General features: G+C 57.2%; 52 protein-coding genes (1 of these 52 running past the window's edge). 43 read left to right on the top strand and 9 right to left on the bottom strand.

Features of this window, described 5'->3' with window-relative positions:
• From B0G52_RS29600 to B0G52_RS29575, 7 genes are all read left to right on the top strand, one after another.
• Positions 1 to 765 carry the 3' portion of an electron transfer flavoprotein subunit alpha/FixB family protein gene (locus tag B0G52_RS29600; RefSeq protein ID WP_094050034.1) on the top strand. It extends 270 nt beyond the left edge of the window, so only the last 765 of its 1,035 coding nucleotides appear in the window; its start codon lies off the left edge, out of view; its stop codon occupies positions 763 to 765.
• The gene (locus tag B0G52_RS29595) at positions 749 to 2,044 is read left to right on the top strand and encodes an FAD-dependent oxidoreductase (protein WP_094050033.1); all 1,296 of its coding nucleotides are present in this window, start codon (positions 749 to 751) and stop codon (positions 2,042 to 2,044) included. The genes B0G52_RS29600 and B0G52_RS29595 overlap by 17 nt, the downstream gene beginning before the upstream one ends.
• On the top strand, positions 2,044 to 2,355 hold the full coding sequence (locus B0G52_RS29590; RefSeq protein ID WP_094050032.1) for a ferredoxin family protein: 312 nt from the start codon (positions 2,044 to 2,046) through the stop codon (positions 2,353 to 2,355). The genes B0G52_RS29595 and B0G52_RS29590 overlap by 1 nt, the downstream gene beginning before the upstream one ends.
• 17 nt (positions 2,356 to 2,372) lie before the next feature.
• Positions 2,373 to 2,525 carry a hypothetical protein gene (locus B0G52_RS36000; protein WP_198960753.1) on the top strand — a complete coding sequence of 51 codons (153 nt, stop codon included), beginning with the start codon at positions 2,373 to 2,375 and terminating at the stop codon, positions 2,523 to 2,525.
• 178 nt (positions 2,526 to 2,703) lie between these two features.
• Positions 2,704 to 4,020 carry an outer membrane protein assembly factor BamB family protein gene (locus tag B0G52_RS29585; RefSeq protein WP_158223938.1) on the top strand — a complete coding sequence of 439 codons (1,317 nt, stop codon included), beginning with the start codon at positions 2,704 to 2,706 and terminating at the stop codon, positions 4,018 to 4,020.
• An 80-nt stretch (positions 4,021 to 4,100) separates the two neighbouring features.
• Positions 4,101 to 5,282, top strand: a complete 1,182-nt coding sequence (locus tag B0G52_RS29580; RefSeq protein WP_094050030.1) for a PQQ-dependent sugar dehydrogenase — start codon at positions 4,101 to 4,103, stop codon at positions 5,280 to 5,282.
• A 4-nt stretch (positions 5,283 to 5,286) separates the two neighbouring features.
• Entirely contained in the window at positions 5,287 to 6,579 is a 1,293-nt protein-coding gene (locus tag B0G52_RS29575; protein WP_094050029.1) for a TcaA 3rd/4th domain-containing protein, read from the top strand.
• 18 nt (positions 6,580 to 6,597) lie between these two features.
• Here the strand turns inward: B0G52_RS29575 and B0G52_RS29570 are convergent, their stop codons facing one another.
• Positions 6,598 to 7,212, bottom strand: a complete 615-nt coding sequence (locus tag B0G52_RS29570) for a Uma2 family endonuclease (RefSeq protein WP_094050028.1) — start codon at positions 7,210 to 7,212, stop codon at positions 6,598 to 6,600.
• Positions 7,213 to 7,371: 159 nt separating this feature from the next.
• On the opposite strand from B0G52_RS29570, the gene B0G52_RS29565 reads away from it, so the two are divergent.
• Both B0G52_RS29565 and B0G52_RS29560 read left to right on the top strand, forming a co-directional pair.
• Positions 7,372 to 8,070, top strand: a complete 699-nt coding sequence (locus B0G52_RS29565; protein WP_094050027.1) for a cyclic nucleotide-binding domain-containing protein — start codon at positions 7,372 to 7,374, stop codon at positions 8,068 to 8,070.
• A gap of 21 nt (positions 8,071 to 8,091) precedes the next feature.
• A complete protein-coding gene (locus B0G52_RS29560; protein ID WP_094050026.1) occupies positions 8,092 to 8,520 on the top strand; it encodes a DMT family transporter in 429 nt (142 codons plus the stop codon).
• A gap of 12 nt (positions 8,521 to 8,532) precedes the next feature.
• On the opposite strand, the gene B0G52_RS29555 is transcribed toward B0G52_RS29560, so the two are convergent.
• Together B0G52_RS29555 and B0G52_RS29550 are read right to left on the bottom strand one after the other, a co-directional pair.
• Entirely contained in the window at positions 8,533 to 9,288 is a 756-nt protein-coding gene (locus tag B0G52_RS29555; RefSeq protein WP_094050025.1) for a response regulator transcription factor, read from the bottom strand.
• A 16-nt stretch (positions 9,289 to 9,304) separates the two neighbouring features.
• Positions 9,305 to 11,146: a cache domain-containing sensor histidine kinase gene (locus B0G52_RS29550; protein WP_158223937.1), complete on the bottom strand. Its 1,842-nt coding sequence runs from the start codon at positions 11,144 to 11,146 to the stop codon at positions 9,305 to 9,307.
• 188 nt (positions 11,147 to 11,334) lie between these two features.
• On the opposite strand from B0G52_RS29550, the gene B0G52_RS29545 reads away from it, so the two are divergent.
• From B0G52_RS29545 to B0G52_RS29530, 4 genes are all read left to right on the top strand, one after another.
• Positions 11,335 to 12,261, top strand: a complete 927-nt coding sequence (locus B0G52_RS29545; protein ID WP_094050023.1) for an ABC transporter permease — start codon at positions 11,335 to 11,337, stop codon at positions 12,259 to 12,261.
• A gap of 18 nt (positions 12,262 to 12,279) precedes the next feature.
• Positions 12,280 to 13,164 (top strand): carbohydrate ABC transporter permease, encoded by an 885-nt coding sequence (locus B0G52_RS29540; protein ID WP_094050022.1) that lies wholly within the window; start codon positions 12,280 to 12,282, stop codon positions 13,162 to 13,164.
• A gap of 84 nt (positions 13,165 to 13,248) precedes the next feature.
• Entirely contained in the window at positions 13,249 to 14,925 is a 1,677-nt protein-coding gene (locus B0G52_RS29535; protein WP_094050021.1) for a type 2 periplasmic-binding domain-containing protein, read from the top strand.
• A 19-nt stretch (positions 14,926 to 14,944) separates the two neighbouring features.
• Complete coding sequence (locus tag B0G52_RS29530) at positions 14,945 to 16,591, top strand: right-handed parallel beta-helix repeat-containing protein (protein ID WP_094050020.1); 1,647 nt, start codon at positions 14,945 to 14,947, stop codon at positions 16,589 to 16,591.
• Between the two features lie 160 nt (positions 16,592 to 16,751).
• Here B0G52_RS29530 and B0G52_RS29525 read toward each other — a convergent pair whose 3' ends face one another.
• Positions 16,752 to 17,693, bottom strand: a complete 942-nt coding sequence (locus tag B0G52_RS29525) for an RluA family pseudouridine synthase (RefSeq protein ID WP_198960752.1) — start codon at positions 17,691 to 17,693, stop codon at positions 16,752 to 16,754.
• A gap of 55 nt (positions 17,694 to 17,748) precedes the next feature.
• The gene (locus B0G52_RS29520; protein WP_094050018.1) at positions 17,749 to 18,807 is read right to left on the bottom strand and encodes a CAP domain-containing protein; all 1,059 of its coding nucleotides are present in this window, start codon (positions 18,805 to 18,807) and stop codon (positions 17,749 to 17,751) included.
• Between the two features lie 174 nt (positions 18,808 to 18,981).
• On the opposite strand from B0G52_RS29520, the gene B0G52_RS29515 reads away from it, so the two are divergent.
• The 7 genes from B0G52_RS29515 (at position 18,982) to B0G52_RS29485 (ending at position 27,145) form a co-directional block, all read left to right on the top strand.
• A complete protein-coding gene (locus B0G52_RS29515; RefSeq protein ID WP_143762669.1) occupies positions 18,982 to 19,740 on the top strand; it encodes a hypothetical protein in 759 nt (252 codons plus the stop codon).
• 29 nt (positions 19,741 to 19,769) lie between these two features.
• Positions 19,770 to 20,177 carry a GntR family transcriptional regulator gene (locus tag B0G52_RS29510; protein ID WP_094050016.1) on the top strand — a complete coding sequence of 136 codons (408 nt, stop codon included), beginning with the start codon at positions 19,770 to 19,772 and terminating at the stop codon, positions 20,175 to 20,177.
• On the top strand, positions 20,174 to 21,097 hold the full coding sequence (locus B0G52_RS29505) for an ABC transporter ATP-binding protein (protein WP_094050015.1): 924 nt from the start codon (positions 20,174 to 20,176) through the stop codon (positions 21,095 to 21,097). Before B0G52_RS29510 ends, B0G52_RS29505 begins: the two co-directional genes overlap by 4 nt.
• Positions 21,094 to 21,999, top strand: coding sequence for an ABC transporter ATP-binding protein (locus B0G52_RS29500; RefSeq protein WP_094050014.1), 906 nt, complete (start codon positions 21,094 to 21,096; stop codon positions 21,997 to 21,999). Before B0G52_RS29505 ends, B0G52_RS29500 begins: the two co-directional genes overlap by 4 nt.
• A complete protein-coding gene (locus B0G52_RS29495) occupies positions 21,992 to 23,260 on the top strand; it encodes an ABC transporter permease (RefSeq protein WP_094050013.1) in 1,269 nt (422 codons plus the stop codon). The genes B0G52_RS29500 and B0G52_RS29495 overlap by 8 nt, the downstream gene beginning before the upstream one ends.
• A 349-nt stretch (positions 23,261 to 23,609) precedes the next feature.
• Complete coding sequence (locus tag B0G52_RS29490) at positions 23,610 to 24,998, top strand: HD-GYP domain-containing protein (protein ID WP_094050012.1); 1,389 nt, start codon at positions 23,610 to 23,612, stop codon at positions 24,996 to 24,998.
• 128 nt (positions 24,999 to 25,126) lie between these two features.
• Entirely contained in the window at positions 25,127 to 27,145 is a 2,019-nt protein-coding gene (locus B0G52_RS29485) for a copper amine oxidase (RefSeq protein WP_094050011.1), read from the top strand.
• A 127-nt stretch (positions 27,146 to 27,272) separates the two neighbouring features.
• On the opposite strand, the gene B0G52_RS29480 is transcribed toward B0G52_RS29485, so the two are convergent.
• Together B0G52_RS29480 and B0G52_RS29475 are read right to left on the bottom strand one after the other, a co-directional pair.
• On the bottom strand, positions 27,273 to 29,426 hold the full coding sequence (locus B0G52_RS29480; RefSeq protein WP_094050010.1) for a sensor histidine kinase: 2,154 nt from the start codon (positions 29,424 to 29,426) through the stop codon (positions 27,273 to 27,275).
• Entirely contained in the window at positions 29,410 to 30,114 is a 705-nt protein-coding gene (locus B0G52_RS29475) for a response regulator transcription factor (RefSeq protein ID WP_094050009.1), read from the bottom strand. The genes B0G52_RS29480 and B0G52_RS29475 overlap by 17 nt, the downstream gene beginning before the upstream one ends.
• Positions 30,115 to 30,312: 198 nt before the next feature.
• Here B0G52_RS29475 and B0G52_RS29470 point away from each other — a divergent pair, with 198 nt between their 5' ends.
• The 7 genes from B0G52_RS29470 (at position 30,313) to B0G52_RS29445 (ending at position 36,342) form a co-directional block, all read left to right on the top strand.
• Positions 30,313 to 31,266: a hypothetical protein gene (locus B0G52_RS29470; RefSeq protein WP_094050008.1), complete on the top strand. Its 954-nt coding sequence runs from the start codon at positions 30,313 to 30,315 to the stop codon at positions 31,264 to 31,266.
• 135 nt (positions 31,267 to 31,401) lie between these two features.
• Positions 31,402 to 31,965, top strand: coding sequence for a Uma2 family endonuclease (locus B0G52_RS29465; RefSeq protein ID WP_158223936.1), 564 nt, complete (start codon positions 31,402 to 31,404; stop codon positions 31,963 to 31,965).
• A gap of 178 nt (positions 31,966 to 32,143) precedes the next feature.
• Positions 32,144 to 32,812, top strand: coding sequence for a hypothetical protein (locus B0G52_RS35755; protein ID WP_158223935.1), 669 nt, complete (start codon positions 32,144 to 32,146; stop codon positions 32,810 to 32,812).
• Complete coding sequence (locus B0G52_RS29460; protein WP_158223934.1) at positions 32,809 to 33,651, top strand: amidohydrolase family protein; 843 nt, start codon at positions 32,809 to 32,811, stop codon at positions 33,649 to 33,651. Before B0G52_RS35755 ends, B0G52_RS29460 begins: the two co-directional genes overlap by 4 nt.
• A 224-nt stretch (positions 33,652 to 33,875) precedes the next feature.
• The gene (locus tag B0G52_RS29455) at positions 33,876 to 34,607 is read left to right on the top strand and encodes an IclR family transcriptional regulator (protein ID WP_233163189.1); all 732 of its coding nucleotides are present in this window, start codon (positions 33,876 to 33,878) and stop codon (positions 34,605 to 34,607) included.
• A gap of 21 nt (positions 34,608 to 34,628) precedes the next feature.
• Positions 34,629 to 35,405 carry an SDR family NAD(P)-dependent oxidoreductase gene (locus B0G52_RS29450; RefSeq protein WP_094050004.1) on the top strand — a complete coding sequence of 259 codons (777 nt, stop codon included), beginning with the start codon at positions 34,629 to 34,631 and terminating at the stop codon, positions 35,403 to 35,405.
• A gap of 46 nt (positions 35,406 to 35,451) precedes the next feature.
• Positions 35,452 to 36,342, top strand: a complete 891-nt coding sequence (locus B0G52_RS29445; protein WP_094050003.1) for a fumarylacetoacetate hydrolase family protein — start codon at positions 35,452 to 35,454, stop codon at positions 36,340 to 36,342.
• Between the two features lie 76 nt (positions 36,343 to 36,418).
• Here the strand turns inward: B0G52_RS29445 and B0G52_RS29440 are convergent, their stop codons facing one another.
• The gene (locus B0G52_RS29440; RefSeq protein ID WP_094050002.1) at positions 36,419 to 37,165 is read right to left on the bottom strand and encodes a response regulator transcription factor; all 747 of its coding nucleotides are present in this window, start codon (positions 37,163 to 37,165) and stop codon (positions 36,419 to 36,421) included.
• A complete protein-coding gene (locus B0G52_RS29435) occupies positions 37,162 to 38,892 on the bottom strand; it encodes a cache domain-containing sensor histidine kinase (RefSeq protein WP_094050001.1) in 1,731 nt (576 codons plus the stop codon). The genes B0G52_RS29440 and B0G52_RS29435 overlap by 4 nt, the downstream gene beginning before the upstream one ends.
• Before the next feature lie 192 nt (positions 38,893 to 39,084).
• Between B0G52_RS29435 and B0G52_RS29430 the strand changes: the two genes are divergently transcribed.
• The 16 genes from B0G52_RS29430 to B0G52_RS36765 all read left to right on the top strand — a co-directional run bounded on the left by B0G52_RS29430 (position 39,085) and on the right by B0G52_RS36765 (position 57,475).
• Positions 39,085 to 40,158 (top strand): BMP family lipoprotein, encoded by a 1,074-nt coding sequence (locus B0G52_RS29430; protein ID WP_158223933.1) that lies wholly within the window; start codon positions 39,085 to 39,087, stop codon positions 40,156 to 40,158.
• 34 nt (positions 40,159 to 40,192) lie between these two features.
• Positions 40,193 to 40,375 carry a XapX domain-containing protein gene (locus B0G52_RS29425; RefSeq protein ID WP_094049999.1) on the top strand — a complete coding sequence of 61 codons (183 nt, stop codon included), beginning with the start codon at positions 40,193 to 40,195 and terminating at the stop codon, positions 40,373 to 40,375.
• Positions 40,372 to 41,565 (top strand): phosphopentomutase, encoded by a 1,194-nt coding sequence (deoB, locus tag B0G52_RS29420; protein WP_094049998.1) that lies wholly within the window; start codon positions 40,372 to 40,374, stop codon positions 41,563 to 41,565. Before B0G52_RS29425 ends, deoB begins: the two co-directional genes overlap by 4 nt.
• 15 nt (positions 41,566 to 41,580) lie before the next feature.
• Positions 41,581 to 42,414: a purine-nucleoside phosphorylase gene (locus tag B0G52_RS29415; RefSeq protein WP_094049997.1), complete on the top strand. Its 834-nt coding sequence runs from the start codon at positions 41,581 to 41,583 to the stop codon at positions 42,412 to 42,414.
• 138 nt (positions 42,415 to 42,552) lie between these two features.
• Complete coding sequence (locus B0G52_RS29410; RefSeq protein WP_233163187.1) at positions 42,553 to 43,647, top strand: BMP family lipoprotein; 1,095 nt, start codon at positions 42,553 to 42,555, stop codon at positions 43,645 to 43,647.
• Between the two features lie 37 nt (positions 43,648 to 43,684).
• Entirely contained in the window at positions 43,685 to 45,229 is a 1,545-nt protein-coding gene (locus B0G52_RS29405) for an ABC transporter ATP-binding protein (protein WP_094049996.1), read from the top strand.
• Complete coding sequence (locus B0G52_RS29400; protein WP_094049995.1) at positions 45,226 to 46,302, top strand: ABC transporter permease; 1,077 nt, start codon at positions 45,226 to 45,228, stop codon at positions 46,300 to 46,302. Before B0G52_RS29405 ends, B0G52_RS29400 begins: the two co-directional genes overlap by 4 nt.
• A gap of 1 nt (position 46,303) precedes the next feature.
• On the top strand, positions 46,304 to 47,263 hold the full coding sequence (locus B0G52_RS29395) for an ABC transporter permease (protein WP_094049994.1): 960 nt from the start codon (positions 46,304 to 46,306) through the stop codon (positions 47,261 to 47,263).
• A 74-nt stretch (positions 47,264 to 47,337) separates the two neighbouring features.
• A complete protein-coding gene (locus B0G52_RS29390) occupies positions 47,338 to 49,206 on the top strand; it encodes a bifunctional metallophosphatase/5'-nucleotidase (RefSeq protein ID WP_094050102.1) in 1,869 nt (622 codons plus the stop codon).
• A gap of 160 nt (positions 49,207 to 49,366) precedes the next feature.
• Positions 49,367 to 51,520, top strand: coding sequence for a bifunctional 2',3'-cyclic-nucleotide 2'-phosphodiesterase/3'-nucleotidase (locus tag B0G52_RS29385; protein WP_094049993.1), 2,154 nt, complete (start codon positions 49,367 to 49,369; stop codon positions 51,518 to 51,520).
• Between the two features lie 43 nt (positions 51,521 to 51,563).
• Positions 51,564 to 53,690 carry a bifunctional 2',3'-cyclic-nucleotide 2'-phosphodiesterase/3'-nucleotidase gene (locus tag B0G52_RS29380; RefSeq protein WP_094049992.1) on the top strand — a complete coding sequence of 709 codons (2,127 nt, stop codon included), beginning with the start codon at positions 51,564 to 51,566 and terminating at the stop codon, positions 53,688 to 53,690.
• 104 nt (positions 53,691 to 53,794) lie between these two features.
• Complete coding sequence (locus B0G52_RS29375; RefSeq protein WP_094049991.1) at positions 53,795 to 54,451, top strand: cell division ATP-binding protein FtsE; 657 nt, start codon at positions 53,795 to 53,797, stop codon at positions 54,449 to 54,451.
• Positions 54,438 to 55,307: a cell division protein FtsX gene (locus B0G52_RS29370; protein ID WP_094049990.1), complete on the top strand. Its 870-nt coding sequence runs from the start codon at positions 54,438 to 54,440 to the stop codon at positions 55,305 to 55,307. Before B0G52_RS29375 ends, B0G52_RS29370 begins: the two co-directional genes overlap by 14 nt.
• Positions 55,300 to 56,253 (top strand): hypothetical protein, encoded by a 954-nt coding sequence (locus B0G52_RS29365; RefSeq protein WP_094049989.1) that lies wholly within the window; start codon positions 55,300 to 55,302, stop codon positions 56,251 to 56,253. The genes B0G52_RS29370 and B0G52_RS29365 overlap by 8 nt, the downstream gene beginning before the upstream one ends.
• A gap of 20 nt (positions 56,254 to 56,273) precedes the next feature.
• Positions 56,274 to 57,170, top strand: coding sequence for a hypothetical protein (locus B0G52_RS29360; RefSeq protein WP_094049988.1), 897 nt, complete (start codon positions 56,274 to 56,276; stop codon positions 57,168 to 57,170).
• Between the two features lie 113 nt (positions 57,171 to 57,283).
• Positions 57,284 to 57,475, top strand: a complete 192-nt coding sequence (locus B0G52_RS36765) for a hypothetical protein (RefSeq protein ID WP_094049987.1) — start codon at positions 57,284 to 57,286, stop codon at positions 57,473 to 57,475.
• Positions 57,476 to 57,671 lie beyond the last annotated feature (196 nt).

Below are 57,671 nucleotides of genomic sequence, written 5' to 3'. Positions count from 1 at the left end.
GAGAAGCATAAGCCGGAAATTCTGTTGTACGGGGCGACGTCGACGGGCAAGGACCTGGCCAGCGCCGTAGCGACCGATCTGCCGACGGGTTTGACCGCGGATACGACGCAGCTTGACGTCGAAGAGGATACGGGGCTGCTGCTCGCCAGTCGGCCGGCTTTCGGCGGCAACATTATGGCGACGATTCTGTGCAAGAAGTACCGTCCGCAGATGGCGACCGTCCGCCCTAAAGTCATGAAAGCGCTGCCTCGCAAAATCGGCGCCTCAGGAGTCGTCGTCGAGGAATGCATCCCGCTGAAGGAAGAGGATATTCGCACGAAGGTGCTGGAAATCGTCCGTTCGACGACGAGGCACATCCGCATCGACGAAGCCGACATTATCGTGGCGGGCGGCAAGGGGCTGGGCAGCCCCGCGGGTTTCAAGGTCGTGCAGCAGCTGGCGGAAGCGCTCGGCGCCGCCGTCGGAGCGAGCCGGGACGTCGTGGAAGCCGGCTGGATCGGACATCATCATCAGGTGGGCCAGACGGGAGTGACGGTGACGCCGAAAATTTATTTCGCCATCGGCATATCCGGCGCGATTCAGCATCTGGTCGGTATGCAGAACTCGGGTCTCATTATCGCCGTCAACAAGGACCCGGCGGCTCCCATATTTCAAGCTTGCCACTACGGCATCGTCGGGGACGCGCTCACGATCGTTCCGATGCTGACCGAGGCATTCAAATCCGCGTTGGGAAGAAAGGAAGAGGCCGATGCCGGAAAAGTTTGACGCGATCGTCGTAGGAGCGGGGCCTGCCGGAACCGCCTGCGCTTACGAGCTGGCTAAGGCGGGCGTGAACGTGATCCTGATCGAGAGGGGAGAGTACCCAGGCTCCAAGAACGTGATGGGAGGCGTGCTGTACCGCAAAATGATGGAGGAAGTCGTTCCCGGTTTCCACAAGGAGGCGCCGATCGAACGGCCGATCGTCGAGCAGAGGTTCATGATGATGGATAAGACGTCGGCGGTGACGTTCTCGTATAAGGGCATGGAGTGGGCAGAAGAGCCGTACAACAACTTCACGGTACTGCGCGCGAAGTTCGACCAGTGGTTCGCGGGCAAGGCAGTGGAACAGGGCGCGCTGCTGCTTAACGAGACGGTCGTGCTGGAGTGCATCGTGGAGGAGGGGCGGGTAGTCGGCGTGCGCACGGATCGTCCGGACGGGGAGCTGCGCGCCGACGTCGTCGTCCTGGCCGACGGCGTCAATTCCCTGCTCGCCAAGCAGCTCGGATTCCATAAGGAATTCCGACCGGACGAAGTGGCGCTGGCGACGATGGAGATTCTGAAGCTCGACAAGAAGATCATCGAGGAGCGTTTTAATCTGGAGGAAGGTCAGGGCTGCACGATCGAGCTGTTCGGCGACGCGACGAAGGGCATTCTCGGCACGGGCTTCCTGTACACGAATAAAGATACGCTCAGCATCGGCGTCGGCACGTTGCTCTCCGGCCTCATCAAGCATAAGATAAAGCCTTACGAGCTGATGGAATACGTGAAGACGCATCCGATGATTCGTCCTTACATTCAAGGCTCGGAAGCCCAGGAGTATCTGGCCCACCTGATCCCCGAGGGCGGGTATCGCTCGATGCCCAAAGTCGTCGGAGCGGGAGTTCTCGTCGTAGGCGACGCCGCCCAGCTTGTGAACGCGATTCACCGGGAGGGCTCCAACATGGCGATGACGTCCGGCAGGCTTGCGGCGGAGACGATCGTTGCGGCCAGGGAGCGCGAGGACTTCTCCGAAGCATCCCTGGACGACTATCGCAAGAAGCTCATGGGCAGCTTCGTCGGCCAGGATCTGAAGAAATACAAGGACGCTACCCACCACTTCGACAAGTTCCCGCAATACTTCGAGCAATACATCCCGATGGTGAACCGGGCGGCCAGTCAGATGCTGACCGTCGACGGTATGCCCAAGCGGGAGAAGCAGAAGAAAATATGGCGGGATATCGGCCCGGCCAAGGAGAAGATCAAAATGGCCCGCGACCTGTATCGGGCGTGGAAGGTGATGAAGTGATGAGCGAAGCGCAACCGGCTCCGCCGGCCAAGGGCTCGACTATTGAAGAGAAGCAATATTTGATCCGTTTTAACGCCGATACCCAGTCCCACCTGCATGTTATGGATGCGGAAGTGTGTCTGACGGATTGTCCGGATAAAATTTGCACCATATTTTGCCCTGCCGAAGTATACAAATGGGAAGAGGTACGTATGCACGTCGGCTACGAGGGCTGCCATGAATGCGGAAGCTGCCGCATCGGCTGTCCTCACCAGAACATCAAATGGGTGTATCCGAAGGGTGGACACGGCATCGTTTTTCGACTCGGGTGACAAAGGTGGGACGCGAGATGAAGGTTGGCGATCACGTGGTCTACGTGCAGGACGGCACGCAAGGAGTTATCATGGAAATCCACGACAATTTGTACCATATCATCTGGGAGGATCATTTCAGCAGCTGGGAGCTCGGCGAACGGTTGAGAAAATTGGAAGCGCAAACTTAAGTGGAAAGTCGGGAATAGCCAAGCGTGCAAGGGCCGCGTTCTCCTCGGGGAGGCGCGGTTGTTTGCGTTGCGGAGAATGGTGCGAAGCGGCCGGACAGGGTCGAAAATGAAACTTTATCCATAGGCTTACGTCTAAATGGTAGAATGAATGCCGCTAGCGGCGTGGGATACGGAGGGAATGAATTTGAAACGTATGAAGAGAATGACGGGAGCAGCGCTATCGCTGGCCTTGCTCTTATCGGCTTGGCCTGCGGTCGCCGACCAGGCGGGAGCCGCCGGTAAAACTTCCTACACGCGAGAATATGGAATCAGAGCCGAGGATCGGACAAACGTGCTGAAGCCCAAGTGGCAGATCCAGGTCGACGTTGCAGGAGGAGGCGCATCCGAGATCGCGACCGCGGACGGCAGAGTGTTTTATTCCTACAGAAACAAGATAATGTCCGTAGATGCGGCGACCGGAAAGACAAAATGGACGTATGACAGCCGCCGTTCCAGCCCGTTGGTGGCAAACGGCGGATTTCTCTACTTCGTGAACTCGCAAGGCTACTTGATCAAGCTAAACGGCAAGACGGGTAAGGCTAGGTGGAAAACGAAAATCGCCAACGCATCGGAAAATGTCTCTTATTCTCTGGTCCATGAAGGAGATACGATGTACGTGACCGACCCTGGCAGTCTGGCCGCATTCGACGCCGCCACGGGCAAGAGAAAGTGGAACACCAAATCTCAGGAAATTAACATGCCCCAATATCGGGTCACGTACGACGGGATCGTCGTCGTATCGGGAGTAGAGAGCGGGGCGATTACGACCCTCCCTTATTACGGATACGATGCGGCTTCGGGCAAGCGGCTTTGGAAACTGTACGGCATCCATACCGATGTGCTTCACGAGCAGGATGGCTATCTGTACGCGCGCAACGAATGGCCTGTGCTAGATAACGGATACGCAGCCGTCATCGACAAGGTAGACGTCAAGACGGGAAAGATCGCCGAGACACTCTCCTATATCCCGGAAGAAGATACGTTCGGAAACAATGCTGCCTCGGTCGTGATCGAAGGCAACTCAGTCTATGTCGAGCAGCAGCCTACGCTCGGGGAGAGCAAAGTGTCCGTATTTTCGCTGGATAGCGCTCCTGACCGTCAGACACCCAGAGTCTACGAGGGGCGCGGCAAATGGCTGGCGGGGCCTTATTCGGGCCGGCTCTACTTCGAGGTCAACCAGAAATTGATCGGGCTCAGAGACGGAGGAAACGGATTCCTTGCCTTCAACGGGCCGGCGGATTCGATCGCGCAGTTGGATCTGCTCGGTCGAGTCGCCGTCATCGGATTGACCAATGGTCAAGTCTATCTCGCCGACGCGTCTACCGGCAAGATCGCGGGAAAGCTGCTTACAGAAGCGCGCCAGTTCGGGGTCGCACAGATAGAGAGCGGGATGGCGATCATCCAGGCCGAGAGTCGGATTTACGCCGTAGCACTTCCCTCTTCTCTGGCCAAGTAGAGGAGATCGCCGTTGCGAGTAGAAGTTTTATTTAATATCGGACTTGTATTCATAACCTTGCAAAGGGGGGAGAGTTAAGGATGAAGATTGTCGGAAGTGTGCTCTCGGGTCTAATCGTCCTCTTGGGCTTGACCGCATGCTGGAATACGGAGGATAAGGCTAAGTCCGGAACCGGTGCGCCATCAGAGTCCGCCGCCGGCGGGTCCGTGGCGCTGGAGCCGATCTTCGGGGACGGGACGTTCGACAAGCCCGTGGGACTTGAGCGGCGGGAAGGCCATCCGGAAGCCGTCTATATTGTCGAGCAGCCGGGACGCATCGTAAGCAAAAGCTTAAGCAGTCCCGATCGAGAGGCTGAGGTCGTGCTGGACATTCGGGAGCGGGTGTACGACAAGGGCGGAGAGCAAGGGTTGCTGGGGCTGGCCTTCGACCCGCAGAACCCGAACGACGCCTATGTGAATTATACGACCGAGTCGCATACGATCATTGCCCGCTATGCCGCTGATCCGCAAGAGCCGGGCAGACTGGACCCGGGAAGCGAGCAGGTGCTGCTCACGTTCGAACAGCCTTATTCCAACCACAACGGCGGGCAGCTGGCGTTCGGGCCGGACGGCTATCTGTACATTGCGGTTGGAGACGGCGGCAACGGCGGAGATCCGCAGAATCATGGTCAGAACCTGGACAGCCTGCTGGGGAAAATATTGCGGATAGACGTTAGAAGCGAATCGGAAGGAAGAGCGTATGCGATTCCGACGGACAATCCGTTCCTGGAGGACGGACGTCCCGAGATTTATGCTTACGGCTTGCGCAATCCTTGGCGGTTCAGCTTCGACGAGGAGACCGGAAAGCTGTGGGCGGCAGACGTAGGCCAGAACCGCTTCGAGGAGATCAACCTGATCGAACGCGGCGGCAACTACGGCTGGCGTCTGATGGAAGGCTCGGAATGCTTTAATCCCAAGAGCGGCTGCGAGCGAGAAGACCTCAAGGATCCGCTGTTCACGTACGGCCGCAATGACGGCGTATCGGTAACGGGAGGTTACGTGTACAGAGGGAAACAGCTTCCGGATTTGACGGGCTGGTACGTGTACGCCGATTACGGCATGGGTACGATATGGGCGCTGCGGGAGCGGGAGGACGGCACGGCCGAGCATCGGACGCTGCTGCAATCCGAAGAAAACATTACCTCGTTCGGCCTCGACGCGGAGGGGGAGCTGTATCTCTGCACGGGTGACGGCAAGGTGCTCAGAATGACGGAAACTAGGTGAACGAATGGCATCCAAGAATAAGAAAATCACGATAGGAGCGGCGGCGCTCGTGTTGCTGACAGCTGCCGGACTCTATTTTCTAGGCGGTTATCTGACGGATGGGCAGAGGCTGCTTGAGCGCTTCGAGAGCTCGATCGACAAGGGGCAGCCGGACAAGCTTCTGAAGCTGCTCTCCGCACCCGAAGGGACTGTGGAACGCTCGACGGCGGAGGCGATCGCGGGCCATCTCGGGAAGGACGAGAAGGCGAAACAAGCCGTGCTCTCCAGGCTGAAGACGGAAATCGCGAGGTTGAAGGAAGGCGCCGTGCAATCGTTCGCCGAGGACGGCGAGTCCGCGTTCGTCTACGTTCACAAGAAAGAGCGGAAGCGATGGCTCATCTATGACGACTATGAGTTGAAGCTTCGGAGCTACAAGGTTCCGGTGAACACGAATTTCGGCGGGGCGAAGATTATGCTGAACGGCGAAGAGATCGGAGTTGCGGGAGTCGGCGGCTCTACGCTTCAACTCGGACCGCTATTGCCGGGCAAATATGCGGTCAAAGCGGTGTACGCGGGCAAATATACGACATTGGAAAACGAGGTTACAGCCGAGCTCTTCCCGATCGGAAACTCCATCGATCCGATAGAAGTTCCGCTTCAGGGAGAATATGTCGATGTCTTCTCGAACAACGGCTTTGCCCGAATCTTCATTAACGGAGAAGACATCGGACTGACCGTAGGGGACGGGCAGCGAATCGGACCGATCGCGACGGACGGCTCGAATACGATCAGCGTGGAAGCCGACTATCCATGGGGCACGACGAAGAGCGAAGAAAGGCCGATCGACAGCACGCGGGCGGAGTTCGAGCTTGCCGCGCTGACGGACGAGGCGAAAGAGCAAATCGTCGATGCCGCGCATGCGTTCGTATCAAGCTGGTATGAGGCTTTCCGGGAACGCGACGCGGGGCGGCTGCGGCACGTCCATCCGGATCGCAAGGCCGATCTTGCCAGTCATTTCGCTGCTATGGCAGCCGGAGACGAGCACTATCTCGGGGAAATGAGGAAGGCGGCCTTCGACCGCGACAGCTTGCGGCTCCATCAGTTGGACGCATCGGACTACTCGGTGTCGGTGCTGGCCCGGATCGACTACGAGGAGGCCTATTATTACGGGGCGTACGATTACAGACCCGAGCCGGAAGCGGGCGAACAGACGACGAACTACTGGCTGAGGTACGAGAACGGAGAGTGGATCGTGTTCGAATGGTCGGACGCGGGCTCGGAGGCGCTGTCCCGGAATGTGAAGGTCTACGATCGATGAGCCCGCGGCTTGCCTTTCCTACTCGTACTTGTCCAAGGGGGAAAACAGCTTACCCGTTTGAACGGCAACGCAAGGGAATCTCTCAGACAACACCGTGCCCGTGGAGTCGTACGTACGCTCCAGCGCGTAAGCTCCGTCTCGGAGGGCGAATTGATCGATCGTCCGGTGGTGAATGTCGACGATCCAATATTCGGGAACGCCGAAACGCTCGTAGAGAGCTTTTTTCCGGACCTTGTCATGCTCTCCCGTGCTTGGAGACAAAATTTCGATCAGCAGGTCGGGAACTCCCTCGATTCTCGTTTTGAGAATCGAGGCGTTTTCGTTTGTGACGTAAATCAGGTCCGGTTGAACGACATTGTTCTCGTCGAAGTGCACGTCCATTGGGGCGACGATGATCGTGCCCGTCGCATGGCAAGTGCCGTGCAGTTCATTCCAGAGCTGCGTGACGAGAAGCTGATGCTTCAGCGTCGGGGAAGGCGAGCAGTCGTATCGGATTCCGTCGATGATTTCGTAACGCTCTTCGATGAAGTGGAGCTCCGCGCCCGGAGGGTAAATCGAGTCGGGTTCGTAAGAATAGCTTTCGGGATGTTCTTTGACGAGATGACGTTTGGTTTTTTCCTTCTTCTCACTCATATCGCGATCTCTCCAATCATTTACAGGATTAAATAAATTATACTTTATTTTAAGGCATGGGTCATAAACATTCGGAATTTTTAATGGGACATATGTCCTTTTGCTCAGGGAATAATGGTTTTACAATGAGTGCAGACCAAAGACGGTTAGGTGAACGAGATGAGGACAATTCGCGATCCGGCGCTGCTGCGGAGCGTCATGGATGAGCATCGGCTGAGCGGCATGTTTGGAAAGAAGACGGAAGCGGTCATGGAACTGTACGGATTCGGTAAGGGGGAAATGATCTGCCGGGCGGAGGACAGCCTCGATCACCTCTTCATGCTTGTCCGGGGGAAGGTCAAAATTTATCGGGTGCTGCCCAACGGCAAGTCGATTTTGCTCCGCTTCAACAACCCTCTCAGCCTGATCGGAGACATGGAGATGCTGGGCGACCTGAAGGTCCACAATACGGTGGAATCGGTGGGGGAAACGCTGTTTATCGGCATCAAGCGGCAGGCGCTGGCGGATACGGCCGGAGAAGATCCGGCGTTCCTTCGCTTTATCATCAAGCATCTGGCCCGCAAGCTGAACACGAATTCCTCCGTTGCCAGTCTCAACATTTTATATCCGGTGGAAACGAGGTTCGCCAGCTACCTTGTCGCGATTACGGCCGATGAGCACGACCGGGAACGCATCGAGGAACTGAAGACCTCCAAGCTGACCGAAATCGCGGAACTGCTCGGAACGAGCTATCGCCATCTGAACCGGGTCATCGCGCAGTTCGTCGCGCAAGGACTGATCGAGCGGACGCGGGGCGCTCTGTACGTTAAAGATATTGCGGGATTACAGCGGCTTGCGAGCGGCACATTGTACAGCTAGGGTCTAGGAGAGGTGAAGCGGATGATAGGAGCGATATACGCGCTGATCGCGGGCTTGTTCGTCAGCGTTCAAGGGATATTCAACGTGAGGCTCAGCGAGAAGGTCGGCTTCTGGCTGACGAACGCGATCGTTCACGGGTCGGGCTTCGTTCTGTCGCTCGTCGTGTTCTGGCTCATTAAAGACGGGAGCCTGCATAAGCTGGGATCGGTCAATAAGCTGTATTTGCTGGGCGGCTGCATGGGCGTCGTCATCGTGTTTACGGCGATGAAGTCCGTCATCGCGCTGAATCCGGCGTATGCGATCGCCATACTGCTGATCGCTCAATTGCTCGGAACGCTCGCCGTCGAGAGCTTCGGCCTCTTCGGCGTCGACAAGGTGGCGCTGTCGGCGAACAGGCTGATCGGTATCGGCGTTATGATCGCGGGAGTAGCCATTTTCAAGCTGAAATGAGCCGACGTCCGCTTATGCGCGCTCCTTGTTGTCCCGGTACTCGTTGGGCGTAATTCCGGTGACGCTTTTGAATACTTTGAAAAAATATTTCTCGTCGGAGAAGCCGATTTTTGTAGCGATCTCGTAAATTTTATACTTCGGATCCAGAAGAAGTTTTTTCGATTTTTCGATGCGCAGTTTTTGCAAATAACGAACGAAATTGACTCCCGTCTTCTTCTTGAACAAGGAGCTGAAATAGCTCGGATTCATGAAAATTTGTTCCGCTGCGGAGCGCAGCGTGATGTCTTGGTCGTAATGGCGTTCCAGGAACTCCACGATGTGGGTAATCGAATGGTTATCGTAGGACGAGCGTCGGGTTTCCGTCATTTCCTGAGAGGGACGCGAGAGGCGCTCCGAATCCAACTGTTCGATCAGCTTCGTCAACGCATCATGCAGACTCTTCTTCTTAATTGGCTTAAGCAAGTATTCGCCAACTCCGAGGGAAATCGCTTGCTGTGCATACGAGAACTGGCCGTAACCGCTCAGAATGATCGTTTTGCACCTTATCCCCGCCTGGACCAGGTCGCTTATCAGCTCCAGACCGTCCCCGTCTCCCATGCGGATATCTGTCATCAGCACGTGTACCTCCTGCGCGCTGGCGATCTCCAGCGCCTGCCTTCCGCTGGAAGCTTCAAGAATGGAAGAGAAGCCCAAATCCATCTCATGGATGATCTTCTTGATTCCCGCTCGAATAATATCCTCGTCTTCCACAATCAGCAATCGGTACATTCTGTTCGCCTCGCTTCTATAAGATGGAGTTTGCCGGCAGGATCAACGCGACGATCGTCCCCTTGTCCGGAGAAGCGTCGATCTCCATGGTTGCCGAGGAACCATAACAGTAATGAATTCGGTCGCGTACGTTCGCAAGCCCAATGCTTCCCGCTCGGGAACTAGCGCCCGGCGCCTCCCGAGCGACGATCGGCCTCTGGTCGGGCTCGCGGGACAGCCGGTCTCGGAGCGCGTCCAAACGCTCGGAAGAGATCCCCTTGCCGTTGTCCCGCACTTCGTACCGAATCAGATTCTCCGGCAAGCCTTCCGCAGAAATGCGGATCGTCAGTCTGCCGCTGAAGCCGCGCATGCCGTGAACGATGCAATTCTCGACAAGGGGCTGCAGCAGCAGGTTCGGAATCCGAAACGCCATTAGCGATTCCGGAATTTCGCACTCCAGACTTACCCGCTGATTCAGCAGCAGATTCTGGATGTGCAGATAATCCTGAATATGCTCAAGCTCCGTCTCGAGCGTGATCGGCTCCTGGCCGTTATAGATGTTGTATCTCATAATGTTGCCCAGAGCGGCGATCGCGTCCGACAACCTCGCCTGGTCCTCGGTTTCGGCCATCATGCGAAGCGTCTCCAACGTATTGAACAAGAAGTGCGGGTTAATCTGCGCCTGCAGCGCCTTAAGCTCCGCTTCTTTCTGAGATACTTGCGATTTATATACGCGATTGATCAAGTCATCGATCTGTCCGGCCATCGAGTTGATATTCAAAGCGAGCAAATCGATCTCGTCCTCGCCTTTGACGGGGATGCGCACTTTAAAGTTGCCGTTCTGGATTTTGCGAACGTTGCCGACGATGCGCACGATTTTCTTGATCAGCAGTCCGGCCAGCGCGAACGAGAGGATGGCGAGCAGGATGGCGAGCAGCAAAATCAGCAGCAGGAACGCGTCTCTCGTTTTCTCCCACGGACGATTGATCTCGGAATGCGGCAATAGTCCGACGAGGGAAGTGTGCAGTCGGTCGATCGGTTGAATGACATAACGGTAAGAAACGCCGTTAAGCTCAATGTTTCCTTGGCCGGCGACAGAAAGATCGATTTGTCGGAAAGCATCGCGGCTTGCCCGTTGCTTCGTCGATTCGTCGAACTCTCGGGGCACGGACAGCAGTTGGCCGTTCCAATCGACTGCGAACACGCCGCCGGATGGCGATAACGCCATAGAGATTGACTTGGAGAAGAAGCGATCGATGTTAATCTCAAGCTCCAGATATGAAGTTTCCCCGGCGAAATCCTCATTGATCGGGTAAAACAGAGAATAGACCGGCTGATTGCTTTTTTTGCCGTAGGGATAATCCCTTTGGATATGCCAGCTTTCCCAATAAGGGTAGGTCTTCGCGATGCGTTCTTGCAGGGTACGGAACCAGTCTTCTCCGGAGTACCGCGAGATGGGCAAGAAGAAATCGCTTTCAGGAAGCGTTTCGTTAACGGTGAAAAAACGAAATTCCCCAATGTCTTGGTGCGTGGACGCAAACCAGGACAGCAGCGATTGAATCGAAGTGTTCATGACGTCGATCAGCTCGGATTGGTCGTAATATCTTTTGAGGAGCGCTTTCTTCAACACGATGTTCGTGGAGATCAGATAGCCTGTTTTCTCAAGGTCGTCGACCTCCTTGTTGACGGTCGCTTGGAGTTGGCTCATCGTTTGGTCGATCAACTGAAGCCGCTCTCCGCGCATCGGCACGATGACTTCGTTGTAGATCCACGCCGCGCTGATTGAGACGGGAATAAGAACGATCAGAATGTAGGAGAGGAACAGCTTGGACTTGAAGCTGAACCTTCGGAACCGGCCGGACAGCCGAATTAATCGCATGGACATCACCTGGTTTTATTGTAGGGGATGCCCGGATATTCGTCCATACGATGGACGAACCGCGAATCAAAGAGCCATAAATCGTCGACTAAACCCAAAGATATTCTCCTGATTTCGGAAAAACGAGCGTCTACAATGGAATCAGCCGCCACGAAGGAGCAAGTGAGACGAGGAAAGGGGAGATCCCGATGCATCCTAGGAAAATCAAAACCTCTCGCGGATGGGATAACCAGTTGATTCTGCAATTGATGCTGTTGCCGGCGCTGCTGACGCTGTTGATTTTCAGCTACCTTCCGATGTTCGGAATTGTAATCGCATTCAAAGATTATAACGTACTCGACGGTTTGTTCGGCGGGGCGTGGGTCGGATTCGATCATTTTCGTGAGATGTTCGGCGACGAGCGGTTTCACAGCGCCCTGCGCAATACGCTGGCGATGAGCTCGATCAAGCTGGTCGTCACTTTTCTAGCGCCCGTCCTGTTCGCCTTGATCCTGAACGAGCTTCCGCTCGCGCGTTTCAAAAAGTGGACGCAGACGTTGACGACGCTGCCGCATTTTCTGTCCTATGTCATCATCGCCACGCTGACGATGATTTTCCTGGATCCCAAGGGGATCGTAAACGGGCTGCTTCAAAGTCTGGGTCTGACGAACGGGCCGATCGAGTTCCTTGCCGAGCCGGGACATTTCTGGACGCTGGGAGCTTCGCTCGATCTGTGGCAGGAGACGGGATGGGGAGCGATCATTTATCTCGCCGCGATCACCGGAATCAACACGGAAATCTACGAAGCCGCGAAAGTGGACGGAGCGGGAAGGCTGCGAACGATCTGGCATATCAACTTGCCGGCGATCCGCAGCGCGATCATGGTGCTTCTCATTCTCAACATCGGAAGTCTGATCTACGGAGGCTCGAATTTTAACCAGTCGTATTTGCTCGGCAACGTATTTAACCGGGATACTTCGTATGTGCTGGGCTATTACACGCTCGACAACGGGCTGCTTCAGATGCGGTACGCCTTCGCGACGGCGGTCGATCTATTCCAGTCGTGCATCTCGCTCGTGCTGCTTCTGGCCGCGAACTGGACCGCCAAGAAGATCAATGGAAGCAACATTTTCTAGAGAGGGGGCGACAATTCGATGAATGCTATCAAGCTGACATGGGAGGACAAGGCCGTAAATGCCGCCGCCGTGCTGATCTCGCTCGTTCTGCTGGTCGTGGCTGCCTATCCTCTATATTACGTATTGATCAATTCCTTGAACGACGGGGCGGATGCGGCGAGCGGCCACATCTATTTTTACCCGAGAAAATTTTCGTTGGAAAACTATTCGATGGTGTTTAAGCAAAGCTATTTGATTACCGGCTTGGGCATGTCCGTAGCCCGAACGATCGTCGGAACCGCGGCCGCTGTGCTCGTCACCGCGATGGCGGCCTACGCGCTGACCAAGGAGAAGCTGCGGTTCAAGAAGCTGTACCTGGCCATGGCGATTATTACGATGTACTTCTCCGGCGGGCTTATTCCGCTCTACTTCGTCCTGAACGAGCTTCATCTATTGAACAATTTTTTGGTTTACGTTTTGCCGTCGTTGTTCACTTTTTTTCACTGCCTGCTGTTCATGGCGTTTTTCCGCGAGCTGCCCAAGGAACTCTACGAATCCGCGTATATAGACGGGGCGAACGACCTGTACATTTTTTTCAAAATCGTCATTCCGCTGTCGATGCCGGTCGTGGCCACGATTTCGCTGTTCGTCGGAGTCAACCATTGGAACGATTACTTCGTTCCTTCGTTCTTCATCTCGCGGGAGAGCTTGCAGACGCTGCCGGTCATTCTGATTCGGCTGTTGTCGCTCAGCGAAGCGCAGCAGCAGATCCAGCAATATTTGGGCAATCACCAGTCGAAGGTCACGATGGAATCGCTGCGCTATGCGACGCTGTTCGTCTCGATCCTGCCGATTACACTGCTGTATCCGCTCGTTCAGAGATTTTTCGTCAAGGGCATGCTCGTAGGATCGATCAAAGCCTGAGGCGGATGGGGACGTTTTTGGCTGGCTGGCCTATAGAAAGGCCAGCGAGTTAAAATAAATAAGAATACTAGGAGGTCATCCCGCATGAGAAGCATGAGAAAAAGCAAAACAAGCTTCGCCCGGTTTATTGGCGCGTTCCTGATCGCAGGTCTGCTTGCCGGCTGTTCGTCTAACAATGGAGATTCGGCTCCATCCGAATCGGCCGCAACCGGATCCGCATCACCGAGTCCGTCGGAATCCGCTGCGGCGTCGCCGCAGGCGCCGTCGACCGAGCCGATCTCGTTCGACATGTTCGTCAACTTCTCGTGGTACGCCTTGAATTGGTCGGACCCGGCCGCGAAGAACATTACGGAGAAGACGGGAGTGACCCTTAACATCACGAAGCCGGTGTCCGACGACAATCAGAAGATGAACATCATGCTGTCCAACCGGGAGCTTCCCGACTTCGTGCTGCTGGATAAGGCCGATCCCGCCTTGCAGCGGATGATCGAAGGAGAGATGCTTTATTCGCTCGAGGAACTGATCGATCAGTACGCGCCCGAGATGAGGGACGTTCTGCCGAAGGAAGCTTTGGCCAATTACAAGTCGAGCGACGGCAAAACCTATGCGCTGGTCAGCTTCATCGAAGGGGAGCAATATGTCGAAGCGGCGAGAAAATACAACGCGCTCATCGGCTCGAACCAGCCAACCTGGTCGATCCGCCAGGATTATTGGGAAGAGATCGGCAAGCCGGATATCGGGACTCCGGACGCTTATATCGAAGCGCTGGAGCAGATTCAGACCGCCCATAAAGGCAAGATAGGGTTCTATACGAACGCGAACAATATTCCGAACGCGAAGCATCTGACCGATGGCGGTATCGTCACGCTGGGCACGTCCGCGATGTTCGGAGTGCAGGCGCTCGTCAAGGAAGGCGAGGCGCTGAAGTCGGGGCTCAGAAGCGCCGAGTATCAGAACGTCATCAAGTTTCTGAACACGATGGCAAACAAAGGGCTGTTGACCAAGGATTCCTATATCGATTCGAAAGATATTTTTACGCAAAAAATCAATAACGGCGACGTAGTCTCCTATGCCTGGACGATCGGCGACGGAACGAAAGTGCCGGCGGACAATTCGAATACCGCCTATGCGGTGATGGCGCCTTTTCCTTCCTACAAGCAAGTGCGGGACGGCAGCGGCTGGACAGCGATCGCCATTCCGAAGACGAACAAGAATCCGGAGCGAGCGATTCAGTTTCTGTCGTTCCTGTCCTCAGAGGAAGGCCACAAGTTGACGAAGTGGGGCGTCGAAGGGGACGCGTATGTGGATGCCGCGCAAGGTCCGCATTACCACATGGTTGACGGCAAAGCGACCTATCTGCCTGAATACTGGGCGGATAAGCAGAAGGATTGGTCCGGGGTAGCGGAGAAGAACGGGCTTTCTGAATATTGGCTGACCGCCAACTCCACTTGGTGGAACGGGCCGGAGTGGGATGCAAGCGATTCGCAATTCGCCGAGTACAACAAGATGTTCGGCGATCACGTCGAGTATAACCCGTCCATAGCCGGCATCACGCTGGATTCGACGACGCCGATCGGGATTGTGGAGAAGAAAATTATCGACCTGTATTCGAGTTACTATTCGAAGATCATTTTCGCCAAGGATGAATCGACGGCGATGAGCCTGTACGCGGAATTTATCGAGAAGGCCGACAAGCTCGGTTTGGCGGACGTGGAGCAAGCCTGGACGGACATCTACAAAGCGAAGAACGCGAATCAATAAAAGATACGGAGAAGATCCAATGGACGCAGTGCGGGAAGCGACATTGTTCGGTATCGAGCCGGATACCGGCGAGGATATGAGCGAACGAGTCCGAATCTTCCTCCGTGAGGGTTTGGCCGACGGAGCGCAAGTCTTTCGCTTTAAGCGAGGAAATTACGAGATTGCGGACGAGCAAGCGATCCGCGACTTCGAAGCCATGATGTCCGGCCAAGGAGACTGGGATCTGGGCGAAGCGGCGAAGAGCAAAAACGTCTGGATACGGGTAGAAGGAGCGGAGCGGGTCGTCCTGGATTTCCAAGGTTCGACCCTGACGTTCCGAGGGTTGATCCAGCCTTTCTTCTTCAAGAACTGCGAAGAGGCGGAGATTCGGAACGTCTGCCTGGACTGGGCAAGGCCGCCGTTCTCCCAAGGGACGATCGTTGCGGCCAGCGAAGAGGCGCTCGAGATTGAGTTTGATCCCGAGTATCCCGTGAACTCGATGACGCCGGTCGCAGGGCTGATTGATTACGTCCCGGGAAGCGAATACCCGCTGCGCGGGACGGTAGACTGGTTCCAAATCGCGGAACGAACGGCGCTGACAGGCCTGCGAACGTTGCGCGTGACGCTTAAAGAATCCCTGCGCGCTCATATGCGGGAAGGCGGCAGCCGCGCGGTTCCGGACATCGGAATGTCTGTCATCGTGAGGCACATTATGAATTACAAGGCGGCGTTCCTGTTTTACGGCTGCGAGCGCGTCAAGCTGGAGAATGCGACTGTCTACGCGGTGCCCGGGATGGGCGTTATCGGTCATGGCTGCGGCGATGTCTGGATGCGGGGCCTCCGCGTAATGAGGCGGCCCGGCAGCGGACGGGTCATGAGCGCCAATACGGACGCCACGCATTTTATCGGATGCGCGGGAACAATCGAATTCGATGATTGTCTGTTCGAGGGGATGGGGGACGACGCGACCAACGTGCACGGCTTCTATCTGAGCGTCAGGGAACGCAGGGAGGACGATACGCTCAGATGCCGGGTGGATGCGGACATCCAATCGGAATATCCGGAAGTGCCCGTCGTCGGAGATGCGATTGAGTTTACCGGACGGCGCGATTTGCAGTCTTATGCGACGCTTCATGTGCGCGAGGTGGAGACGGATGCGGACGGGGGGATCGCGCTGCGCTTCAGGGAGCCGCTTCCCGAACGTTTCTCTCCCGACGATCTGCTCGCTAATGCTTCGCGAATCGCCAAGCTGCGATTTCGAGGCAGCATTGTCCGGAACAATCGTGCTCGGGCTATTCTGGTTCAGACCCGGGATGCGGAGATTTCCGGCAATACATTCGACCACTGCACCGGAACGGCCATTCACGTTAACTGCGCGGACGGTTGGAAAGAATCGATCTCGACGGCGAATGTGACGGTGACGCGGAACGAATTCCTCTCTTGCGGTTTCGGAGCGGGAACGTACCGGAAGGCATCCGCGCTCGCCGTGATGACAGAAAGCGCAAGCGCCGGCCTCGGAACCCACCGGTCGTTTGTCTTTACAGACAATCAGGTTCGAGGCAACGGCGTGGTCGCCGTTAGACTGGAGTCGTTGAACACGGCTCTGGTAAGCGGCAATCGCTTCGAGGAAGCGGGTGAGGCGGTCTCTGTCGATGAAGCGACTTGCGAACGCCTCGTCGTGGAATAGCAAAGGGCTGTCGTATGTAATGGAGTACAAGATTATCGGCGAAAAAAGAAGGGCATCTATCTCCTGGAGCGGCGTAAGGAGATAGATGCCCATTACCATGCGATCCATCGATAATCGTTTGGTACGGTTCTGTTTACGTACGGGACAGCTATATGCCAGACTAACGAGCCTCTTCCTTGAACTGGCTCAGGAACGGCTTCGGAATGTCCGTCTCGAAGCGCATCGGCTTGCCGGTCGTCGGATGCTCGAAAGCGAGCACGCGGGCGTGGAGGCCGAGTCGGGAGAACGGCTTTGTCTTCGCTCCGTATTTCTTGTCGCCGGCGACCGGGTGGCCGATGTCCTGCATATGGACGCGGATCTGATTTTTGCGGCCGGTCTCCAGTTCAAGCTCTACCAAGGAATAGTTGCGGCTCGCTCTCAACACCTTGTAGTGCGTGATTGCATGCTGTCCGTCGTTCGCTGCGGGGCTGGAATACATTTTCAACGTCGACGTTTCCTTCAGCCAGGACGAGATCGTTCCGTTCGTCTTCTTGACCAAGCCCTCGACCAACGCGACATACGTCCGCTCCGTAACGACATCCTTCCAGTTGTCCTGCATTTTCTTCTGAACTTGCTCGCTCTTGGCGAACATCATAACGCCGGACGTCTCCCGGTCCAGCCGATGAAGCACGAAGATGCGGGCTTTGGGGTCGGCCTGCCGAACATGGGCGTTCAGTTGCCGATAGGCGGTCAGCTCGGTTTCCTGCGCGGTTGCGATGGACAGCAGGCCGGCGTCCTTGTGGACGACGATCACCGCATCGTCTTCGTATAAAATGCGTAAACCGACAAAAGGAGCGGACGCCGATGCGCGGGTCTTGCTCACGGTCACCGTCTGGCCGGGATGCAGGGGGTGGTTATACTGCTTCTCGACCCGGTCGTCGACTGCGACTTGGCCGTGGGCGAGCATGGATTTGACGCTGTTGCGCCCCTGGGGCGCGAGCTTGGCGAGCAAAAACTCCAGTAACTCGCCGGCCTCCGTCACTTGAAACCGTCTGGCGGGCGCCGTATTCCGGCTCGGCGAAGCTGCCGAATGCCGACGGGGATTTTTGTTATCTTTTCTCATAGGCGTAATCAACCGTTCCTCTCGCATGCGTTGCACTAATGCAATCGATTATACCTCATTTGACCGCGCGGACGAAATCCACGGTGTAAGACAGAGTTCGGGAAGTGCCCGATTTCGAGACCAGCCCGCGGATCGTAACTTGATAGCGATCGCCTTCCTCGTACTTCGCAATGCCGCCCGGACGGAAAATAATCGCGGCTCCCGAGCCGTATCCGTTCGTATCCACGTTAAAGTAGTTCCCTTTCTCGGCTACCTTGCCGTGTTTCGAGTCCAACTTCCACGTTTTCCGGTCGCCCAGCCGTACGAGCGTTACCGTTATTTTTTTTGCCTCGGGAGTCCTGAACTTCTCTTCGTTAAGACTGACCGACCACGCATAGTCCGGACCGAATACTTCCAGCGGAAACGCTCCATGGGCGGGATAGGCGACGTAGTTGAAATCCGCAACCTTCGTGCGGCTTTCGTCGAATACCTGCATTACGGAATAAATCCATCCTTCTTCGCTCGAGGCCTGTCCGAACCCGATCCGCTTCAGGGGCGGATTCAGAATCCATCTGCGGTGTCCGACCTCGGCCAGATTGCTCGTATCGGAATCTTCCATGTAAGCGTCGACCGACAGCGCGAGAATATGGTCCTCGTAGCCGTAGTAAGCATAGAGATTGGACGATGATGCGGCTTCCAGTCCTTTCTTATAGAAGGCTTGCGGCATGTTCACAGGCTTGGAGGGCTCATGGCTGAAGTCGTCCTCCGCGGCAAGAAGCACGGCGCCATGCTGGGCTTGGACGTTCAAATTCGCCGCTGCGCTCAGATCGTAGGGCAGACCGCTTGCGAACCGGTAGAAGTTGACGGCGTTGACGCCGTCCCGAATGTAACCCGGCTGCAAGGAGCCCGGGGAATACGTCTTGCCGACGGAAGGGGAAGTTAAATACGGATTGGCGTAATCCGCCGAAGGATTCATCAGCTTCTTCCATTGAACGGAGATTTCCTGCGCGCTGCGAACCGGAAGGCCGGGCTGCAAAGGGGCTGTCGAAGACGAAGCGGGCCACGGTTGCGAAAGAAGCATGAGCGAGATGAGCGAAGCGCAAACGAGGGCCAGTCTCGATTTCTTGATCGTCACGGGAATCAGCTCGCTTTCGATAGAACTTCGAACGGAATTCGGAGCGGGTGCAGAGAAATGGGTGCAGAGAAATATAAAGTTTACCTAAAACCATTCGCCATAAGGAAAAAGATTCCTCTATGGGGTTGACGATAAGTGTTATGCACTGTATAGTGTGTATATGGATATACACACATGAACACTGTGCTGGGGGGATTCACGATGAACCAGCGGCAAGCCGTCGCTTATATCGGAGCTTATTTGTGGAGACGCGAACGGCTAGGGATGCTTTTTACGCTCTTATTCGCGCTATATTTGGCAACGATCAACAGCGCCACGATCGGCGGGCTGCTTGCGGGAGACGAGAACGTCCCGAGAGCGCTGAACGGTCTTGTCGATTGGCTCAACATGACCATGTATCCAATCTTCGGAATGGTGATGAGCAAGCCCTCGTGGAACATGTGGAGAGACGATTACTATTCGAAAAGGATTGCCCAGTGGCGTACGATGCCGATCCCGGTTGCCGCGATCGTTCGGGCCAGAATGCTGCAGAGCGCGGTGATGCTACCGGTCATCGGCGGAATTTACCTTCTTGCGCAATACCTGTTTACGCCGGCGCTGAGGGAATACGTCACTCCGATGCAGTGGATCGAGAACGGGCTCATCTGGATGTGCTACGGGGCGACGCTCCTCTCGCTGATCATTCTGATGGAGCTTGGTTATACAGGCAAACGATATTGTCTGGTGTATTTCGGACTGATGATTGGGGTCGCGGCGATCTCGACCATTCTGGCCTGGCAAGGCGTCCACCTGTTCCGGAGCGTGCTGGACATCATCAAAGACGGCTACGGACCGGCGGTGCTTATTGGAATGGCGATCCTCGCGGCAGTCGCGACAGCGGCAGGACATAAGCTGACGGTCGGACGAATCCGCGCAAGGTCGTTGCCGCTCTAAGCGACGGATAAGGAAAGAGGGGTGAGCTTGTGTGGCTGCCGATACGAATAGATGAACAACGTCCGGAACCGCTCTATCACCAGATCGAGGTTCAGCTTCGCGGGCTCATCCTCGGCGGACAACTGAAGGAAGGCACGCTGCTTCCTTCGATTCGAGAGCTGGCGGTGTCGCTGAAATGCAGCGCGATAACGGTGCGAAGAGTATATCAGGACTTGGAAAACGAAGGCCTGATTCGCACTAGGCAAGGCACGGGCACGTTCGTTGCGGGAGTGGGGACGGTCGCGCGGGAAGAACACCGTCTGGAACGGGTGACCGAAGAGTTGGAGAAGGCGATCGAACTCGGGCTCCAGCTCCAGTGCGCGCCCGAAGAGATCGAGACGGCGTTCCGGCAAGCTTTGCATCGAAAATCGACGGAAAGAGGGGGGGATGCCACATGACGGTTGCAAATATGGAAGCCGCGATTTCCCTGCGCGGAATGAAGCTGCAGCATGACAGATTTGCCCTCGGGCCGATCGACTGCGACATTCCCAAAGGGATGGTAACAGCGATCGTCGGGCCGAACGGTTCCGGCAAGAGCACGCTGTTCCGGGCTCTGCTCGGGCTCGAGCCGGTACTGTCGGGAGAAGCCGAAGTGCTGGGCACGCCGCTGAACGGGAACCAGGAGGATCAGTACAAGAGCCGAATCGGATTCCTTGCGGAAAACCCTCATGCCCACGAGAACCATCTGACCGCCGACGAGAAAGCGAAGTTCGCTTCCCGCTGGTATCCGGGGTGGGATTGGGAGAAGTATCGCAAGCTGCTTCGCCACTTCGACGTAGACGGCGGGATCAGACTGTCCAAGATGTCCAAGGGCATGAGGCGCAAAGCCGAGCTGTCCATCGCGATGGCGCACGATCCGGAGCTGCTCATGCTCGACGAACCTTCATCCGGACTGGACCCGTTCGCTTGGAAGACGATGCTTCAGGAGCTCGGGCGCTATATGGAGCCAGGAGACCGGACGCTCGTGCTGGCCACCCACATTCTTGAGGAGATCAAGAGGCTTGCCGACTACATTCTGTTTATCTACCGGGGGAGAGTCCTCGGCCTCTATGAGAAGGACCGGCTGCTGGACGATTGGCGAACGATCGTCGTGCAGATTGAATACGCCCAGAAGGGCGGCAGCGAGATGCTCCAGCGAACTCCCGGCTTTCAAGGGCTGACGGAAGCGGGACCGGGTCTCTACAGGCTGGAAGTGGACGAACCCGAACGGGGAGAAGCGTATTGCCGGGACAACGGATTCCAAGTGCTGGCCGTCCAGCGCATGGATCTGGAAGATATATTGAGCTGTTTAATTCGGAAGGAGGAAGCAAGACGATGAATCCGTTAAAAGTAGACAGAATTATTAAAAATTATGGCGACAAGAGGGCCGTGAACGGTCTTAGCTTCGAAGTAGCGGCAGGGGAAATTTACGGATTGCTGGGCGCCAACGGCGCGGGAAAAACGACAACGATGCGCATGATACTAGGCTTGATTCTGCCGGACGAGGGAGACATTCGCTATCTCGGCAATTCCTACAGCGAGCAGCAGCTGAGCATGCTGGGTTACTTGCCGGAAGAGCGGGGCATGTACCCGAAGATCAAAGTAAGCGAGCAGATTATGTATCTCGCCCAGCTTCGCGGCATGTCCCGCAAGGACGCCGACAAGAACCTGAAGCTGTGGCTGGAGAAGTTCCAAGTGCCGGAGTATTACAACAAGAAGGTCGAAGAGCTGTCCAAGGGCAACCAGCAGAAAATCCAGTTTATCGCAGCCGTTATCCATAAGCCCAAAATCCTCATTCTGGACGAGGCGTTCAGCGGACTTGACCCCGTCAACGTGGAGCTGCTGAAAACGACGGTCAAAGAGCTGCGGGACGGAGGCACGAGCATCGTATTCTCGACGCACCGGATGGAGCACGTCGAGGAGCTGTGCCGCAACATTACGATTCTGCACAAATCCAATCCGGTGCTGCAAGGCCCGATCAAGGAGATCAAGAAGAAGTTCCCGCAAGAACGAGTCATCGTTACGGCCGACGGGAAGATCGAAGGGCTGGATAAGATCCCGGGCGTCAGGCAGGTCACCCTGCACGAGCATGGCGGCTACGAGTTGAAGGTGGATTCCCCGGCTGTGGGACAGAGCATTCTGAAGCACGTTCTGGATCAAGGACCGGTTAACCGTTTCGAAGTATTGGAGCCGACGCTTAACGAAATCTTTATTAAAACGGTAGGTGAGAGCCATGAATAACAGCTTATGGACGGTAATGTCGTTTACGATGCGCAACAAGCTGCGCAGCAAAGGATTTATTATTATGACGGTGGTGCTCGCGCTTCTGCTCGTCGTGGTGGGCAACCTGCCCTACCTGATCGAGAAGCTGAGCGGAGGCAGCGGAGGCGCAACGAAAGTCGGCTACGCGGAAGGGCAGCAGACGCAGGTCGTGGAAGGGCTCAAGAGCCACTACGCGAAGCTGCCGGAGCCCGGCGTTGAGCTGGTCGGCATCGCGTCCGAGGAGCAGCTGAAGTCCGCGCTTGAGAACGGCGACATTAAAGGCTACTTGACGTTCCAGGAGGACGCCGTGGCCGGGTTCCCGAAAGTGACGTACAACTCCAAGAGCGCGTTCGAGGGAGGAACCTCGTCCTCTCTTACGGCGGCTCTCCAGCAGGTGAAGTACGATACCGTTCTTGACGGAGCGGGGCTGACCGATGCGCAGAAAGCGCAGCTGCACGCTCCCGTTTCGTTCCAGACCCAGAAGGTCAGCTTCACGAATGAGGAAGGTAAAACCGAGGAGGAGCAAGGCGTCGCTATCGCGCTTACGTATGTCATGATCATTATGCTGTTCATGGCCGTCATGATCACGGGACAGCTGATCGCAACCGAGATTACGGCCGAGAAGAGCTCCCGCGTCATGGAAATCATCGTCACGAGCGTGTCTCCGCTGAAGCAGATGTGGGGGAAAATTCTCGGAACGTTCCTCGTCGCCATGATCCAGATCGTCATTCTGGTCGGCGCGCTGGTGGCGAACCTGTCGCTGCCGCATAACTCGGACATTCTGAAGAACTTCGGCTTCGATCTGAGCTCGATCGATCCGCTGCTGCTGATCTCCGCGATATTTTTCTACCTGGCCGGCTTCTTCCTGTACGCGACCTTGTTCGCCGCGATCGGATCGATCGTCAGCCGGACCGAGGATCTCGGCCAGGCGGTCATGCCGATCACGATGCTGACGCTCGTCGGCTTCTATATCGCCATCTTCGGCTTGAACCAGCCGGACAGCACGCTGATGGTTGTCTGTCAGTACATTCCGTTCTTCTCTCCGTTCATTATGTTCCTTCGAATCGGAGTTGCGGAACCGGCCTGGTGGGAGATTGCCTTGTCCATCGGCATTCTGATCGCTTCGATTCTGGCCATCGGCTGGCTCTCCGCGAAGATCTATCGCGTCGGCGTGCTGATGTACGGCAAGCGTCCTTCGATGAAGGAAATCGTGAAGGCTATGAAGGCTTATAAGGTGTAACGTTCGACCGCCGGAAATCGTTGTGAGTAACTATAGTAATTGAGACTAAATGAGACCCTTGACTTGTCAGGAATGCTGATAAATCAAGGGTTTCTTATTTTTTTAGTGGATGTAATTGTAAAAATTCTATTTGTTCAATATATGATTTACGTTGACGATAGAACTGAGCCATAAAAGATAACCAGAACGAGCGATAACAGCAACCTGATTTACATCACTATTAGCACCGGCATTGGGGTCGGTCTTGGGCGAATGCCGTCGCATATTGTTGAATTCGCGCGAAGGATGTTACACTGTGTGTAACATCCTTATTGGACATTCTTCCCAACCTAGCGAGGTGTAGTGCGCGATGAAGCTCAGAACGCTTGCCGGTCCGATTGCGGGCATCCTGCTCCCGTATTTGCTCTATGAATTCATGAGAAGACAAGCGTGGGACGTATCGCTCCATCTACCCGCGGGACACTTCTATGTTGTAAGCGTTGTCGCTCTATTGGCGGTCTTCATCGCCTTTGCCGTCGGCATCGCCGGACGTCGGGTCCGCAACGCCAAAGTCGGTTTTCTTGCGCTTGCTTTCGTTTCTCTGGCCGAAGTCTTCATGGTCCATGGTCTGTCCACGCCGAATCTGATGCTGCACGCGACCCATCTTCCCGGCGTTACAGCGCCGCTCAGCGTTCTGTTGGCCACGTTCTGGCTATGGCTGTCCGCGCTGCCCTCCGACCATCGCCTGGTTCGTTATTTTTCGCGGCGCGAAAGAACGCTGCTTCCGCTCTGGACGATCGTGCTCGCTGCGCTCGGGGCGGCATCGCTCGCCTATCCCGACGCCGTCTCCTTCATTCGGCTGAACGTGTATCCCCTTAACGGCCTCGTTACAGTCGTCGTCATTGCGCTTAATTTCCATACGATGTACCGCTACTATCAGGCTTACGAATATTCGAAGTTTCCGCTGCAGATGGCTATCGTGTACAGCTCGGGCTGGATGGTCGTCTCGCAGCTGATCATGGTTACGGGGGAGACGTGGCGGCTCAGCTGGTGGCTGTATCATTTTCTGCTTTTGGCTTCCATGATCGCCATGCTGATCGGCTTGAAGAAGCAGTATGCGGCCAACAAGTCGCTCGCCGGCGCGCTGCGGGCTTTGTTCGCGACGGACCCGATCGAGAGAGTCACCGACTCGATCTCTCCGAGCGTCAAAGCGCTCATGGCCGCTACCGAGAGCAAGGACGTGTATACGGCGGGGCACAATCTCCGAGTGACGCTGTATGCCCTGCAGATCGCCGAGCAGTTGGAGCTCAGGCCGGACCAGCTGCGGGCCTTGTCGCACGGTACGATCGTCCACGACATCGGCAAGCTCGACGTTCCCGACGACATTCTGAACAAGCCGGGCCGGCTGACGGAGGAGGAACGGGCGGTTATCGAGCGGCATCCGGTGCGCGGCTATGAGATGTGCAGAAGGCTCGGCTTCATGAAGGAAGAGCTGGAGATCATCCGGTCGCATCACGAGAAATGGAACGGCCAAGGCTACCCGGATCGGCTGCGGGGAGAGGAGATCCCGCTTATGGCCAGAATCGTGGCCGTGGCCGACGTGTACGACGCGTTGACCTCGGACCGTGCCTACCGGAAAGCGATGTCCCGCGAGGAAGCGATGGCTTTCCTTCGCGAGCATAGAGGGACGCACTTCGACCCGGTCTGCGTGGACGCTTGGGAGCGGGCTGTGCAGAATGCGGATGTCCGCGTTTCGTAAATTTACCAAACTGTAAGCCGATCTTTACCTTCTGCTCCTGTTTCTATTACCTTTGGGTGTTAGAATTCCTAACATAACCGCGCGGTTGAGGTTGGGGATTGTACAAAACAGGGGTATGGAGGGGAACCATGAAGCATAAAAAGTTGGTTGCATCGTCTACGGTGCTGGCAGTGGCGTTGTCTTGCACGAGCTTCATACCGGGATTGTTCGATACGGGGCTGTCTTCGGCGGCTATTCAGAAAATCGTCTATCATCCGCTGAATCCGCTGACGCCGGAAGAAATCGAGAAAGCCGCTTCGATTGTCAAGGCGTCTTCGTACGGGAGCGAGGATCTGTACTTCGCGGAAATCAAGCTGGAGGAGCCCGACAAGCTGAAGGTGTGGGAATGGGATGATCGTCCGGGCTCCCCGGGTCTGCCGAGACACGCGACCTTCAACGCGATCAAGGGCGGCAAGCCCTACGAGGGCGTAGTCGATCTCGACAACGGCAAAGTGATCTCTTGGCAGGCCGTGAAGACGGGCTGGCCGATCTACACCGAATGGGGGCAGACGACCGAGATCGTCAAGAACGACAAGGCCGCGGTCGAGGTGCTCGCCAAGCACGGCTTCACCGATCTGGATAAGCTGACGTTCGCCGACGGCCCGCTTGGCGATTACGGTCCGGAGCTGACTCCGCCGGGATCGCGCCTGGCCATGTCCGTGCCGGCCAGGGCGTTCGGTCTCGACGCCAACTGGAACGCCCACCCGATCGACGGTCTGGCGTTCCTCGTGGATCTCGACAAGAAAAAGGTGCTCAAAATCTACGACTACGGCAATCCACCGGTGTCCGAGGACCCCAACGATTACTCCAAAGTCGTGAAGAGCAAGCGGACCGATCAACTCAAGCCGCTTATCATCTCCCAGCCCAAGGGAGCGAGCTTTAACGTCAAGGGCACGATGATCGAATGGCAGAACTTCAAGTTCCACTTCCGCCTCGATCCCCGGGTCGGACCGATCGTCTCGACGGTTTCCTTCGACGACAACGGCACGAAGCGCAAAATCATGTACGAGGGCTTCATCGGCGGCATGATGGTTCCTTACGGCGACCCTTCTCCGGCGTGGCTGTACAAAATCTTCATGGACGCGGGCGAGTACGGCATCGGCTTGTCGTCCCGGCCGCTCAACGAAGGCGCGGACGCGCCGCAGAACGCGACGTATTTCAGCGCTGCGATCAACGACACGGAGGGCAAGGCCAAGGTGATTGACAAGGCGTTCGCGCTGTTCGAGCGCTATGCCGATGCGGAATGGTCGCACAACGGGGATGCCCGCGAGCGCCGCGAGCTCGTGCTGCGGAACATCGCTACGATCGGCAACTACGACTACATTCTCGATTGGGTGTTCCTGCAGAACGGAACGATCAAGATCATGGTCGGCGCGACTGGACTCGCCCAGGCGAAGGCCGTCGACAGCAAGACGATGCAGGACCCGACCGCGAAGGAGGATACGCGCAACGGTACGCTCGTCGATGCCAACATCGTAGCGCCGACGCACCAGCACATCTTCAGCCTGCGGCTCGATCTCGATGTGGACGGATTGGCCAACTCGGTCGGCGAAATCCTGCCGAAGGCCGTCTCGGTAGCGGATCCTGAATTCGCCCGGAGCGAGATGATCACGGTGAACAAAACGTACAAGACGGAACAGCAGGCGATCCAGAAGTTCGATCCGGACAAAATCGTCCTCGTCTCGAACACGAGCGGAGCCAAGAACAGGCAGGGGTACTCGACCGGATATCAAGTCATTCCGTATGCGGGAGGAACGCATCCTTTCGCGGAGGAGCCGCTGTTCACGAAGACCGATTACGTGCTCAAGCGCGCTGAATTTATTTCCAATCACGTATTCGTAACTCCGTACAAGAAAGATGAATTGTATTCGGAGGGCAAATATCCGGCGCATAACAAGGACACCGGGCTCGGAATGTGGACGGCGCAAAACCGGAAGATCGAGAACACCGACACGGTCGTCTGGCTGACGACGGGAACGACGCACGTCATGCGCGCCGAGGAATTCCCGATCATGCCGACCGAATGGGTGACGGCGATGATCAAGCCGTTTAACTTCTTCGATGAAACTCCGACGCTCGACCTGGCGAAGGTGGAAGACGTGAAATAAAAGAGGGCGCGGCGATCCGGCGGTTGGACGGATCGCCGCGCTTTGGCGTGCGGAGGGCGGGAGGGCCGATCCCGGACATTCCGGGACGGAGATGCGGAGGAGGAATCACGGACATTCCGGTGCGGAGTTAATCCCGGTTGTTCAGGAGGATAGGCATGATCAAAGTAAACGTGCAGCCCGGAGCGCCTTCGTTCAGGGAGACGGTCAAGCGGCTGTCGTGCATGGCGGCGATCTCTTTGGCGATAGCGAGCCCGAGTCCGCTGCCGGGCACGTGACTGTTGCGCGACTTGTCCACGCGGTAGAAGGAATCGAATACATGGGGCAGCTCGGCTTCGGGAATGCCGGCGCCGGAATCGATGACGGACAGCGCCGCGCAATCCTCGTCCACCCGGCATTCGAAAGCGACGGGAGAGCCGGCCGCCGAGTATTTCATCGCGTTCTCGATCAGATTGTCGAGCAGCCTGGCCATCAGATGGCGATCGACGTTCACGACGGCTCGTTCGTCCGGCGGCAGAGGCGAGATGCGAAATTCGCGCTTCTCCACGGAAGCGAATGCCGACCATTTGTCCGCAGTGGCCGCGTACAAGTCCCGAATTGCCAGCGATTCGAAGGAGGCTTGCTGCTGCCGAGTCTCCAGCATGCTGAGCTCGGTCAGATTGCGGACGAACCGGGTAATCGTCCGCGTCTCTTCGTCGATACGGCGGAGGAAGCTTCCGACCGATTCGGGCGGGATCGTGCCGTCGTTGATCGCTTCTACGTAGCCGCGAATGAGCGTAATCGGCGTCTTCAGGTCGTGGGAGATGTTCATGAACAGCCGTTTACGCCAGCTCTCCATGCGAATAAGCTGGTCGATCCGCAGCTCCAGCTCCTGATTCATGACGCGCAGCTCTTCCGTGCGCTTGTCGACTTTGTGCTCCAGCTCCTGATTCAGCGCCGATTGCTCCTCCAGCAGCGCCCTGATTTTGGCCGACATGCGGTTGAAGGCGTTGAGCAGATGATTGAATTCCATCGTCTGCGTATCGTGGAGCTTGCCTTCGAAAGTTCCGTCCTCCATGCGGGCGAAAGCGTCCGACAGCAGGGAGACGGGGCGGGCCAATCTGGATTGCATGTAGTAGGCGAGCAGCAGGCTGAGTCCGACGGCCAGCCCCGAGAGCAGCGCCAATTGACCGAACAGCTTCTCGCCCGAATTGCGCTGCAGCTCCTCGGAGGCCGCGTTTACCGGCTCCAGCAATTTCCGTTCGGGGACGATATACCCGAGAATCCATCCCGTCGACGGGATTCTCCGGCTGAACACTTCATGCTGTTCCCCGAGGAGCGGCAGGTTGCGAAACCCGTTGTCGTGGCCCGGACCGAACAGCGAAGCCATGTCCAGCTTGGCGATCTCGTCCGCGCCCCGGTCCTGGACGGCGATGAGATCGTACTCCTGGTCCAGCAGCAGCGCGAAGCCTTCTTCGTCTGCGAACCTCGCGTCCAGCACATTTTTGACGAAGCGCTGAATTTGGACGTCCGCGGCGACGACTCCCCTCAGCTTGCCGGAAGAATCGTATACCGGAGTCGTGGCGGTGAACATCCACCCGCGGGGCGTAATGTCGAAGTACGGCTTCGTCCAGACGATCCGCTCTTGCCCCGGCGGCACGCTCAGCGCCTGGAAGTAGAAGGAGTAAGTCGTAAGATCCTGGATCGGCCCCATGTCCTTCTCCGCCGGACCGTCGTATTCGGGATAGAAGAAGCTGCCCGACTGGGGATGAATATAGTACATGTTCACGATGGTCGGATTGTTGGACTGAATCGACTTGAAGATCGGATACAAAGGCTTGACCATGGCCAAATCCCGGGTTTGTTCGAACGTCGGCTTCCCCGCCCCGGACGCGAACGAAATCGAGACGGTGCCGAGGCCGTCCGGCCGAGGCTCCCGGAAGCTTCGGGTGCGCTTGTCGTAGACGAGCGCAAGCGGGGAGATGGATTGTTCCCGGCCGCGGTCGGAGAAGAGGGATTCGGCCATCGACTTGGCGACGAGCACGGCGGTCTCGACTTGCCGCAGCTCGGCGCCGATCGCGTTCACCTGCTCCTGGATGTTCGCCTCGTAAGCGATAATATAGTTGCGCTCGGACCAGTCCGCGCTTAATTCGTTCATGTTGCGCAGTTGGGAGCGGATCGTCTGGCCGGCCAACAGAGAGATCAGAAGAAGAGGGACGAGAGAACCGATCAGCATACTGGCGAGCAGCTGCGAGGAGAAGGTTCGGGGATGGGCAAACCTTCGCAGGCTAGAGAAGCGGCTCATCGAATTTGTACCCCAAACCTCTAATGGTGACGATCGCGCTCGGGTTGGCGGGGTCGCGCTCGATCTTTTTGCGAAGCTGGCCGATGTGGACTTTGAGCGTCTTCGTATCGAGGTGGCTGTCGTAGCCCCAGACGTGGTTCAGCAGCCTGTCGGCCGGCAGAGCCCGCTTGGCGTTCTGCATCAAGTAGGAGAGAAGCTGGAACTCCTTGGACGTCAGCTCGGGCTTGACGTCGTTCAGGTAGGCTTCGTGCGCATTCACGTGAAGCCGGAGGCGTTCGGTGGCGAGGACGGCGGGCTCGTCGGTCCGGCGGTCGTGGACGATGCGGTCCCGGCGCAGCTGGGCTTTGATTCGGGCGATCAGCTCGACGGGACTGAACGGCTTGCTCACGTAATCGTCCGCTCCGACGGACAGGCCGACGACCTTGTCGGTCTCCGAATCCTTGCAGGTCAGAAACATGATCGGCACGTCGGTCATCTGGCGGAGCTTCACGCACAGCTCGTAGCCTTCCATATCCGGCAGGAAGACGTCGAGCACGATCAGCGACGGCTGCTCTTTCTTCGCGATCTCGAGCGCTTGCCGGCCGCTTAGCGCGGTGCGGTGGCGAAATCCGTCTTTCAGCAAATACAGGCCAACCAGCTCGCCGATCTTCACTTCGTCGTCCACTGTCAGTATGAGTTCTCCCGGCATAAGCGCACCTCCGCGGATGGGGTTGACGATCGTTTTTCTATTTAATATAAAGGGTGACGTAAGATTTCTGCAATAGATATGTTAGAAAATATGACATTATGAATGCTCGATTAACCGACTCTTTACCGTAACCGGACGAAAACAGGCCTGAAACTTTACCTGCGTTCGCTACAATGGGGCGAGAGAGGTGAACGCGCAATGGCGAAAACGTGGAAAACGGCTGTGTTCGCAGGATTGTTGGCGGTGGCACTGCTCTTGCTGGGGAAAAGCGTCTCGGACGGAGGAGGCGACGAAGCGTTCGCGCGGAGTCCCTCATCGTCGGCCGATCCGGACGCGAGCATGGCGGAGATGATGATGGCGCTGCCGGAAGTTCCGAAAGAGATGCAGGACCCTTTGCTCGATCCGATGATGCTGTCGCAGATGCATACGCATGACGGCGTTCAGCAGGAAAGCGATGCCGAACGACAGGTTCGGATCGAGTGGGAATGGGACGGCGTTCCGGAAGCAGGCGTACAAGCGCGGCTGACGTTGACGATTACCGGCGGAGACGGTCTGCCTGTCGCCGATTACGAGATCAATCACGAGAAAAAGCTGCATCTGATCGCGATCAGCCGGGACTTGTCGCAATTTGTGCACGTCCATCCGGATTACGAGGGGCAGGGGAGGTTTCGCATCGGCATGACGTTTCCGACTGGGGGAGAGTATCGGCTGTTCGCGGACTTCATGCCGATCGGCATGATCCAGCTGACCCGCGCCGAGCGGATATTCGTTCAAGGAGCGGAGCCGGAAGGCGAGGCGGCGGTTCAAGCGAGCAAGCGCCTGAAGACCGTCGTGCGAGGGATGGAGGTCGAGCTGCATCTCGGACATCTAATGGCGGGCATGCCCTCCACGATCGCATTTACGTTTCGCGACCGGAAGACGGGGAAGCCGGTTCGCGATCTCGAGCCGTATCTCGGCGCGGTCGGGCATGTCGTCGCCACCGATCCCCTGGTCGAGAGGTACATTCACGTTCATCCGGTCAATGCTCTCTCCTCCGGGCCGCAAGCGTTGTTCTCTATCGATTTTCCCGAGAGCGGAACGTATAAGCTGTGGGGACAGTTCAAGCGCGGCGGCGAAGTATTCGTCGTTCCTTTTGTCCTCGAAGTTCCGTAAGCCGATCTGGCAATGAATTGACAGGCCTGCTCTTTTTCGACCATAATAAGGGAAAACGATGGGGAAGCACCCCGCAAAGAGAGACACGTTTCGTGTTGCTTTGCGGGGTGTTTTCGTACGAGGAGGAAGATGGCGATGAGCGAGGGCAAGAAGGAGAAGCCGGGTAAAGTCAAGGAGACGCACGGCACTTATTTTATCGACGAGAGATACGAAATTATCGGAGGCGTGAGATACGATTTTCTAACCTCGCCGAAGTTCTCGCATCAAGATGCGCTTGGGCGCCTGTATATTGCGTTCCATTCCGCCTGCTCGGAGGACGGCGTCATTTTGCTGGCCCCGATGGACGTTCATTTTGACGAGGAGAACATTTTGCAGCCGGACATTTTATACATTCGCGGGGAGAACAGGGGAATTATCAGGGACGGTTACGTATACGGCGCTCCCGATCTGGTCGTGGAAATTTTGTCGGGGAGCACGGCGCGGAGGGATAAGACGCTCAAGAAGTCGACCTATGAGAAATTCGGAGTCGGGGAGTATTGGTTGGTCGATCCCGTCTATCGGCTCGTGGAGCAGTTCGCGATCGTAGATGGGGAGTATCGCCTGCTGGCGACCTGGTCGGAGGAGGATGTGCTTGTGGCCGCTACCGTGGCCTGCTTGACCGTCGATTTGTCGGCGGTTTTCCGGAAGGAAGAAAGCTGAATCGGAGGCCCGCTATGCGAATACGGCTGAACGGCCTGCGGCGCGAACCGCAGAGGCCATAGACGGATCCGCGTCTTCAAGGCAAACGCTTCGCGCTGATCGTCTCGTTGATTATTCATCCGGTATGTTATATAAAACATATAAGCTTTCACAAGATACTATACGAGGAGAGAGAAGCATGGAGCGGGTTATGCTCGTATCGCAGACACAATCGAATCAAGAGGAGGAAGTCGTTCGGCGGCTGCAAACCGGACGCTTCTCGCTCGTATCCCGCTCGGCCCGGGAGGACGGGATTGAGCGCCTATCCGTCTTCCGCTTCGGGCGGCTGCTTCTGGTCTATGCGGAATATCGGGAGAAGCGCGGAAAGGATCGGGGCTTCTGGAACGAGGAGATCGAGCGTTTGCTCGAGCCGTGGCCGGGAGGAGAAAGCGGCGACAGATTCGAGGTGCGGCTGAATGATATTTTTCACGATGACGAGCCGTCGGAAGACGTTCCATGGAGGCGGCCCGGCTACGAGCCCCGGCAGCGCGTCGGCAGCCTCGCCCGATTGAAGCCGGAGCAATATGCCAGCTATGTATTTTTGCATTATCAATTGCAAGAAGAGAAGCCGAGGGGATTCAGCAAGTACTACATCATCGGCAGCTTCGAACGGTTTATTTTCTCTTACCAGGAGCTTCCGGCCCAGGTAGAGCCGCCTCGCAAAGGATTGCTCGCGACGGCAAATACGCCGCAGGATTGGCATGGCGCGATGGAGCCCCATTTCGAGCCTTGGGCGGATACGGCGGAAGAGGAACGGATCTGGCGCGAGCTGGAAGAGATCGTCAGCGTGGAGGTAAATGGACAATGAGAGCGATAATCGATGCCCACCAGCATTACTGGCTTCTGAGCCGAGGGGATTACGGGTGGCTGAGTCCTGACGGAGGACTCCTGTACGAAGACTATTTGCCGGAGAGGGCGGCGCCGGAGCTGCGGGCCAGCGGCGTGCGCGCGTCTGTCGTCGTTCAGGCGGCTCCGACCGTTGCGGAAGCGAAGTACCTGCTAGGCTTGGCCGAGCAAGAAGAAACCATTGCCGGCGTAGTCGGTTGGATGGATCTTGAATCCCCGGAGTTTGAAGAGACGCTGACGAGACTCGCGGCCCATCCGCTGTTCGTCGGCATCCGTCCCGATTGGCCGCGGGACGAAGACGGACGGCTGCGCCTGTCGGAGCGGCTGCGGCAATCTTTGCGCATCCTGGCACAGCGCCGCTTCCCGGTCGATCTGCTGATGGGGGCGGCGCAACTGCCGGACGCCGCGAAGCTGCTCGAAGCGGAGCCGGAGTTGCGAGTCGTCGTCAACCATATCGGGGGCCCGACTCACCGGGAAGAAGATCGGGACAATTGGATGAAGGCGATGTCGGACATCGCGAGTTTCCCCGAAGCCTATTGCAAGCTGTCGGGAATGATCACGAAGGTTCCGAAGGGTGCGGATTTCGTCGAGGCGCTTCGCCCCTACGTCGATCATCTCGTGAACGTCTTCGGTCCGTCCCGTCTTCTGTTCGGCAGCGATTGGCCGGTTTGCCGGTTGGCCGGGGAATACGCGGATACGGTAACGACGCTCGAGGCGCTGATCGCGGGATTGCCGGAGAACGCACGGGACGATATTTTCGGCGGCAACGCCGCAAGGGTGTATCGATTGCAACGGATTTAAGGGCGGCGCAACCCGCCTGAAAGCATGAAGGGGCTGATTCGTGAGCGGGACTGCGGTCTATGCTTGCGGTCGCCCTTTTATTTTGCGGTGAAAGTCAGGTACGCCTTGACGGGCGATCCGCCTCTGTCTACAATGGAGGTACATCTGAATAAACTTTAGTTTATCTAAATAAACCAAATGGGCGGAGGGATACCATCAGCGATCGAAAGTACTGGGCTCCCGCTTTGGAGAGAGCACACAACATTCTGGAGCTTATCCGCCAGGAGCCGGGTAAGCTGCGGTTAATCGACCTGTCGAAGCGGCTCGATCTGAACAAAAGCTCGATGTTCGTCCTTCTTCATACGCTGGAGGAACTCGGCTGGGTAAGCAAAGATTCGAACGACGCCTATTCCCTGGGGCATGTGCTCGGCGTACTGGGTCATGCTTTCGTCGGCCAGTTTGATCTGGAAGCCAGATTTCGCGAAGAGGCCGGAAAAACCCGGGACATGCTCGGAGAGACGCTTCAGCTCGCGAAGCTGGAAGGGGACCAGGTATTCTATCTGGCGAAGGTCGAAGCGCCTTCCCGCGTCAAGCTTGTGTCCGAGCCCGGGATGCGGTTTCCGGCCCATGCGACGGCATTGGGGAAAGCGCTGCTGGCTTGGCAGCCCCGCGAAGAAGTGGAGGGCGCGATCGGAGAGCGGCTGGAGGAGCTGACTCCGAATACCGTGAAGTCGAGAGCCGTGTTGATGGCGCAGTTGGAAGCGATTCGGTCGTCGGGCTTCGCGACGGAGGAACAGGAGTCGGTGATGGGCTTCTGCTGCGTTGCGGCGCCGATACTGGACTCGGGAGGGGCGGCGGTAGCCGCCGTTAGCGCGTCGATTCCGCTGCATAAGTGGGAGGAGTCTCGGGAACGGGCGAAGGAAGAAGTCGTAAGTCTGGCAGGACGTCTAAGCACGGCGATGCATCCGGCCGATTGAAGAGAAGGAGTGACGTAGCAGATGGCAAGATTGGCGAACAAAATCGCTCTCATTACCGGAGCGGGCTCGGGGATCGGGCAGAGCGCCGCGGTCCTGTTCGCGCGGGAAGGCGCGACGGTTGTCGTTAACGATCTGACCGGGCCGAAGGGGGAAGAAACCGTCCGAATGATCGCCGAAGCCGACGGGGAAGCGGTCTGCATTCCCGCGGACGTGACCGATCCGGAACAGGCGGCCGCGATGGCGGAAGCCGTAAAGTCGAAATACGGCCGGATCGACGTGTTGTTCAACAACGCAGGAATCAGCGGCGTCGGCAGGCTGCACGAGATCGAGCCGGAAGCATGGGACCGCGTAATGAGAGTCAACATTCGCGGCGTTTTCCTGCCTTCCAAGTACGTGCTCCCGATCATGATGGAGCAGCGCAGCGGATCGATCATCAACATGTCGTCCTGCATTGCGGAGATCGGACTGGCCAAGCGCGCATCGTATTCCGCGACGAAGGGGGCGGTGCTGGCGCTGACGAAATCGATGCAGGTCGATTACGCGCCGTACAACATCCGCGTCAACGCGCTGCTCCCGGGAACGATTCTGACTCCGTTCGTGGAGAAATACTTGGCCGAGTCTTACGAAGACCCCGAGGCGGCGTACGCCTCGCTGAAAACCCGCCAGCTCAGCGGCGATCTCGGCCGCCCCTCCGACGTGGCCCAAGCCGCGTTGTTCCTGGCCTCGGACGAGTCGAAGTTCATGATGGGTTCACCGCTGTACATCGACGGCGGAGTTGTGTTCGGCAAGAATGCCTAGCGGTATCGAAAACTTATTCATACGATAATCAGGAGGAATCAGTAGAATGAAACTGCTCACCTTTATTCGGCAAGGGGCGCCGGCTCTCGGCGTGAAGACCGAGTGCGGCGTACTGGACGTATCGACGGCTGCCGCCGCGGCGGGACGGGAGGCTCCGGCTTCCGTCATGGAGGCGATCTCTCAAGGAGCTTCCGCGGTAGCGGCGCTTGCCGATCTGGCCGCGGCTGCGCCCGCGGACAGCTCCGCATGGCTGCAAGAGGACGCGCTCGAATTCGGGCCGTGCGTGACGGAGCCGAAGAAAATCATCTGCGTCGGCCTCAATTACCGCAAGCATGCGGAGGAGACGAAGGCGGCGATTCCCGAGTACCCGATTCTGTTCAACAAGTTCCACAATACGATTGCCGCACACGGCCAGGACATCGCCATTCCGCGCTCGACCGCTATGCTCGATTACGAAGCGGAGCTCGTCATCGTCATCGGCAAGAAGACGAAATACGTCTCCCGCGAACAGGCGCTGGGACACGTGTTCGGCTATTGCTGCGTGAACGACTTGTCCGCCCGCGATCTGCAGCTTCGCACGCCGCAGTGGATGCTCGGCAAGATCGGCGACGGCTTCAGCCCGATCGGCCCTTATCTCGTTACGGCGGACGAAGTAGGCGATCCGAACAACCTGTCCGTTCAAACGTTCGTGAACGGCGAGCAGCGCCAAAATTCCAACACGTCGGACATGATCTTCCGTTGCGACGAGATCGTCAGCTACATTTCCCAGCATCTCACGCTGGAGCCGGGCGACGTCATCCTTACGGGCACTCCGGAAGGCGTCGTGCTCGGCTATCCGAAGGAGAAGCGGGTATACCTGAAGCCCGGCGACGTCGTCACGATCGAGATCGAGAAGCTCGGCTCGCTGACAAACCGTTTCGTGGCGGAAGAGGCTTAAGTCCGAACGACAGCATGCAAATAAGAGAGGCTCCGCGGATAACCGCGGAGCCTCTCGGCGCTGCCGGCGAGCCGGTTCAGCCGGTCCCCTTTTTCTGCCTGAACTCGTTGGGCGTCATGCCGTAAGTTTTTTGAAATACTTTGGAGAAGTATTTGGCGTCGATGTATCCGGTTTTTTCGCACACCTCGTAAATTTTCAATTTCGGGTCCTTCAGCAGCTCGCAGGCTTTCTCCATTCTTGTCTGCGTCAGGTAGGAGGTGAACGGCATTCCGCTTTCGTTCTTGAAGATTTGTCCGAAGTAGTGCGGAGTCAGGTTCACGTGCTCGGCCGCATCGGAAAGCGAGAGCGGCTGTTCCAGCCGGTCCCGAACGAATTGCTTGGCTTTCAAGACGATCGATTCATGGTAGGTGAGGGGAACCTCCTGCTCCGCTGCATCGGCTGCGTCAGGGGCGTCCCGGAGTATTCCGTCGACGATCTCCAGCAGTTCGTCCGTATCGATCGGCTTTAAGACGTAACCTTTCGCTTGGTACTTCAACGCTTTTCTGGCGCACGCAAAGTCTTCGTAGCCGCTAATAATAATGACCTTCGTATTCGGATGCTCCTCGTAAATATGCTGAAGCAGCTGCAAGCCGTCCATATCCGGCATCCGAATGTCGGTGATGACAAGATCGACGGGCTGCTCCTGCAGAAACCGGATGGCGCTAAACCCGTTGTCGGCCGTACCGGCAACCGTAATGTTTCGTTCGCCCCACTCGTCCATCGTGCTTAGACTGTCGGCAATCATCCATTCGTCGTCGACGATGAGCAGTTTGGTCGCATTCACGGCGTCTCCCTCCTTGGCAATTTGAATGTCACAACCGTTCCCGCGCCGTATTCGCTCTCCACCCGGATGCCGTATGGCTCTCCGAAGTTAAGCTGCAAGCGGGACTGGACGTTGAACAACCCGATGCTGCCGCCCTGTTTGGCCAAGCGCATCGCGTGATGGGCCAGATTGCTCTGCAGCGCCCTTAAAGCGCTTTCGGTCATTCCGATTCCCTGGTCGCTAATACGGATGTAGACGTCGGAGCCTTCCGTCCATCCCTTGATCTCGATAAAGCTGTTCGGCTTCTCCGTGCAGACGCCGTGAATAAGCGCATTTTCGATAACGGGCTGAAGAATCCACTTGATCGTGTACCAGCGATACATTTGCGGCTCTATGTCGATCCGGTAGCCGAACTCGTTTTTGGCTCGGTGCTTGTGAATTTCCAGGTAGTGCTTGACGTAATCGAGCTCCTTGGCGAGCGTAACCATGTCGTCGAATGTGCCGATGCTCATGCGGAGAAGCTTGCCCAGCAGAACGATCATCCGGCTGATTTCCCGCTGCTTGTTGGTGCGGGCCAGGGAATTGATCGATTCCAGCGTATTGTACAGGAAATGAGGATTGATCTGGGACTGAAGCGCGGCGACTTCGGCCCGCCGCTTCTGGTTCTGCTCCTCGTAGACGATTCCGATGAGATCCTGGATGCGCCGCACCATCGTGTTGAAGCCTTTGCCGAGAGCGCCGATTTCGTCCCGGCTCTCGTAAGGGTAATGGACGTCGAAATCCCCTCTCCCCACCTTCCCCATCAGCCTGCGAAGATGAAGAATCGGTTTGGAGATTCTGCTCGAAATGACGAGAGACGCAATCTGGCAAACGAGGATGCTGATCATCGTGATCGACAGCGTCACGTTGCGTGTTTTCAGAATCGGCTTGTACAGCTCGGACTTCAGGAAATAGGCCGTAAAATTCCATCCGGTCAGATGGTCGCGGCGCTGAATAAGAAAATAGTTTTCCTGGAGATAATCATAATCGGCCTTCGTATAGGTTCCGGCAGAGTAGGGATACAGCAGTTGATTTTCCCGGTCCGTGATGAGCACTCCCGAGGCGTTGTCGTTATAAATGTTTCCGAGCAGAAAAATATTTTTGAGCAGGCTGCGCAAAACGCCGATGTTAAAGTCGATGATAACGGTTCCAGAATGCTGCGCGCCGGCCTGTCCGATTCGGCGTACGACCGAGAACACTTCCTGCTGCGGCTCGTTCGCGCTGTACGGTCTGTCGTGCATGATCGAGATCGAGATTTTATCCGCGTTCCCGTCGTCGTCCGGCCGGGAGCGAAGCCAGCGCTCGCCGTACAGATCTTGGATTCGCCCGGATGCTTCGTAACCGAACGAATGCACGACGCCATGCTCGTTGAGGATCGTCACGCCTGCATTTTCCGGACGGATTTCGTTGGCGGACGCAATGGCCCGATCGAGCTGCAGGGAATCGGGAGAGGCGAGCCTCAGCTTGAGAAAATCGGCGACGGACGGGTCTGAGGCCATCACGTCGACCATTCTTTGAATATCGGCAAGAAATAATGAAAGCGATTCCAACTTTTGGTCCAATAAATTCAGCGTTTCCCGTTCAAGCTTGACGCTCAGCTCTTCCTTGGCATTCGTATACGTAAACCAGTGGGTGAGAAGCAGCGGGACGATGGAGATGACAAAAAAGGACAGCAGCAGCTTGGCGAAAACGGTGTTGAGAAAGTTCATCCGAACAGCTCCCTTGACTGACTGGCGAGTTATTACAAGTTAACAATACGAGCGGCCCAAAATCAATCGCTATTGTGCATTTCTACGATTTTTACACCATTTCCCACGATTTTTCCGACTACATCATCTTTTTGATTCGTGAGATAGTAAGGGTGCGGTCGCTGGCGGCAGACAAAGAGAAGGGGGATTCGCGTGAGACGACTCGGTTTGCGTTCGGTATTGGCGTTCGCCATCTGCGCTTTCGCGCTGACGGCATGCGGAGGCGGCACCACCGGGCAGGAAACGGCCCCGGCGGATGAACCGGACGAGGGGCAAGCGCTCAAGGTCATTCACTATGTAAGCGGTAACCTTGGCGACAAAAGCTTCTTCGATTCCGCAGAACGCGGGTTAAGCAAGAGCGGGATGGTATACGGATTCGAAACCTCGACGCTTGTCGGAGGCAAAGATTCGGCGGCCTGGGAGCCGGATTTGGACAAACTGTCTTCATCCGGAAATTACGACATTATCGTCGTGGGGACGTTTCCCTTGACGGAGACGGTGCAGAGGCTGGCTCAACGTTATCCGCAGCAGCGCTTTATTTTCTACGACGGGTCCGTTGCGGATTCGCCTAACGTGTATTCGATGCTTTACTCGCAGAGCGAGGGTTCGTTTCTTGCGGGGGCGTTCGCGGCGATGGTCACGACCGACCCGTCGTTTGCAGGCGCGAATCCCGACAAGGTGATCGGATTTATCGGAGGCCTGGACGACGATCTGATCAACGATTTCAAATCCGGCTACGAACAAGGGGCGGCCTATATCGACCCGGAGGTCAAGGTGATCGCGGATTACGTCGGCAATTTCGCGGACGAGAGCAAAGCGAAGGAATTGGCCTACGGGCAGTATCGCGACGGCGGGGCGGATATCATCTATAACGTTGCCGGAGGCGCCGGGCTTGGCATTCTCGCGGCCGGCAGCGAGGAAGGCAAGTATACGATCGGGGTGGACAGCAATCAAAACCCGCTCTATCCGGGAAGCGTGCTCACGTCGATGCTGAAAAACGTGGACGAATCGGTATTCCGGGCGCTCAGTCTCGTGCGGGGCGGCAAACTTCCATACGGAGAAACGGAAATTCTGGGCGTCAAGGAAGGCGCGGTCGGCATCGCTCGCGATCAGCATTACGAAAAATACGTGCCCCAGGCCATCCGGGAGAAAATGAAAGACATCGAAGTGGGAATCGCTTCGGATAAAATCGAAGTCCAATCGCTGCTGACCAAGGTTCAGCCTTGACGCGCGGCGATTGCTCAGCCAGAGGAGTGTTCATGTGCTTAAAGAAATTTTGCTCAGCTTGCTTGCGGGATTGATCGTCGGCATCGTATTCAAAATGATCAAGCTGCCGCTGCCGGCGCCCCCGGTGTTGTCCGGAGTGCTCGGCATAGTCGGGGTGTTCTTGGGCGGCCTGGCCTACGAATGGATTAGCCAGTCGTTAAGGTCAGTCGGCAAATGAGGAGCGAGCGCTTTCGGTTTCCGCGAATATTCCTGATCGTGATGGACTCCGTCGGCATCGGGGAGGCGCCGGACGCCGCGGCCTTCGGCGACATCGGGGCGGATACGCTCGGTCATATCGCCGAAAGCATGGGCGGCATTCGCTTGCCGAATCTGGAGAAGCTCGGACTGGGCTGCATCAAGCCGATCCCGGGAATCGAGCCGCAGGCCTCGCCGCTTGCGCATTACGGGAAAATGGAGGAACGTTCGCGCGGCAAGGATACGATGACCGGTCATTGGGAGCTGATGGGGCTGCAGGTCGATACCCCTTTTCTCGTCTTCCCTAACGGGTTTCCCGAGTCTCTGCTGCAGGAACTGGAGAGAAAAACGGGACGCAAGGCGATCGGAAATAAAAGCGCTTCCGGAACGGAGATTATCGAAGAACTGGGACTGGAGCATGTGGAAACCGGCCGGATTATCGTCTATACCTCGGCCGATTCCGTTCTTCAGATAGCGGCTCACGAAGACGTCGTGCCGCTAGACGAGCTGTACCGGATATGCGAAACGGCCAGAGAACTGACGCGAAGCGGAGAGCATGCGGTCGGAAGGGTGATCGCCAGGCCGTTCACGGGGGAACCGGGGCGCTGGACGCGAACGGCCAACCGCCACGATTACGCGCTTAAGCCGTTTGGCCGCACGGTCATGAACGAATTGAAGGATGGCGGGCTGGACTGTATCGCGGTAGGCAAGATCGACGATATTTTCGACGGGGAGGGCGTAACGAGGTCGATCAGAACCGTCTCCAACGGGGACGGGATGGATAAGCTGATCGACTGCATGCGCACGGATTTCACGGGACTATGCTTTGTGAATTTGGTAGATTTCGATGCCCATTACGGTCATCGCCGCGATCCGCTAGGATACGGGAAGGCGTTGATAGAGTTTGACGCAAGAATCGGAGAGGCGCTCGAATACTTGCGGCCCGACGATCTGTTGATCGTGACGGCGGACCACGGCAACGATCCGACTTATCCGGGTACGGATCATACCCGGGAGTACGTGCCGCTGCTCTGCTGTCATCGCGGCATTGCGCAAGGCGAATCTCTTGGCGTGAGGGGCTCGTTCGCCGACGTCGGCCGAACGATCGCCGATAATTTCCGGGTGGCGCCTCCTCCGTATGGACAAAGTTTTCTTCCGCAAATCATTTCATAGAAGCGAGTGAAACAGATGAATAGCCAGTATCGGGAACGAGCGGGACAGGCGGCAGATTTTTTGCGCAATAACATAACAAATAATTCTAAAATAGGAATAATATTGGGATCTGGATTGGGAGATTTGGCGAACCGGCTGGAGCAGCCGACCCGGATCAAGTACGGCAGCATTCCCGATTTTCCGACGTCGACGGTTGAAGGGCATGCCGGTCAGATCGTGAGCGGCTCGCTGCAGGGAGTTCCGGTGTTCGTCATGCAGGGACGATTCCACTACTACGAAGGCTATGCCTTGCAGGACGTCACTTTCCCTGTGCGCGTCATGAGCGAGCTGGGCATTTCCGATCTGATCGTCACGAACGCAGCGGGGGGCATTTGCGAAGATTTCGAGCCGGGAGATCTGATGGCGATTACCGATCATCTCAATCTGATCGGGAACAATCCGCTGATCGGACCCAATGTGCGGGAATGGGGGCCGCGTTTCCCGGATATGTCGAACGCGTACAGCCGGGAATTGCTGGAGATCGCCAGAAACTCGGCCCGGTCGCTGGGAATTCGGCTGCAGGAGGGCGTGTATGCCAGCTTGTCGGGTCCGACGTACGAGACGCCTGCGGAGATTCGCATGCTCAGAAAGCTCGGCGCGGACGCAGTAGGCATGTCCACCGTGCCGGAGGTGCTGGTCGCCCGCCACATGGGAATGCGCGTGCTCGGGTTGTCCTGCATCACCAACATGGCCGCCGGAATCACGAATGACCCGCTGACGCACGACGAGGTCGTTCAGACCTCGGAGAAGGCGAAATCCCGGTTTACGGCGCTGATCGAGTCGGTGCTGGAAAATATGTTGTCCGAATGAGAAACGGATTTCGCAGTGGACCCGTGAAGGAGGTGAGGCTGCGAGTCCGGGTCGCGAAGAAAGGGCGTCGTCTCATGGATCGTGCAGCGGTCGATACAACTTCCAGCGTTAGCTGAAACCATTCAAGGGGGAAAAACAATGAAGTTTTCAATTCGCCATTCGAGGAAAAAGTGGATGACCTATACGGCTGTGTTCGCCATTGCGTGCATGATTGCGCTGACCGGCTGCGGCCAAGGGAATTCCAGCGAGGGAGCGGCAAGCCCGTCGTCCCAGCCGCCGAGCGCGTCGTCCGAGTCGCCAAGTTCCAGCCCGTCGGCTTCGGGCCAAGGCTTGAAAATCGGCATGGTCACGGATACCGGGGGCGTTAACGACAACTCCTTTAACCAGAGCTCCTGGGAAGGACTTCAACAGTTAAGCCAGGAGACAGGCATCGAAGTCAAGTATTTGCAGAGCAAGGCGGACTCCGATTATTTGCCCAATCTGAATCAATTCGCCAAGCAAAACTACGATTTGACCTGGGGCATCGGGTATATTATCGCCGATTCTATGAAACTGTCGGCCGAGCAGAACAAGGATGCGAGATTTGCCATCATCGACAACGTCGTGGAGATGCCGAACATCCAGTCCGTAACGTTTGCCGAGCACGAAGGCTCTTTCCTGGTCGGAGTGGTCGCCGGACTGACGACGCAATCGAACAAGGTCGGCTTTATCGGCGGCCTGGAAATTCCGGTTATCAAACGTTTCGAGGCGGGCTTCAAGGCCGGCGTAGCCGCCGTCAATCCGAATGCGACGGTCAGCGTGAACTACACCGGCGCTTTCGACAAGCCCGACCTGGGGAAAGCAGCCGCGGCCACCCTGTACAACGACGGAGTGGACATTTTGTTCCATGCCGCAGGCTCGACCGGGAACGGGGCGTTTAACGAGGCGAAGGATCGGGTCAAGAACGGCCAAAAGGTGTGGATGATCGGCGTGGATAAGGATCAGTCGCTTATTTTTGGCAACGAGGTCACGCTTACCTCGATGGTCAAACGGGTCGACGAAGCCGTCAAGCTGGTATCCAAGAGCGTAATCGACGGCACCTTCCAAGGCGGAACCGTACTGTCGCTCGGACTCAAAGACAACGGAGTCGGCTTGCCGGCGGACAATCCGAACCTGTCTCAGGAAGTGTTGGATAAGGTCGAGGAATACAAGGCGAAAATCGTCAGCGGCGAAATCGAGGTGCCGACGGAATAAGGCCGGCAGACTTTACAAGAAACAAGGTGGTTTCAAAATGCAGCAGACAAAAGTTGTTGACATGAGAGGCATCACGAAGCGGTTTCCCGGAATTACGGTCAACGACGGCATAGATTTAAGCCTGCTCCAGGGCGAAGTCCACGCCATTCTCGGGGAGAATGGCGCGGGCAAGTCGACGCTGATGAATATTCTGTTCGGCCTCTATCAGCCCGACGAGGGGGAAATCCGAATCCACGGCAAGCCCGCGCTCATCGACAATCCGAACACGGCGATTCGTCTGGGCATCGGGATGGTGCACCAGCACTTCAAGCTGGTGCAGCCGTTCACGGTGGCCGAGAATATCATTCTCGGCAGCGAGCCCCGCCGCGGATTCTCGATCTCCTACCGGGAGGCCGTGCGCCGGGTCGAGGACTTGTCCCGGCAGTACGGGCTGAACGTCGATCCGAACGCGAGGATCGAGGAGATTTCCGTAGGCATGCAGCAGCGCGTGGAAATATTGAAAACGCTTTACCGCGGCGCGGACATTCTCGTCTTCGACGAGCCGACAGCGGTGCTGACGCCGGACGAGATCGAAGAGCTGCTGGACATTATGAGAAGCCTGGTCCGGCAGGGCAAGTCGATTCTTCTGATCACGCACAAGCTGAAGGAGATTATGGAGATCGCCGACCGCGTAACCGTCATCCGCAGAGGCAAAGTCATCGGCAACGTGGCGAAGGCGGAGACGAATCCCTCGCAGCTGGCCGAGATGATGGTCGGCCGCAGCGTATCGATGGCGATCGACAAGAAGCCGATAGAGCCGGGCAAGCCGGTGCTTCAGGTGGAGCGGCTCGTGGTGAAAGGCCGCGAGGGCGCTCCGGCGGTGAACGGGATCAGCTTCACGGTGCGGGAAGGCGAAGTCGTCGGCATCGCCGGCGTGGACGGGAACGGGCAGAGCGAGCTGATTCAGGCGCTGACCGGTCTGAGGAAGGCGGAGAGCGGCGAGGTGCGCTTGATGGGGGCCGACATTACGAATGCGGCTCCCCGGGCAATATCGGAGACGGGGATGGGCCATATCCCGGAAGACCGTCATAAGCACGGGCTTGTGCTCGATTTCTCCTTGCGGGAAAATATGGCGCTCAGGACGTACGACAAGAAGCCGTTCAAGAGGTACGGCTTGCTCGATTATGCGGCGATCGATAAGCATGCGCAGGAGCTGGTCGAGCAATTCGACGTGCGCTGTCCGGACATCTATACGCAGGCCAGGGCGTTGTCGGGAGGCAATCAGCAGAAGGCGATTATCGCCAGGGAGATCGAGAAAGGTCCCGAGCTGCTGATCGCCGCCCAGCCGACGCGGGGCCTGGACGTCGGGGCGATCGAGTACATTCACCGGCGCATCGTGGAGCAGCGGAACAAAGGGAAGGGCGTGCTGCTCGTTTCCTACGAGCTGGATGAGATTTTGAGTCTGTCGGATCGGGTGCTCATCATTTTCGACGGCCAAATCATAGGAGAGACGAGGCCGGAGGAGACGAACGACCGCGAGCTGGGCTTGCGGATGGCCGGCAGCCGGCTTGATAAGGATGCGGAAAGGAGCCATGCAGGATGATCGACTGGAAACGATGGTTCATCAAAGACAACGCAGCGATTCCGTTATTGGCCATTTTATCCGGTCTGTTATTCGGCGCGTTCGTGATGCTGCTAGGAGGGTTCAATCCGATTGACGCCTATTCCCACTTGTTCAGGAACGTTTTCGGCAGCCCGTACGATTTCGGAGAGACGATTCGCCAGGTTACGCCGCTTATTTTCACAGGCTTGTCCGTTGCTTTTGCCTTCCGTGCAGGGCTATTCAATATCGGAGCCGAAGGGCAGTTCGTCATGGGGATGACGGGGGCTTCGATCGTCGGCGTCCTGCTGGAGGCGCCGTGGTATATTCATGCTCCCCTGGCGCTTGCGGGCGGCGCTCTGCTGGCAGGGCTGTGGGGCGGACTTGCGGGATTTCTGAAAGCCAGATGGGGAATCAACGAGGTCATCACGACGATCATGCTGAACTGGATGGCGCTCTATCTCTCCAACTATATCGTCAGAGCCTTCCTGCTGGAGCCGAAGCAGCAGCGGACGTACCTGATCCACGATTCGGCGAAAACGAGCATGGCGTGGCTGTCCGAGCTGTTCGGCAGCGCGCGCGTGCATTGGGGAATCTTCTTTGCTTTGCTGGCGGCCGTCCTCTGCTACGCGTTCCTGTGGAAAACCGGCCAAGGGCTCGAGCTGCGGGCCGTCGGCCATAACCCTCATGCCGCTCAATACGCGGGGATGAACGTGAAAAGAAACGTGACCAAAGCGATGTTCATCGGGGGCGTGTTCGCGGGACTGGGCGGGGCGTTCGAAATATTGGGCGTGTTCCATTATCAGGTCATCGCGTCCGCGTCGCCGGGGCTCGGCTTCGACGGGATCGCGGTCGCCTTGCTGGGCGGCAACCATCCGCTCGGCGTCGTTCTGGCCGCGCTGCTGTTCGGGTCGCTGTCCTACGGCTCGGCGGGAATGAGCTTCGGGGCCGACGTGCCTCCGGAAATCATTCGCATCATTATCGGATCGGTGATCTTCTTCGTCGCATCGCCGGGAATCATTCGCTGGGCGATGGGTCTATTCGCCCGCAACCGCAAGCGGAAGGAGGTCGCCTAGGATGAGTGTTCTCATCACGATAAGCGAAATGTTCAATACGACGCTCGTGTTCTCCACCGCCCTGATCTTCGCGGCGCTGGGAGGACTGATCTCGGAGAAGTCCGGCGTAATCAACATCGGACTGGAGGGCTTGATGATTGCGGGAGCGTTCGCCTCCGCCGTAGCCGTCATTTTCGCGGAAGACGCGAAGCTGGGAGGAGCGTCTCCCTGGCTGGGCCTGATCGCGGGCGTTCTGTTCGGCATCCTGTTCGCGCTGATCCATGCCGTGTCTTCCATTACGTTCCGGGCCAACCAGGTCGTCACCGGCGTCGTCGTCAACTTCCTCGCGCTGGGAATCACGGTGTATCTGGTGAAGCTGATCTTCGGAACGGGCGAGACACGCACGCTGCATCATGTTTTCACGAAAATCCATGTGCCCGGGCTGTCGGAAATTCCCGTACTGGGCAAGGCGCTGTTCGTCGCTTACCCGACAACCTATCTCGCTCTTCTTCTCGTAGGCGTCGTCTACTACGTTCTCTACAAGACGCCCTTCGGATTAAGGCTGCGGGCCGTAGGGGAGCATCCCGGCGCGGTCGATACGATCGGCGTGAACGTCAACCGCCTGCGGTATATCGCGGTGCTGCTTAGCGGCGCGTTGGCAGGGCTCGGCGGAGCGACGATTACGCTGACGACTACAAGCAATTTCGCTCACAACTCCATATCCGGGCAAGGCTTTATCGCCCTGGCCGCCATGATCTTCGGCAAGTGGAATCCGGTTGGCGCGATGTGCGCGGCTCTCTTTTTCGGCATTGCCCAAGCGCTTAAAAATCAAATTCAGCTGTTCCCGTTCGCGGATCAAATCCCGACGGAGTTCATTTTCATGCTCCCTTACGCTCTGACGATTCTCGTGTTGATCGGGGCGGTCGGCAGAGCCCATCCGCCTTCGGCGCTGGGGGAAGCGTATTATCCCGGGAAAAGGTGATCGCCGGGTTCCGGGACCGGCTTGGTGAACCGCGGTTTCATAGAATCATTAATAGAGGAGAGGTTCGATTGAACATGCGCAGAAAATTCATCGTTACATCCCTTGCTCTTGCCGCGTCTTTGACGCTGGCCGGATCGGCGTTCGCCTATTCGCCAAGCGCCGTCAATCACGCCGACTGGATGGCGGGCAAAGGCATCGTCCAAGGATACGGTTACGGAGACTTGGCGCTTAACCGCAGCATTACGGTGGCGGAAGCTCTCGCGTTGATCGCCAGGACGCAGGGGCTGGAAGTCGAGAGCAAGCCCGGCAATTGGTCCAACGGCTACATGCATTGGGCTCATTCGCAAGGGGCCGTCTCTCAGGCGGAGCTGACGTCCGGCAACAAAACCGCGGACGCGGCGCAACTGAAGCGCATCGCCGAGAAATTGGGCTTGAAGGTCGCGCTTCCCGCGGCCGGCAAGGTGACGAGGGGACAGTTCCTGCAAGCTTTGGGCGCGGCGGTGACTACGCACGTGACGATCGCCCATACGAACGACGTTCACGGTCATATTCAGGAGGACAGCTTCAACAAGGAGTTCGGCTACGCCAAGATCGCCACCTTGATCTCGGAATGGCGCAAGGAAAACCCGAACTTCTTCCTGATGGATGCCGGCGATACGTTCCAAGGAACCATCTACGCCAACCAGTTCCAGGGCGAGGCGCTGCTGCCGATTCTGAACGCCCTTGAATACGACTTAATGGCGGCAGGCAATCACGAGTTCGACTTCGGCTACGAGCAGCTGCTGAAGCTGCGGGATCAACTGGATTACCCGATGGTCAACGCCAACGTGTTCAAAGCGGACGGAACCAATCTGCTCATCCCTACCTACACGGTGAAGGTCGGGGAGAAGACGTTCGCCGTGCTCGGCCTGGTGACGGAGGAAACTCCGATCGTCACGCATCCGAAAAACGTAGTCGGACTTACATTCAAGGACCCGGTGGACATTGCCAAGGACTTGGTTCCGAAGCTGAAGAAGGATGCCGATCACGTCATCGTCGTCTCCCACGTCGGCCTCGAAGTCGATCGGGAAATCGCGCGCAGCGTGCAGGGCGTCGATCTGATCATCGGCGGCCACTCTCATACGCCGGTCAGAACGCCGGAGAAGGTTAACGGCACTTATATCGTCCAAGACTGGGAATACGGCAAATCGCTCGGACGCGTCGATCTGACGTACTACCGGGATGAGCTGGTTCACTTTGACGGCGGACTGGTCGAGTACGACGAGACCGTTCAGGCCGATCCGAAAATCGACAAGCTCGTTCAGGATGTGCTGAAGAAAGTGGACGAGTCGATGAACGTCGTCATCGCCAAGACGGAGGTGGATCTGATCGGAGACCGGAAGTTCATTCGCGCCGGGGAAACGAATCTGGCGAACTATATTACGGACGCGCTGCTGGCCAAGACGCAAGGCTTCAAGGGACATGAGGCCGACGTGGCGCTCATGAACGGCGGAGGCTTCCGCGCCGGCAAGGCGAAGGGCGAGATTACGAAAAAGGATCTGTACACGATTTTGCCGTTCCCGAACACGCTGGTCGTGCTCGAAGCGACGGGCGCGGATATCGTGCAAGCGCTCGAGAACGGCATCCGGGGCGTAGACAAAACGGACGATCTTCCGGGAGGCTTCCCGCAGATTGCCGGGATGTCGTTCTCCTACGATGCAGGCAAGCCGGTCGGATCGCGCGTGCTTGAAGTGAAGGTCGGAGGGAAGCCGATCGATCCGAAAGCCGTGTACAAAGTGGCGACGAACGACTTCCTGGCGGTCGGGGGAGACGGATACGATTCCTTGAAGAAGAGCAGCTTCTTCAATAGCGGCTTGACCTTGTACGACGTCGTCGAAGAGCGGCTGATGCAGGACAAGACGATTAGTCCGGCGACGGATGGCCGCATTACTTCCGTGAAGTAGCGGGCGGGGGGCTGTCCCATAAGTGGTACGTACAAAATTATCGATGGAAAAAAAGGGGCGCGCCTATCTATCGATAATTGTTCGATACGTCTCTTTTACTTATGGGACAGCCTCTTTTGCTGTAAAAATCGATTGCATCCATCATTGGGAGGGTATACCTATGAAATTCGTCAATCGCATGCGCAAAAGCAGTCTTGCCCTGAGCGTCGGCCTGATGCTGTCCGTACCGATCTCCTCTTATTCCGCGCAGGCGGAGGAGGCGGCCGTCGCCAACGTTCGCTTGATCGAGACGACGGACGTCCATGCCAATTACGTCAATTACGACTATTACCAGGACCAGGAGACGAACGAGTTCGGCTTGGTCAAAACGGCGGAGCTGATTAAACAGGCCCGCCAAGAGGCGAAAAACAGCCTGCTGTTTGACAACGGCGATCTGATTCAAGGAACGCCGCTTGCGGATTACGTCGCCAAGGTCGACGTCCTGCAGGACGGGGAGACTCATCCGGCGTACAAAGTGATGAATCTGATGAAGTACGACGCCGGCAACATCGGAAACCACGAGTTCAACTATGGTCTGGATTTTCTGCATACCGCGCTTGCCGGAGCCGACTTCCCCTACGTCAACTCGAACGTATACGTCGACGACCGCGATTCCAATCCCGATAATGACAAAAATCTGTTTACGCCCTACGTCATTCTCGATCGCACGATCGTAGACGAGAACGGAGCCGAGCATCCGCTGAAGGTCGGCGTCATCGGATTCGTTCCGCCCCAGATCATGCAGTGGGACAAAGCGCATCTGGAGGGTAAAGTCGTCGCCAAAGATATCGTGGAGTCGGCGAACAAGTTCGTACCCGAGATGAAAGCGGCCGGGGCGGACATCGTCGTTGCTATCCCCCATTCCGGCATAGGCTCCGTTGCAAGCGGATTCATGAAGGAAGACGCGACCTACGACCTGTCGAAGGTAAAAGGGATCGACGCGATCCTGTTCGGCCATACCCACAGCGTATTTCCGAGCGAGGAGTACGCGGATATTCCGGGCGTCGACATCGCCAAGGGAACGATCAACGGCGTCGCGGCCGTCATGCCGGGATTCTGGGGCAATCACGTCGGCATCGTCGACTTGAAGCTGGAGAAGAAAAACGGCAAATGGACCGTTGTCGACCGGCAGACCGAAGCCAGGCCGATTACGGACGAAGACGGGAATCCGCTGGTCGGCCGCGACGAAAGCCTGTTCCATGCGGTGCAGGACGACCATGAGGCTACGCTGGACTACATTCGCGGTCCGGTAGGCAAAACAACGGCTCCGATCAACAGCTACTTCTCGCAAGTACAGGACGATCCGTCCATCCAGATCGTCAACAACGCCCAAATCTGGTACGTGGAGAAGCACATTCAGGGTACGGAGTACGAGGGGCTTCCCGTTCTGTCCGCAGGGGCGCCGTTCAAGGCCGGCACGCGGGGAGAGGTCACGTACTACACCGATATTCCGGCGGGGACGATCGCGATCAAGAATGTAGCGGACCTGTACCTGTATCCGAATACGCTGAGCGCGGTGCTGCTGAACGGAGCGCAGGTCAAGGACTGGCTGGAAAAGTCGGCCGGACAGTTCCTTCAGGTCGATCCCGCGAAATCCGGCGAACAGCCGCTGGTGAACATGGACTATCGTTCCTACAACTTCGATGTCATCGACGGGGTCGAATATCAGATCGACGTCTCCAAGTCGGCGAAATACGATAAGGACGGCAACGTGGTCAACAAAGAAGGAAGAATCGTTCATCTGACGTTCAAGGGCAAGCCGGTGAAGCCGGATCAGAAATTCATCGTCGCGACGAACAACTACCGGGCCAACGGCGGAGGCAAATTCCCGGGACTGGACGGCACCAACGTCATCATCGCCTCTCCCGACGAAAGCCGGCAGATCATTATCGATTATATCCGGGAGCGGGGCACGATCAATCCTTCCGCGGACGGCAACTGGTCCTTCGCTCCGATCAAGGGCCAAGCGACGATTACGTTCGAAACTTCCCCGAAAGGGCAGAAGTATTTGAACAAGCTGCCCGGGGTTGCCTACATGGAGACGCTGAAATCCGGATTCGCCAAATACTCGATCGATCTGTCCGGGGAGAAGGCGGTCCCTGCCGGCAAGCCCGGCGGAGCGGGAGATACCGTGTACGTCGTGAAGTCCGGAGATACGCTCTCGCATATCGGACTGAGGCACGGAATCGAATGGCGCCGTCTGGCGGAGTACAACAAGCTGCAAAACCCTCATTTGATCTATATCGGTCAGAAAATCCGCATACCCGGAAAATAGACAGAGCAGGACGGCGTAAAACATTTCAAGGGGGAAATCGTCAATGTTGCTCAAAAAAATAGCCGGAGCCGCCGTTGCGGCAAGCTTGCTGCTCGGCTCTCCGATCGGAATCGGGAAAACGCACGCGGAAGAGAGCGAGCACAAGCTGGAGATCATGGCTACGACGGAGATTCACGCGCATCTGATGCCTTACGATTATTTCCGCGACGCTCCGGACGAACAGCTTGGCCTCGCCAAAACCTATACGCTGGTGAAACAAGTAAGGGAACACAATCCGAATACGCTGCTGTTCAATACGGGCGACAACCTGCAGGGGGCGATTATCGGCGAGCATGCGGCCATTCTCCGACCGCTGGCGGAAGACGAGCCGAATCCGATCATCGCCGCGATGAACGAAATGAACTACGACGCCGTCAACATCGGCAACCACGAATTCGACTTCGGGCTGGATTTTATGCACCGGTCGTTTGAGGACGCCAATTTTCCGATCATCAACGCCAATCTCTATCATGCGGACGAGAGCGGCAAGCCGGGGGAAAACTATTTCACGCCCTATGTGATGCTGGACCGGGTGATAGACGGTATTCCGATCAAGATCGGCGTGCTGGGGGTCGCTCCTCCCGGCATTACGATCTGGCACGCCGACAAGCTTGCCGGCAAGATCGTCGGCGAGCCCGTACTCGACACGGTGGAGAAGTATCTGCCGAAAATAAAAGCCGAGGGCGCCGACCTGATCATCGTTAATCTTCATGGCGGCAAGCGGCTGGAAGACGGCAAAAACGCGACGATTAACGATCGCGGCGAGCATTCGCTCTATTTCCTGGCCGAGAAGTACAAGGACGATATCGATGCAATCGTCTTTGGGCATGAACAAAGCATCTTCCCGGGAGACGAAGACTACGACGAGGTGGAGGGGCTGGACAACAAGAACGGCCTCATTCATGGAATTCCTTCCGTTATGGGCGGCTTTGCCGGAGATCACCTTGGCGTTATCGAATTAAAGCTCGTCCACAACGAGGGGAAATGGCAGGTGACCGGGGGCTCTTCCCGAAACGTGCCCGTCGAGGAGACGACGGAAGCGGCGCCCGAGATCGTAGAGGCGGTCAAGGCCCGCCACGAGCAGACGATCGATTACGTACGCAACTCCATCGGCGTCTCGGAAGTGCCGCTTAACCACTTTTTCTCCCGCGTGCAGGATTCGAGAGCGACGCAGTTGATCAATCTCGCGCAAGTATGGAAAGGGGAGCAGATTTTAAGCCGCACGGAGTACAAGGATCTCCCGATTTTGTCCTTGGCGCCGCCTTTCCGCGCGGGGCGGTCCGGACCGTCGGAATATACGAATATCGCTCCGGGTCCCGTATCGGTAAGCGCTATAGCGGATTTGTACATGTACGCGAACACGCTGTACATCGTTAAGCTGAACGGCCGGCAGGTCATCGATGTTCTGGAGCAGTCGGCGGAAAATTTCAATCAGATCGATCCGAGCCTTACGGAGGAGCAGGAGCTGCTGTCCGCGGAGCCTCCGTACAATTTCGATCAAGTGTACGGCCTTCGCTACCAGATCGACGTAACGAAGCCTGTCGGGCAGCGGATCATCGATCCGACCTATGAAGGGCAGCCCGTGACGGAGCAGATGGAGTTCGCCGTCGTGACGAACAACCACCGCGCTTCCGGCGGCGGGAATTTCCCGCACATGGACGGGACGAATACGATTTACGCATCGGACGACGCCAATCGCGACGCTCTGATCGAATACGTGACCGAGATCGGGACGATTGCCGCCGGGGAACCGGGCTGGCAGATCGTTCCCGTGAACACGGCGGGGCCGGTCGTCTTCAAGTCCTCTCCTTCGGGGCGCGAGGCCATTCAGAACGCCGGCCTGACCAACGTATCTTACGTGGAAGAGCGGGACGGCTGGGGAATTTACCGATACCATTTCGAAGATTTGTTGGCCCAGGCTTCCGCAGGCTCCGCGCAGGAAACGGAAGAGGCCGCGGCCAGCGAACCGGCGGAACAAGCCGGGGCGCAAGCGCAAGCGGACGAATCCCACAAGACGAAATCCGATACGCTGCTTTACGCGCTGATAGGCGGCGGCGCGGTTGTAGCGGCGGCGGTGGCGTATCTGCTCTTCAGAAGGCGCGCCAACCGCAAGCGCCAATCGCTCCTGTAATCGAAGTGTCGACCAGCCGCACATAAACGCATCTAATCGAAGGAGCTGTAATCCGCAAGGGGACAGCTCCTTCCTTGCCATGCGACGGAGGCGAACGCAGCATAATGATCGAGATAGAGAATTTGGTGATCGGATACGGCAGCCGCAAAGTCATTGACGGACTGAATCTGGTTTTGGGGGAAGGCGAGTTCGTTTACTTGCAAGGAGGCTCGGGATCGGGCAAAAGCACGCTGTTGAAAGCGCTGTATCGCGAAATCGACCGTTATGAAGGTTGCATCCGCATCGACGGGCGGCCGTTGAATAGTCTGCCCAAGCATGTAACGCGCAGGCAGCTCGGAACGATCTTCCAGGCCTATGAGCTGCTCGCCAAGAAGACGGCGCTGGAGAACGTCAAATTGGCCGGCGAAGTGCTCGGCATGGCGGAGGCGGAGATCGAAGCCAGAGCCCGAGAGCTTCTGGAGACGGTCGGGCTGCTTCCGGCGGCGGATCGTTATCCGGCCGAGCTGTCGGGAGGGGAACAGCAGAGAACGGCCATTGCCCGCGCGCTGCTGAACCGTCCCCGAATTTTGCTGGCGGACGAGCCGACGGGAAATCTGGATTCCGGCAATGCCGCCCGCATTTTGCGGCTGCTGCAGGAAATCAATCGGAAGCACGGCGTCACGATGCTCGTCGTCACCCATTCCGATACGCTTGTACGGACGCTGCCGGCAAGAACGCTGGTCATGGAGAACGGCAAGGTGAGAGATCATGTCCATTGTTAAGTATTACGCAAGAGACTCCGCCGCGGGATTGATCCGCAATGCCGGCGCATCCGCCGCGGCCGTGCTGCTGATCTTGATTTCCCTGTCCGTTACCGGGGCCGCGTATCTGTTCAAGTCGGGCGTCGATGACACGCTCCGCTATTTGGATTCGCAAGCGAGAATCAAGCTGTTCGTGGAGCCTTCGGCGGATGCCGGCGAGATCGCGGCGCTGCTGGAGAGCAAAGCGTTCGTCCGATCGGCGGAGGTCGAGACCGGAGAGCAGACGCTGAGCAAGCTGAAAGGGTTGTTTGCAGGGAAAGAGCATTTGTTCGAAGCTTTCCGCGAGGGCGACTTCCCGGATGCGATCGTGGTCGACTTCGCCGATCAGAGTCAAGCGGCGCTGGCGGTCGAGGAGTTGGAGCGCGTTCCGGGAATAGCCGACGTCATATACGCCCAGCGGTTCGCGGAGTCCGTGCAGATTTGGTCGGAAGCGGCCAAGCGTTACGGGGGAGGCGGACTGGCGATTATGGCCGCCGTGACCTGCCTCACCGTGAACATCGCCGTTAATCTCTCCCTGTATCGGCGCCAGCAGGAAATTAGGGTCAAGCTGCTGCTCGGAGCGAAGGAGAGCCATGTGAGAGGGCAATTTTGGCTGGAGGGCGCGATCTTGGGGGTGCTTGGCGGCCTGCTCTCCTGTCTGGCGATCTACTTTCTGTACAACTTGGTTTTGTATCGGATACAGCTCCAGTTCAGCTATGTGTTCACCCTTCGCGCGTCGCTCCTGTATGCGACGATGACCGGGCTTGTTCTCGGCGGGGCGTGCATCGGGCTGGCCGGCGGTTATTTCTCGACAAGGCGGCTGATCAAGCATGCGTAGAAAAATCGCGCTGGCCGTTGCGCTTGGAATGGCGGCTCTGTGGAGCCTCGCTCCGGTTCAAGCGCATGTGGCGGGGACGTTCGGAGATTTCCTGCTCGGAATCCGGGAAGGCTCGGAGGAGGAGCTGAGGATCGAAATGCAGAAGACCGCCGAGGAGATCGCGCGGCTCGCGCCGCAGACGGAAGAGCTCCAGCGGCAGTATTCGGCTCGTCATCCGGAAGCGGTGGAGCGGCTCCTTTTCTATCATTCGATCGGGCTGGATACGTATATGGAATTTCTCTTGGGGTCGGACGACTTGATCGATCTGCTGGCCAATCAGAGAATCGTGGAAAAACAATTGAAGGGGTACCTGGACGAGCTGAACGGGCTGTATCTTCAATTCAAGCAGTTGGAGTCCATGCGGGACGCCTTGGAGGGCCATCGGAAGCTGCTGGAGATCATCGGGAAAAATCTTCAGGGACGAGAGGAGTTTCTGCGGCAGCACGCGCATCTTCAAAACCGTCCGGGGCTGTTGGCGAGAGCCGTCCAATATCAGTGGGCGTACCGAACGGGGCTTCTCGGGACTTTGTTGGAGAGAGACCATTTCCATGTGCGGGAACGGATGGAGGATTTCGTAACGGCCGATGCGGAAGGCTTCCGTCTCGAAGAGGAGCAGTTTAACAAGCAGGCTCTCGTGACCTACTATTTTCGCCCCGATCACGTCTACGTTCATTACGAGACGGAGGAAGCCCAAGTTATTCTCGTCGGCATGTTCGTCAAGAAAGACGACCATACGGCAAAGCTGCAACTGGAGGCCGGATTCGTGGACGGCATGAGCGTCGGGCAGAACATTCTGAACGAGCTGATTACGGTCGAAATCGATTATTCCGCATTAAACCCGGATTCGGACGGTTTTTCCATTGAACACGCCAACGGTTCCGTCCTTTTCCGGGAAATCGGGCGTTAGCAAGCAACGGAGGGGATGCTATGAAAGCCAGGTTTGGTATGGCGATGCTCGGATTATTGCTGGCTGTCGTCTGGTTCGGTTCCAGAGGTTACGCGCATGTGACCAACGAATCTTCCGTCTACGAGGATCTTGAGTTCTCGGAAGCCAAGGAGCAAGTGTTGCTGTTAAGCGGACTGAATCTGTTCCCGCATGACAAGGGGGTCCAGCTTTTCCGGCCGCAGGAGAAGCTGACGAGGGCGGAGTTGAACCGCTGGGTCGCCAACTTCAATGCGCACAACGGGGGCGATCTCGAAGCCGCGAAAGACGAGGAGGGGAACGCGACTTATGAAGACGTGTCCCGTGCGTTTTTCGGCGGACGGTTCATGCCCGACAATCGGAATGCGGAGCTGACCAGAGAGGAGTTTGCGGCCTTCGTTGGAGCCCGTCTGCACGAACAGGTGGACGGTCGAACGCTGTTCGACAGGGCGGGATTAACGAAAGGACCGGCCGGAGCGATCGAGGACGTGGTTGCGCAGCGGGAAGGAGAAGGGGCCGCAGCGTATGACGCGTATCAGATCGCTGTCCAGGGCAAGCGGTATCCGCTTCACCCGCATCCCAAGGTGCTGTTCGGCAGTCCCGATGCGCGGGAATGGAAAGGCCGCACGGTTGCCGAGTCGTGGTACCGGGAGGAGGCCGGGAATGGGGACGGGAGCGGTCTGGCGATCATCATGCTGGAGCGGGAGAGCGGCAAGGAGACGGAAGCGGGAAGCCATTCGGCGAGCTCGCATCAGGCGGAAGACCACGTCCACCCCGAAGAGGAGGGGAAAGCTTCATTTCCCATTCTGCCGATCGCCGGCGCAGGGGCTGTCGTTGCTCTTCTCGTTTGGCTGGGGGTTAGGAAGCTTAATTCCGGTGCAGACAGCAAGGACGGCATGTGATAAACTACTGGTAAATATACGATTCGGTCGTGAAGCACACGCCGCTCGCATTCCCTTGTGGGAATGCCGGGCGGCTTTTTGTTTTTTCCGGCCGCATGAAGGGGGAGTTGGCCATGGAGATCGATCACGATCGGTTGTTCAAGACGCTGTTGCGCACCTTTTTCAAGGAATTCATCGAATTGTTTTTCCCGGAGGTGGCGGAGGCGCTCGATTTCGAGCATGTCGCGTTCCTGTCCGAAGAGGTGGTGACCGATTTGACGGGCGCAAGAAAGGGAGAGTCGACCTGCTCGTCGAGACGAGGCTGAGGGAAGAGGAGGCGGTCATTCTCGTGCACCTGGAGCCGCAGTCTTATCGGGAGGAGGAGTTCGCCGAGCGGATGTTTATTTACGCGTCAAGACTGTATGAAAAGCATCGCAAGCCGATCGTGCCGATCGCGGTGTTCAGCCATCGGTCGAAAGCGGCTGAACCGGACTCGTTCCGCTGGAAGCTGCCGTTCAAGGA

Source organism: Cohnella sp. SGD-V74 (genome assembly GCF_003001675.1).
Taxonomy (GTDB): Bacteria; Bacillota; Bacilli; order Paenibacillales; family Paenibacillaceae; genus Cohnella.
The sequence above is the reverse complement of the archived record's forward strand: the minus strand, read 5'-3'. Positions and strand labels throughout refer to the sequence as shown.

Coding starts and splice junctions, on each gene's coding strand:
- B0G52_RS29410 (WP_233163187.1), top strand. CDS start 42,553: ATGAAGTTTTCAATTCGCCATTCGAGGAAAAAGTGGATGACCTATACG.
- B0G52_RS29435 (WP_094050001.1), bottom strand. CDS start 38,892: ATGAACTTTCTCAACACCGTTTTCGCCAAGCTGCTGCTGTCCTTTTTT.
- B0G52_RS29460 (WP_158223934.1), top strand. CDS start 32,809: ATGAGAGCGATAATCGATGCCCACCAGCATTACTGGCTTCTGAGCCGA.
- B0G52_RS29465 (WP_158223936.1), top strand. CDS start 31,402: ATGAGCGAGGGCAAGAAGGAGAAGCCGGGTAAAGTCAAGGAGACGCAC.
- B0G52_RS29545 (WP_094050023.1), top strand. CDS start 11,335: ATGCATCCTAGGAAAATCAAAACCTCTCGCGGATGGGATAACCAGTTG.
- B0G52_RS29490 (WP_094050012.1), top strand. CDS start 23,610: ATGAAGCTCAGAACGCTTGCCGGTCCGATTGCGGGCATCCTGCTCCCG.
- B0G52_RS29585 (WP_158223938.1), top strand. CDS start 2,704: ATGAATTTGAAACGTATGAAGAGAATGACGGGAGCAGCGCTATCGCTG.
- B0G52_RS29360 (WP_094049988.1), top strand. CDS start 56,274: ATGAAAGCCAGGTTTGGTATGGCGATGCTCGGATTATTGCTGGCTGTC.
- B0G52_RS29485 (WP_094050011.1), top strand. CDS start 25,127: ATGAAGCATAAAAAGTTGGTTGCATCGTCTACGGTGCTGGCAGTGGCG.
- B0G52_RS29390 (WP_094050102.1), top strand. CDS start 47,338: ATGCGCAGAAAATTCATCGTTACATCCCTTGCTCTTGCCGCGTCTTTG.
- B0G52_RS29405 (WP_094049996.1), top strand. CDS start 43,685: ATGCAGCAGACAAAAGTTGTTGACATGAGAGGCATCACGAAGCGGTTT.
- B0G52_RS29495 (WP_094050013.1), top strand. CDS start 21,992: ATGAATAACAGCTTATGGACGGTAATGTCGTTTACGATGCGCAACAAG.
- B0G52_RS29515 (WP_143762669.1), top strand. CDS start 18,982: ATGAACACTGTGCTGGGGGGATTCACGATGAACCAGCGGCAAGCCGTC.
- B0G52_RS29445 (WP_094050003.1), top strand. CDS start 35,452: ATGAAACTGCTCACCTTTATTCGGCAAGGGGCGCCGGCTCTCGGCGTG.
- B0G52_RS29370 (WP_094049990.1), top strand. CDS start 54,438: ATGTCCATTGTTAAGTATTACGCAAGAGACTCCGCCGCGGGATTGATC.
- B0G52_RS36765 (WP_094049987.1), top strand. CDS start 57,284: ATGGAGATCGATCACGATCGGTTGTTCAAGACGCTGTTGCGCACCTTT.
- B0G52_RS29525 (WP_198960752.1), bottom strand. CDS start 17,693: ATGAGAAAAGATAACAAAAATCCCCGTCGGCATTCGGCAGCTTCGCCG.
- B0G52_RS35755 (WP_158223935.1), top strand. CDS start 32,144: ATGGAGCGGGTTATGCTCGTATCGCAGACACAATCGAATCAAGAGGAG.
- B0G52_RS29530 (WP_094050020.1), top strand. CDS start 14,945: ATGGACGCAGTGCGGGAAGCGACATTGTTCGGTATCGAGCCGGATACC.
- B0G52_RS36000 (WP_198960753.1), top strand. CDS start 2,373: ATGAAGGTTGGCGATCACGTGGTCTACGTGCAGGACGGCACGCAAGGA.
- B0G52_RS29590 (WP_094050032.1), top strand. CDS start 2,044: ATGAGCGAAGCGCAACCGGCTCCGCCGGCCAAGGGCTCGACTATTGAA.
- B0G52_RS29500 (WP_094050014.1), top strand. CDS start 21,094: ATGAATCCGTTAAAAGTAGACAGAATTATTAAAAATTATGGCGACAAG.
- B0G52_RS29580 (WP_094050030.1), top strand. CDS start 4,101: ATGAAGATTGTCGGAAGTGTGCTCTCGGGTCTAATCGTCCTCTTGGGC.
- deoB (WP_094049998.1), top strand. CDS start 40,372: ATGAGGAGCGAGCGCTTTCGGTTTCCGCGAATATTCCTGATCGTGATG.
- B0G52_RS29570 (WP_094050028.1), bottom strand. CDS start 7,212: ATGAGTGAGAAGAAGGAAAAAACCAAACGTCATCTCGTCAAAGAACAT.
- B0G52_RS29535 (WP_094050021.1), top strand. CDS start 13,249: ATGAGAAGCATGAGAAAAAGCAAAACAAGCTTCGCCCGGTTTATTGGC.
- B0G52_RS29385 (WP_094049993.1), top strand. CDS start 49,367: ATGAAATTCGTCAATCGCATGCGCAAAAGCAGTCTTGCCCTGAGCGTC.
- B0G52_RS29475 (WP_094050009.1), bottom strand. CDS start 30,114: ATGCCGGGAGAACTCATACTGACAGTGGACGACGAAGTGAAGATCGGC.
- B0G52_RS29555 (WP_094050025.1), bottom strand. CDS start 9,288: ATGTACCGATTGCTGATTGTGGAAGACGAGGATATTATTCGAGCGGGA.
- B0G52_RS29540 (WP_094050022.1), top strand. CDS start 12,280: ATGAATGCTATCAAGCTGACATGGGAGGACAAGGCCGTAAATGCCGCC.
- B0G52_RS29375 (WP_094049991.1), top strand. CDS start 53,795: ATGATCGAGATAGAGAATTTGGTGATCGGATACGGCAGCCGCAAAGTC.
- B0G52_RS29595 (WP_094050033.1), top strand. CDS start 749: ATGCCGGAAAAGTTTGACGCGATCGTCGTAGGAGCGGGGCCTGCCGGA.
- B0G52_RS29450 (WP_094050004.1), top strand. CDS start 34,629: ATGGCAAGATTGGCGAACAAAATCGCTCTCATTACCGGAGCGGGCTCG.
- B0G52_RS29470 (WP_094050008.1), top strand. CDS start 30,313: ATGGCGAAAACGTGGAAAACGGCTGTGTTCGCAGGATTGTTGGCGGTG.
- B0G52_RS29505 (WP_094050015.1), top strand. CDS start 20,174: ATGACGGTTGCAAATATGGAAGCCGCGATTTCCCTGCGCGGAATGAAG.
- B0G52_RS29560 (WP_094050026.1), top strand. CDS start 8,092: ATGATAGGAGCGATATACGCGCTGATCGCGGGCTTGTTCGTCAGCGTT.
- B0G52_RS29380 (WP_094049992.1), top strand. CDS start 51,564: ATGTTGCTCAAAAAAATAGCCGGAGCCGCCGTTGCGGCAAGCTTGCTG.
- B0G52_RS29480 (WP_094050010.1), bottom strand. CDS start 29,426: ATGAGCCGCTTCTCTAGCCTGCGAAGGTTTGCCCATCCCCGAACCTTC.
- B0G52_RS29575 (WP_094050029.1), top strand. CDS start 5,287: ATGGCATCCAAGAATAAGAAAATCACGATAGGAGCGGCGGCGCTCGTG.
- B0G52_RS29395 (WP_094049994.1), top strand. CDS start 46,304: ATGAGTGTTCTCATCACGATAAGCGAAATGTTCAATACGACGCTCGTG.
- B0G52_RS29550 (WP_158223937.1), bottom strand. CDS start 11,146: ATGCGATTAATTCGGCTGTCCGGCCGGTTCCGAAGGTTCAGCTTCAAG.
- B0G52_RS29400 (WP_094049995.1), top strand. CDS start 45,226: ATGATCGACTGGAAACGATGGTTCATCAAAGACAACGCAGCGATTCCG.
- B0G52_RS29565 (WP_094050027.1), top strand. CDS start 7,372: ATGAGGACAATTCGCGATCCGGCGCTGCTGCGGAGCGTCATGGATGAG.
- B0G52_RS29365 (WP_094049989.1), top strand. CDS start 55,300: ATGCGTAGAAAAATCGCGCTGGCCGTTGCGCTTGGAATGGCGGCTCTG.
- B0G52_RS29415 (WP_094049997.1), top strand. CDS start 41,581: ATGAATAGCCAGTATCGGGAACGAGCGGGACAGGCGGCAGATTTTTTG.